Raw genomic sequence first — 57,671 nt, forward strand, 5'->3', positions numbered from 1 at the left:
TATTCGGGCTTGTCGGTGTGGTTGGTGATGGTCATGGCGACGGTGGGTTCGCCGGGGCGGGTGACGGGGAGGGTGCCGGCGTGGGCGGTGCCTGCGGCGCCGAGGGCGATGCCGGCTGCGGCGGCGAGTCCGAGGGTGGCGGTGGCGATGCGGGTGGTGGTCTTCATGGTGTGCTCCCGGTGGTGTGGGGTTGTTGTGGTGACACCAATGACTTTCCTCGGGATGTGGGTGTGGTGGTTTCCGCTGACCGGGTGATGGTGGGGGTGAATGGTGCATCCACCGATCGGGGGACACCCGCTCACAGTTCGCGGGCGGGTACCTCCACGATGGCGACGGTCCCGCCGTTGGGGTGATCGGACAGCGACATCGTGCCGCCGGCCCCCTCGATTCGCACTCGTCGCGAGGCAAGACCGATGTGGCCCTTGGCCTGTCGCTGCCGCATCAGCTCCTCGACGTCGACGTCGGCGGGCAGTCCGACACCGTCGTCGACCACGACGAGCCGCGCACGTCCGGCGTCGAACTCCGCGGTGACCTCGACGCTCTCGGCTGCCGCATGCTTGGCGACGTTGGTCAGCAGTTCACGGGCGGTGGCGAAGATCAGCGGATCGGCCGAGGTGCGGAGTTCAGGAGGCCACCCCGCGGTGTCGACGGAGACCGTGGGTGCGCCGGCACGGCTGCCGAACGATGATGCGAGATCGGTCAGCGCCACCGAGAGCCCGGCCTGTTCGAGGACCGCGGGATGCAACTCGCTCAACGTCGACCGCAGCAGCTGCGCCGCGTCACGCAAGGCGCCGTCCACGCGGTCCAGGGTCACCGGGTCTGCCGAGTCACGGAGCGTGGCCAGCTCCTGCCGGGCGGCGAGAACGTACTGCAGCGCACCGTCGTGCAGATTGTCGGCGAGATCGCGCCGCTCCCGTTCCTCGATCTCCATCGTCGCGTCGAGCAACCGGGCCCGTTCGGCGGCAAGCGATCCGATGGTCGTGACGCGGGAGCGCTGCAGCCTCGACAACAGGATCGCGCCGACCGCCAGCGCGGTGACGACGAGAATCCGCAATACGACGACCGACCACGGCTCACCGTTCGACGACCGGGCGAGGGCGCTGGACACCGCGTACACCAGCGCGGTGGCGACGACCACGACAGCGCAGACAGTCGGTTGCAGTGCGATCGCCGCGATCATCGGGACCAGGACGAACCCGCTGATCAAAACATCTGTGGTCCAACTGATCTCGTCGGACTGGCTGGCCACCACGGCGAGTGCGGTGAGCAGTAGGAGATCGACGGGCAGGGCGACCCATGCACAGCGCGCCATCGTCGCCGGGTGTCGGACGACGACAACTGCTCCGCCGATGCACCAGACGGCGTAGAGCACCGCGGTCACCACGCTGAACGCGGCGGCATGCGCAGGTGGATCGAGACTCACGGCGAGGAGTACGAACAGCGACAAGAACAGCCGGAGGACCACCTGGACCCGGATGCCGCGAATGGCGTGGTCGATCAGGATGTCGTGGATGCGTGGTTCGTCGGCGAACTCGGGGAAGCCCAGATGTCCTGCCGCGCCGCCGATGTCGGAGCGAGTGCGCATGGCCCGGCCTATTCGAGGAGTCCCCGACGCATCGCCTCCGCCACGGCGGCGGCGCGGTCGGAGACACCGAGTTTCTCGTAGAGCCGTTGGGTGTGCGTCTTGACGGTCGACGCCCCGATGTACAACTCGGCGGCCACCTGCGGGATCGATTGTCCGCGAGCGAAACCCGTGAGAACCTGGCGTTCTCGCTCGCTGAGCGCGGGGGTGTCGCGCTGGGTCTGTGCCCGGATCTCGCCGGCGAGACCGGCCGCGAGCTCGGGTGGCACCACGGTCTCCCCGCGCGCCACGCGCGTCACCGCGCCGACGATCTCGTCGCGGTCGGCGTCCTTCGACAGATAACCGGCGGCACCCTCCTGCAGGGCACGGAAGACGATGGGCCCGTCGGTGACCGCGGAGAGCAGCAGCACCCGGGTGGGCAGTTGGTCGCGGGTGACGGCGTGGGCCACCTCCACGCCGGTCATGAGCGGCATCTGATGGTCGACGACCGCCACGTCGGGCTTCTCGCTTTTGATCAACTCGAGACCCGCGGCGCCGTCGCCTGCCTCGCCGACGACGCGCACCCGGCCGCTTGCGGTGAGACCGCGCGACACTCCGTCGCGGAAGAACGGGTGATCGTCGACGACCACCACGGTGACGAGGCTGTTCATCGGGTCAGGATATGTCCCGGTGCGGCTCGAACCGACCGTATCGGCCCGCACACGTCCCCGAAACGAAGCGCGCGGCCTGGGCATTCGCCGCGGCCGCGTTACCGCCAGGTTGCCTTCCGTGACAATTCGTTTACACCCCTTGCCCGATCGTGTACGGGTCGTATACAACTGGTGTACGGCCTTGATGTGGTCCGCTTCACACGGTGATCAATGGTCTCGGGGTGGCTCGGTGGTTGCAGGAACAACCACCGAGCCGGACAGCTCCACCTGCACGTCCGGACGTTCGCCTACTGGCAGGTAGGCGCCGGTCGCGCAGTCGTCACGCAACGACGATTCGACTGAGGAGTCGACATATGGCAACTGCCACCACGAAATCTAGCAGTCGTAGATCCCACACCAGCCTTCCGGTGATCGCCGGTTCCAGCCTCGCCGGAACCGCCGTGGAGTGGTACGACTTCTTCCTCTACGGCACCGCCGCCGCGCTGGTGTTCAACGAGGTCTTCTTCCCCGCCGACGACCCGCTCGTCGGCACCATGCTGGCTTTCGCCACCTACGCTGTGGGCTTCATCGCCCGACCGCTGGGCGCCGCGGTGCTCGGCCACTATGGCGACGTCAAAGGCCGGCGCGCCACCCTCATCGCGAGCCTCATGCTCATGGGTGTCTCGACCTTCCTGATCGCGTTCCTGCCGTCCTACGCCGCCATCGGTGTCGGCGCGCCGCTGCTGCTGGTCTTCCTGCGCCTGGTCCAGGGGTTCGCGCTCGGCGGCGAATGGGGTGGTGCAGTGCTCCTGGTCAGCGAGCACGGTGACTCGACACGTCGGGCGTTCTGGTCGTCCTGGCCCAATCTCGGTCCGCCACTGGGAAATCTCATGGCCGCTGGTGCGCTCGCGATCCTGTCCGGGGTGATGTCGGAGGAAGCGTTCCTGTCCTGGGGCTGGCGGATCGCGTTCGCGCTCTCGGCCGTGATGGTGATCGTCGGGCTCGTGCTGCGCCTCTACGTCGCCGAGACCCCGCTCTTCGAGAAGTCGCAGCAGAAGGCGAAGTCGGAGACCCGCCGCATGCCCCTGGGGGCTGCCGTGCGTGGGTACTGGCGTCAGATTCTGCTGGCAGCGTTCACCCGTTTCGGTGAGAACGCCGGCTTCTACATCTTCTCGCTGTTCGTCATCACCTATCTGACCCAGATCCTCGACCTCGACCGATCGACCGGGCTCAACGCCGTGATGATCGGAATGGTGGTGGCCCTGGTGACGATTCCGTTGTTCGCCATCCTGGCCGACCGGATCGGCAGGCGCCCCATCTACATCTCGGCCTCCCTGGCGACGATCGTGTGGGCCTTCGTCTTCTTCGGGCTGCTCGACACCAAGAACACCCTGGCGATCATCGTCGCCGTCTCCGTCGGTCTGCTGATCTTCGCGGCCTACAGTGCGGTGATCGGGGCGTTCTTCTCCGAGCTGTTCCCGACCGAGGTCCGCTATTCGGGTGTCTCCCTGGCCTACAACCTGGCCTCGGTGCTCGCCGGTTCGCTGGCCCCGATCATCGCGATCGCGCTCTACAACTGGTTCGACACCGGCTACGCCATCGGCGCGTACCTCGCAGTCATGGGCGTCATCTCGCTGATCGCCGCCATCATCGCCCGCGAGACACAGTCGGTCGACCTGGCGACGGTCGGCACCACGAGGGACGACGCGGGGCTCGATCACGAACCCGACGAGGATCGCACCGCCGCAGCCGAAACGACCACGACCGGAACGAAGCAGCAGCCGTCCACCGCCGTTGCTCCGTGACGCTCTGAGAGGAGACCACATCATGTCGACATCGCGCTCCGGCACGACAACCGCGCCCGAACTCGCCTACGAATGGCTGAAGCAGACCATCATCACGCTCCCGCGTGACGAGGAGATGTTTCTGTCCGAGGCTCAGGTCGCGGCGTCGTCGGGAATCTCGCGCACCCCGGTCCGGGAGGCCCTGATGCGGCTCGAGGCGGAGGGTTTCATCCGCCGCGTCCCACACAAGGGTGCCTACATCCCGGCGCTGTCGGATCGCGATGTCGACGAGGTCATGCAGGCGCGACGTGTCGTCGAGGAGTGGTCGGTGCACGAGGTGGCACCGCGGCCGGGACTCGTCCCGGACAAACTGGCCCTCCTCCTGCAACAGCAGGAAGACGACCAGGACCCCGTCGACTTCATCGCGCACGACCTCGAATTCCACACGACGATCATCCGAGCGGCCGGCAACAGCCTCATGGGTGACTTCTACAACTCACTGCGCGATCGCCAGATGCGCATGGGTGTCCGCATCGTCATGAACGACGAGCACCGCAAGAAGCAGGTGCTGGTCGAGCACCGGGCGATCGCGGACGCCATCCGGGCAGGAGACGTCGACGCGGCGGTTCGCAGTGTGCGCGAGCACCTTCGGACCACGCACGACTCCCTGCGCCACTCCCATCTCTAGATCTGTACCGAGGAGACCTTCATGAAGATCGCACTGGTCCAGGTGGCCAGTCCCGACGACGAGACCGCCGCACATCGTCTCGACCGCGTGCGCACGCTCGTCGACGGCCTGCCCGACGACATCGACCTCATCGTCCTACCGGAGCTGTGGCGGGTCGGTTACAACCACTTCGACGACTATCCGGCCTCGGCCGAGGACCTGTACGGGCCCACGGTGTCGACCATGGCGGCCATCGCACGTCGACGGAGCTGTCTCGTCCACGCGGGCAGCATCGTCGAGGATCGTGGTTCGAACCGCCTGCGCAACACCGCCGTACTGCTCGGGCCGGACGGTACCGTCGTGCACCACTACAGCAAGGTGCACGTGTTCGGATATCAGTCGCAGGAGGCCCGGCTGCTGGAACCGGGCGAGCAGGTCCACGCCGTGGACACAGCCTTCGGCCCGGTCGCCGCGACCACCTGTTACGACCTCCGCTTTCCCGGGCTCTGGTCCGAGATCGGCCTCGCCGGAGCGCAATTGGTGATCGTACCGGCAGCCTGGCCGATGGCGCGGCGGGAGCACTGGCGGTTGCTGACCTCCGCACGCGCCGTCGACAACCAGGTGTTCGTCATCGCATGCAACGCCGCCGGTACCCACGCGGGGGTCGAACTGGCGGGCCACAGCCGCATCGTCGACCCGTGGGGATCGGTTGTCGCCGAGGCCGGTTCGGACGAAGGGGTCACCGTCGCCGAGATCGACCCCGCGCTCGTCTCCGCCGTGCGGTCGGAGTTCCCGGTTCTCGGCGATCGGCTGCCCGATTACTCCGTTCTGTCCCGTAGAAAGGTCCACTCATGACCGGCACCGACACCCGGGTGCTCAGGTTCACGATCGCCGGCACCGCCGAGCAGGTCGACTTCGACACCCTCCGCACACTCGTCGCGGGGTACACCGGTCGCGACGAAGCCGCAGTGCGACACCACATCGACGAGCTCGCGGCGATCGGGGTGGCCCCGCCGCCCGAGGTCCCCATGTTCTATCCCGTCGAGCCCGGTAGCGTCACCAGCGACGAGGTCACCGAGGTCCACGGTCGTGAGACCTCGGGCGAGGTGGAGCCGGTGCTGCTGCGCCGGAAAGGACGCTGGTACCTCGGGATCGGCTCCGACCACACCGACCGGAAACTCGAGACCGTGGACATCGGTGACTCGAAACGCGCTTGCCCCAAGCCCATCGGTTCGCAGATCGCCGAGATCACGTCCTGGGACGAGTTCGACTGGGACGCATGCCATGCCCGGAGCTGGGTCGACGGTCGCCTCTATCAAGACGGCTCGCTGGCGGGACTGCGGACGCCGCAGAACCTGCTCGGCATCCTCGGCGAACGCGAGGGCGACGACGGCGCCGACCTGCTCTGCTTCGCGGGCACGCTGCCCCTGCTCGACGGCACCTTCGTCTACGGCACCCGCTGGGACCTCGAACTCACCCTGCCGGACGGGACCGTCCTCACCCACTCCTACACCTCAGATCCGGAAGGACGATGATGATGCGTACCGGAACCGACTACCTGGCCTCCCTGAACGACGGGCGCGTGGTGCTCGTCGACGGGCAGCAGGTCGACGACGTCACCACCCACCCGGCGTTCGCGCCGGTCGCGGCGACCATCGCCGAGATGTTCGATCTGGCCGCCGATCCCGAGCACGGGATGCAGTACACGGCGCCGGAGACCGGTGCCCCTGCCAATCGCACCTTCGGAATCCCTCGCAGTCGTGAGGAACTCAGACTCCGTCGCGAAGCCATCGAGACGTGGGCCCGGCACACCCATGGGTGGGTCGGACGCAGCCCTGACCACGTCGGAACCTTCCTCGCATCCTTCGCCGCCCATCCCGAGGTGTTCACCGGCGAGGGCCGCGACCTGTCGGCGAACGTCACGGCATTCCATCGTCGGTTGCTGGAGGAGAATCTGTATGTCTCCTATGCGATCATCCCGCCGCAGGTCTCGCGGGCGACCACGGCGTCGGGCTGGGAGGGCGAGTTCCTCCAGGCCGGTGTCGTGCGCGAGACCGATGAGGGGATCATCGTGCGCGGGTCGCAGATGCTCGCCACCGGCGCCGCCATCGCCGACGAGGTGTTCGTCTCGTGTATCAAACCGCTCGGCCCGGACGACAGTGACTTCGCCGTCTCGTTCGTGGTCCCGGTGGCGGCCGAGGGCCTGAAGCTGTACTGCCGCCGTCCCTATGCGCCCGCCGCGACCAGCAGCTTCGACTACCCGCTGACCTCACGGTACGACGAGCCCGACGCCCTGGTGGTGTTCGACGACGTGCTGGTGCCCTGGGATCGGGTGTTCGTCGACCGCGACATCGTCGGCGTGCGCCGCCAGTTCTTCGAGACCGGAGCACACGTTCTCGGCAACTGGCAGGCGCAGATCCGCTTCGCCACCAAGCTGAAGTTCATCGCCGGCGTGGCGCGCCGGGTGACCCAGGTCAACGGCGTGGACAAGATCCCCAGCGTCCAGGAGAAGCTCGGCGAACTCGCCGCCGTCGTGTCCGGCGTCGAATCCGCAGTGCTGGCGGCGGAATACACCGCGGAACCGGATGCCTCCGGGCAATGGCTGCCGGGTCGGCAGGCCCTCTACGGGTCGATGGGTCTGCAGTCGGAGACCTATCCGCGCGTGCTCGCCATCCTCCGCGATCTGGTCGGCGGTGGCGTGCTGCAGCTGCCCTCGAGCGTGCACGACCTCACGAGCTCGCTGACCGCCAAGGACATCCAGCACTACGTGCAGTCGCCGGGAGTGCCGTCCGAAGAGCGGATCAAGCTGTTCAAGCTGGCCTGGGACATCGTCGGTTCCGAGTTCGCCGGCCGACACCAGCAGTACGAGATGTTCTACGCCGGAGCGCCTTTCGTCGTGAAAGGTGCTTACACCTACCGCAATTACGCCTACGACGACGCGCTCGAGGACGTTGCAGGCTTCCTGCAGTCCTACAAGCTCGAAGACGCCTGAGAGGAGCCATCATGGCCAAACCCGAATACGAGTTCTTCCCGGTCACCGATGTGCAATACACCGTGTGTCCCGGCGGCGATCCCAAGATCACCGAACGCATCCTGTCGCGCGACCCGGACGGCAACGTCGCCACCCGCATCCTCCGCTACGAGGCGGGCGCCGACTCCAGCCCGATGGGCGTGCAGAAGCACGACTTCTGGGAGGAGGTCTACATCCTCGAGGGTTCGTTCGTCGATCTGACCCTGGACCAGACGTTCTCGGCCGGTGAGTACGCCTGCCGCCCACCGGGAATGCCGCACGGCCCGTGGCGTACCGACGAGGGTGTGCTCACCTTCGAGGTCCGCTACCGCAGCGCATAGGAGACGATCATGACCCTGCCGGCCTTCTCTCGTCCCACTCCCTCCGACATGCGACGCAGCATGGGGAGGTTCACCACCGGTGTCGCGGTCGTCAGCGCCGAGGACTCCGACGGCGAACCGTGCGGCATGACCATCAGCTCGCTGACGTCGATCAGTCTCGACCCCGCGATCATCCTGGTGTCACTGACCCACGGATCCCGGACCACGGACGCGGTGGAGGCCGGCGGGCGGTTCGCGGTGTCGATCCTGTCGTCCCGGCAGGAGGCGGTCGCCCGGCGCTTCGCGACCCGTGGCGGCGCACGCTTCGAGGGACTGCCATGTGACCGCACCGCCTGCGGACTGCCGGTGGTCGCCGATGCACTCGCGCACCTGGAATGCACGGTGCACAGCGCGCACGACGTCGGTGACCACCGGGTCTTCTACGGCGACGTGTCCGAGCTGCGGTGGCGCGACGGCACCGGCCTGGTGTTCTACTCCGGCCGGTTCGGCGACTTCCGCGACTTCGGTCACGACGAGGTGCCCTGGCTGTTCTGAGCCGGAACAACCCTCCGACGCCACTCCGGATACCACCGCCGGTCGCGCGAGACAGCGTCATTTGGCAACCTCGACTCGGGGAACCGAGATCGAGGATCGGAGTGGGGGATGTATCGACCGGATGTGCACCTGGGGGCGTTGGGCGGACCGCTCCCGCGGTCACCGTTGCACGTGCTGCGGGTCTACCTGTTGGTGACCACGCTGCTGTACGCGATCGGGGTGGCACTGACGCTGTTCCCGGTGGACGATTCGGCGACCCTGTCCGACCCGACCGGGGGGTTCGTCGCGATCGCACTGGGCGTCGCGGCCCTGATGTGGTTGTCGGCGCGCCCGCAGCGTCCGTTCCCCGCCGTGCTCGCGGCGTGTGCGGCCACCCCGGCGGTGATGGCGTTCCACGAGCTGACCAGTGCCGAGTTCCTCTGCATGGTCGCCGCGATGTTCCTGGCCATGTACCTGCGCGCGACCCATCCGCGACGGCAGGCGTGGCTCCTGGTCGGGCTGCTGACCGCGGCGTGCGTCGTCGCGCTCGCCGCGGCGCCCGCCCCGAAGTACCTCAGCACCTACATCGTCGTCGCCGTCGCGATCCCGGCGGCCGCCGAGTCGTTCGGGCTGTTGACGCGGACACTTCTGACCGCGGTGTGCACCGACCCGGTGACCGGCGTGTTCAACCGTGCCGGATGGGAACTCGTCACCAGTGGGGTCCTCGACGGTCGCCGCAGGTCGACGACGGCGGTCACGGTGGTCGCACTCGACGTGGAACACGCCGAGGTGGACGGCGCGTCGCCCACCGGTGGGGCGGGCGGTCGCCCGGCCGGCGAGCAGCTCTTGGCGCAGCAGGCTCGGAGCTGCGTCGACCTGCTGCCCGACGACACCGTGATGGCACGACTGGGTGACGACGAGTTCGGCGTCTGCCTGATCCACGACGACGCCGGCTCTCCCGGCCAGGCGGCAGCGCTGATCGCCGAACTGCGTGCGCGGTTGCCGGGCACCTCGCTGGGTGCGGCGACCGCCCCGGCGGCAGCGGCCGACATCACGGCGTTGCACGCTCAAGCCCACACCCGGCTTCTCTCGGAGAAGCGCGCCCGGCCCGAGCCGCCGGGGCAGACAGACGAACCCCGTCCGCGGTGACGGGCGGATTGACGAGCCGGGCGCACGGGACTGCCCGGTGAGCCCCGGTTGCGGGACGATGGTCGTCATTGACCGCGAGTGCGCACCGAAGTCCCGCTAGGGTCGGGGCATGACGCGGTGGTTCGATGAGAGGATCATCGAGACCGGCCGTCTGCCGCTGTTCTTCCTACTCCTCGCGTTCGTCCTGACCTTCCTCTTCATCCGGTTCAGCGTCCGGATGATCCGTGCGGAGGTCAGCTGGTGGCCCGGCAATGTGACCCCCGGCGGGGTGCATGTGCATCACGTGTTCTTCGGGATGATGCTGATGTTGTTGTCGGGCTTCGGGTTCGTCGCGGTGGATCCATTGCGTACCCCGGTGATGGACTGTGTCCTCGCCACGTTGTTCGGCATCGGCGCCGCCCTGGTACTCGACGAGTTCGCCCTCATCCTCCATCTGCGGGACGTCTATTGGTCCGAGGAGGGCCGGGCGTCGATCGACGCGGTGTTCGTCGCGATCGCCATCGGCCTGCTGTTCCTGGTGGGGCTGCAACCGTTCAGTGCGTTCGAGATCGTCGGGGAGATCCGGAACGAGACCGGTCTCGTCGCCCGGATGGTGGCTGCGGGCATCGTCGTCCTCAATGTGATCCTCGCGGTGGTCACCCTCCTCAAAGGCAAGGTGTGGACGGGTCTCGTCGGGATGTTCATCCCGGTCCTGCTGTGGTTCGGTGCCGTTCGTCTGGCGCGGCCGCGATCACCCTGGGCGCGCTGGCGATACAAGACGCGGCCGCGCACCATCGCGCGGGCGATCCAACGGGAGAGGCGGTATCGCGAGCCGCTCATGCGGTGGAAGATCGTCGTCCAAGAGGCGGTCGCCGGGCGGTTCGGTGTGCCCGACACCCCCGAACCGGTCTCTGTGGTGCCGGTGTCCGCCCCGGTGGCGGTGGTCACCGAGCGGGTGCCGGGAGCGCTGGCGACGGCGATCCGCTGGCGGCGCACGCGCCGCGCCCTGCGCTCGGTGCCGATCTGGCGCCTTCCGGTCGCGCTGGTCACGCTGGCGATCGTCGCCGCACTGGTGACCGTGAGCGTGGACGAGGTGCTCGAGTTCGAGGTCGATCCGGGCACATTGGCGACGCTGCTCAGCGTCATCGCCGGCTCGATGGCAACCCTGACCGGTCTGGTGTTCACCGCGGTCACCTTGGCGATGCAGTTCGGTGCCTCGTCGATCTCGGTACGGGTGATCCCCATGCTGCAGCAGGAGCCGGTGATGCGTTGGTCCACCGGATTCTTCCTGGCGACATTCGTCTACAGCGTGATGATCGCGATCGATCTCTCGGTCGGTGGACCCGATCAACCGACGCCCGGGCTCTCGACGGCGATCGCCTTCCTGCTCACCACGATCAGCGCTTACCTGTTCATCGCGCTCGTCGGCAAGGTCGGCACCATCCTGAACACGTCGCGACTGCTGCAGTGGATCGCCGACGACGGCCGCTCGGCGGTGCTGCGACAGATGCCGCTCCCGCACGAACAACATGCCGTCACGGGCACGGCACCGTCACCCGAGGTCGAGAACGAGTCCATCGTCGATGCCGCCGAGTGCGTCGAAGACACCGTCCGGACCGTGATCCGCCTGGGGGAGATCTCGACCAGGGGGCGGATACTGCTGGCGGTCAACCGGGACCGGTTACGACGGCACGCCGCGGCGTGGAACATCCGGATCGACGTGCTGGTGGCGGTCGGCGATCATGTGCCACATGACCATCCGGTGATCGAGATCGTCGGCGATCCGGCCCACGTGGACACGCGCCGCGTGCTCGGTTGTCTGTTGTTCGGCGACACCCACCAGCCCTCGGTGAGTCCCGCCGCAGCCCTGCAGGCGATCTCGGACATCGCCCTCAAGGCGATGTCGATGGGGAACAACGATCCGAGTGTCGTGGTGCAGGCGCTCGACCACACCGAGGATCTGCTGCTGCTGCTGGCGCCGAGACTGGCCGGCGAGCACTTCGGCTCGGGCGCCCTGGTGCGCGGCACCGAACGGAGCTGGGCCGACCACGTCGCGATCGGGACCGACGAGATCCGCAGGCACAGTTCGGGACAGGTGCAGGTGCAGCGCCGCCTGCGCGCGCTCTTCACATCGATTCTCGCTGATTGTACTGTCGCGCAACGTGTGCCGATCATCGAACGGTTGACTGTCCTCGACGCCCAGGGTGCCCGTGACTGGTCGGACGATCTCGACCGGAAGCTCGCCGGTGCGGCCGATCGCCAGGGTTACGGGTCGGAGTTCGGTCGGTGAAGGTGGCCACGCGGTCCACCGGTCGCCGCGCGGTCGTCGGACAACTACGCGACGCCGTCGTATCCGCGCAGCGCGATCCGCGTTCGAGTCGCCTTGCGACCTGTGTGATCACCGCCGGACCGGGCGCGGGCAAGACCCACACCCTGCACGAGTTGGTCGATGCGGCAGAGGGAGTCGTGCGGCAGGCCCGGGCCGACGAACTGTCCTGGCGGCAACCGTTTGCTGTCGCGGCCGCACTACTCGGCGTAGAACTCCCCGTCCCGGTTCCGGATGGGTACGAGGATCAGCTGTACACCCGGGTGGACGACCTGTGCGCCACGGGTCCGCTCGTCCTCGTCGTCGACGATGCCCATCACGCCGACGCGGCGACGCTGGAGTTGCTGACGCGGTTGGTCGGCGCAACCCGCGTTCTGCCTCTGGTACTGCTCGTGGGCCGGCGGCCACTGCCCGAACGTGACCTGTTGCATCGGCTTGTCGCACGGGTCGACGTCGGCGAATGGTCCCTTCCGCCACTGGACGACGACGAGGTGCGTCGGCTGGCCGCCGAGTTCACCGGCGCCGTTCCCGACGATCGGTTGACCGGGCTACTCATGGCATCCGGTGGCAATCCCATGCACGTGATCTCGGTGGTGAGGGGTCTGCAACGGTCCGGCGGCCTGCGCGTCGAGAACGGTCGCGTATCCGTCGAGGACACCGCGCAACCAGGTGTGCCCCAGGGCCTCCGGGACGCGATCGCCGAGCACCTGGCGCTCCTGGACGGCCGTGCGCGAGAACTCGTCCAGAAGCTCGCGGTGTGGGGTGGGCCGGCAACCCTGGCTCAGCTGGCCGCGGTCGACGCGGTCCCGCCCGCATCGCTGGTGGGCGCCGCGCAGTCGACCATCGACGCGGGGATCGTGACGACCGATGACACCGGTGCGCTGCGGTTCACCCACGATCTGTACGCCGATGTCACCTACGAACAGGTGAACCCGATGCTGCGCTCGGTTCTGCATGATGCGATGGCGAGCCATCCGAGCACGCGGCACAACTCGCAGTCGGTGGCGCATCACCGGATCGCCTCGGGGACCGATGAGGGCGCGATGCTCGCGGCGGTGCGTCGTGCCGAGAGCGAACTCGCCAACACCCCGTCGGTGGCCGCCGAACTCCTCGAGACGCTGTCCGAACGTACCGGCCGGCCCGCCGCCGGTGTCCACGTCGCGCTGGCCGGCGCACTCGCGCGCACCGGTCAGCTGAACCGTGCCTCGCAGGTCGCGGAGGAGGGGCTGGCTGCTGCGACCGAGATCGCCGATGTCGCGGCGCTGCATCGGGTTCTGCTGTTCGCGCTCACCGCTCGCGGGGACACCGACCGGGTCCGGCACCTGATCGACGAGACCCTGCAACTGCCAGTGGGCGATGACGTGGTGACCGCCCTCACCGACCTCCGGCGCTATGTCGGCATCCTCGACGGTCGCAACCCCGCGCCGAGTTCACCGTTCCTGGACGCGACGGACGACCTCGGCAGTCACACGGTGGCGGGCCTCATCGCCGAAGCGCTCCGACGCTTCGTGCGCGGTGAGGTCGACGAAGGACTTCGGCTCGCCCTGATGGCTTCTCGCCGCGATGCGCAGGAGGCCGAGGCCGGGACGTTGTCCACGTCGTCCGCCGAGATCTGGCCGTCGTTGATCGGCCAGTACGCGCACGGCCCGGCCGCGGCGGCCGACCTGCTCACCGGCGCCACCCGCCTACGCGCCAGCCGCGGCACCGACTGGATGACCGCGTACCACGAATTCATCCGGGGCGGAATCGCACTGGGGCTCGGCGAGCTCGACGATGCCGCCGCGTCCTTCGACGCCGGCCTGGAACGCGCCGACTCCGGCGACATGGGCTGGAAGTCGATGGCGGTCGGTGGCCGGGCGATGATCGACGTCCTGCGCGGAGACCTCGCCTCCGCATCGACGCGCCTGAACTCGTGGGAGAAGGGCGGTCTGCCGGACCAGTTCGGCTTCCCCGTGCCCCTGCACGCCCGCTCGCTCCTGTTGGAGGCGAACCGGAAACTGCGCGCGGCAGCTACATCGGCGACGACGGCGTGGGACCACGGCCGCCGCTTTCATCTCTATGGCTGGCTGCCCACCGTCTCGCTGGGTTACGCACGGATCGGCGTCCGCGCCGGCGATCGCGAATTGCTCAGCAGTGTCGAGGAGGGTCTGGACGACCTCCCCGGATCGCCCGCCGCACCCGCTCGGGGACTCGTCGCCGTGGCCCAGGCGATGTGCCGCGTCGAACTCCACGGCGACGATCCGGCGACGATCTCGGCCGCCGCCACCGAACACGTCGAGGCCATGCAGGCGATCGGCGACCGCCATTCCGAGGCCTGTCTGTGGGAGGAGGCGGCGCGCGCGGCGGCTATCACGGGGAACCGCGCCCGGGCTCGCGAACTGGCTCGAGAGGCCTTGCGTCTGAACCAGAGCATGGGAGCGACGACGAGCTCCGCCCGCATCGCGACTCGACTCCGCCCGCTGGGTGTTCGGATCGACCCCGCGGTCCGTGACCGGCCGGTACACGGGTGGGAGAGCCTGACCAAGACCGAGACGACCGTCGCCGAACTCGTGGCCGCCGGCATGACCGGGTCGGAGATCGCCGACCGCCTCTACATCTCGACCCGCACGGTCCAGACCCACGTCTCACACGCCCTGGCGAAACTCGGCGTGCGGACCCGCGTCGAACTGGCCGCGTTCGTCGTCAGCCGCCGCGCGGGAGCGGGCCGCGATCCGGTGTGATGGGGCCTCACGTGGGCCGCGCGGTGATGGGCGGACGGTCACGCGCCACCCGAGCCCGATCGTCCGGGATGTTCGCCGGTCCTCTCTCGCTGTGATCGGTCGGGGCCTACGGCCGGTGTCGGTACCGTGATCGCGGTGTACATCCTGGATGTCGAGGGTCGAGTTGTAGAGCGGCTGCTGTATCGCGTTGAGGCGGGTGCTGCCGACGCGATGCGCCGGCGTGCGCCCGTCCGTCGGGACCAGTTCGACAACTTCATCTTCGAGGCCACCTCCTGGGTGGTGGGTGAAGCGAGCCCGGATTCGTTCTCTGGGGCGTGTTTCCGGTATCGCGCTGCTCATCGAGGCGACCCCACCTCGATGACCCGTCCGGTGCCACTGGTTCCGCCGGAGATCGTCGACCGTGTCGGCGACGTGGTGTCACGGTGGCGTCGTGCCGATTCAGCGAGCGCAGACCACTCGTCAGGGTCGTTGTCGGCTGCCGAGACCCAACTGCGCGATGAGCTGTACATCAAGCTCGGTGGCGACCGCGGCGACGGTCCGCGCGCTGCGGGACTGCGACTCTACAGTCGTCTGTGGGCAGCGAGAATCGGCGACGGGTTCGTCCACCCGGCTGTCGGAGGCCGCATCTGGGGGTCGACGCCGGCCGCCCCGCGATTCCCCGACTCCGTCGACCCGCTGATCGCCGCCTTGTACACCGTGGCGGGGATGGCGGATCGGTGGGAAGAGGAGCAGGCCGATCACCCGCGAATCGATCGGGAGATCATCGATCTGGCGCACTCGCTCGGTTGGTGACCCGAGTCCGATGTAACGCCACCAGCTGTCGCGACCTGGGCCGGGCCGCCGCGCGTAACGCTCCCCGGAAAGCAACCGATAACCCGAGTAGTCGCCGACCTGCCAAACCCCCGACCTGGCAGGTCGGCGGCGCCTTTTCTCCCGGCGGATACCGTCGGAGCCCTCTGAGCACGTCAGACCTGCCCTGATCCTCCCGAATGGCAGCGAAATCTCCGTCATGACGCGGATGATCGCGACATCGGCGCGGCGCACAGTTGATTCACGCCGGCCGACGGCACCGTGCCGCGACTGCGACCATCAGAGGAGATAACCGTGAACGCCAAGTCGATGATCCTGGGACTCGCCCCCTGGTTCGTGTTCGCCTGGGCCGCCGAGCGACTCGGCGCCGACCATGTGACGCTGGCCGCGCTCGCGGCATGCGCCCTGGCCCTGGCCGTCACCATCTACGAAACCGTCCGGACCAAGGGCGGCTGGAAGATCATCGACGTCGCCGGGGTGATCCTGTTCGGCATCATCGCCGTCATCGGGATGATCGGCGACCACCAGGTCGACGAGGCGCTGGTGTTCTTCGGGCGCGGGGGATCGGCCTTCGTCCTCGCGGCGGTCATGGCGATCTCCGCATTCACCGTCCCGTTCACCGAACAGTACGCACGGGAGACCGTCGACCCGGCCTTCTGGCACACACCGGTGTTCCGCGAGAAGAACCGCAAGATCAGCCTGCTGTGGGCAGGAGCGATCGCTCTCATGGGATGCGCGCATCTCATCGCCGGTGTCCTCGCATCCTCGGCGTCGGTGGCGGGCAACCATCCCGGCAACATCCTGCTGAACTGGGTCGTCCCCATCGCCCTCATCATCTTCGCCGTCAAGCGCACCAAGGCCATCGCCGGCGACGCTCCCGACGCGTCCGCGCAACCCGCACAGCAGAACGCCGGCTGACGACGCCCGCCTCTGACACAGCCCCGTCACCCGGTCACCCCGCCACCCAGTCATTTCGCCACCCAGTCATCTTGGAGGAACCAGTCATGACCACCACCACGCCTCCCACCCCGCCCGCACCGGTGGAACTCACCCATCACAGCCATCTGACCGGGGTCTTCGCCCCGCAGCGCGAAGAGGTCGACGTCGCCGATCTCACCGTTCGCGGCGAGATCCCCACCGACCTCAACGGCAGCTACCTACGCAACGGGCCCAATCCCCGCTTCGACCCCATCGGCTCCTTCGTCTACCCCCTCGACGGGGACGGCATGGTCCACCGGATCAGCATCGCCGACGGCCGGGTCAGTTACTCGAACCGATTCGTCCGCACTCCGATGGTCCTCGCCGAAGAAGCTGCCGGACACGCCATCTGGTCCGGAATCACCGATGGCTACACGCCGTCGGCCGACGAGGTGGGACCCGAACTCGCCGGCACCTTCCGAGAACTGCCCGACATCAACATCGTGCGCCACGGCGGACGGCTCATGGCGATGGCCGAATCCGATCAGCCCTACCTCCTCGATCCGGCGACCCTGGCGACGCTGGCGAAGACGGACTGCGACGGCGCGATGCGGGTGGGCAGTACCGCCCACCCGAAGATCGACCCGGCGACCGGCGAGATGGTGCTGTTCAATTACAGCCTCGAAGCGCCGTACCTCACCTGGTCCACGGTCGCGGCCGACGGACACACCATCTCCGGGCCCACGCCGGTCGACGGCGTCGACGAATCGGTGATGATCCACGACATGGCCCTGACGAGCCGATACGTCGTACTCTTCGTGTGCCCGTTGATCTTCGACCTCGAAGCCGCGATGACCGGTGGGTCATTGCTGACCTGGCGGCCCGAGACCGGCACCCGCATCGCGCTCATCCCGCGCGACGGCGGGCCCGTGCGTTGGGTGCAGACCGATCCGTTCTGGGTGTGGCACTTCGCCAACGCCTTCGACGGCCCGAACCCCGAGGACGGCGTCATCGTCGACTACGTCGAGTGGAGTTACCCCGGTGGTTTCGCCGACGAACCGCGCCCGGCCACGTCGGCACTGACCCGCGCCATCATCCGTCCCGACGGCAAGATCAATCGGAACACGCTGAGCGACAACGCCTTCAACATGGAGTTCCCGCGCGTCGACGACCGTCTGCTCACCCGCGACCATCGTCGGGTCGCCACGGTCGCCAAGGGGCCGCACGACACCGGCGACGCCGACAGCCTGTGGTTCTACGACCTCGGTGCCGGCACGGAGACGTTCTGGAGCCCCGGCACCGCGATCGGTGAGCCCATCTACATCCCGGGTGCCGACCGCGACCACTGGGGCGCCATCGGCACCGACCCGGCCGACATGCGTTCGTACTTCTACCTTCTGGCCGCCGACGATCCGACCGCAGGCCCGGTCGCCACCGTGGACCTGCCCATCCGCGTGCCCGCGGGGCTACACGGAGCCTGGCTCGCGGACCCCTCCTGACGGTGGCCCCGCAGGAGCGACGCTCTGCTCCCTGAGGTGCGAGCGGAGCGGCGCCACTCTGCTCCCTGAGGTGCGAGCGGAGCGAGCCTCGAAGGGTTCGGTGCGGAGCCCTTCGAGGCTCGTCGCTTTCGCTCCTCGCACCTCAGGGATCGGGACTTCGGCCGCTTTCGCTCCTCGCGCCTCAGGGATCGGGACTTCGGCCGCTTTCGCTCCTCGCACCTCAGGGATCGGGACTTCGGCCGTTTTCGCTCCTCGCGCCTCAGGGATCGGGACTTCGTCGCACCTCAGGGAGCCGGAGATGGTGCCGGAGCGGTGACCGTGATGAACCGGGCGGCCGTCGCGACCGCCTGGCGCGCCTCCGGCGACAAGCGGGGCATCAGCTGGAAGACGTGCCCTTGATCGGGCCAGGCCTGGATCACCGACACCCCTCCGGCGCCGACGATCTCGTCGTGGGTGGCGCGGGCGTCTGCCCCCATGACCTCGAGGGCGCCGTACTGGATGAGTGTTGTGGGCAGTGACATGTCCGGCGTCAGACGGATGCGCATGCGCGGATGGTCGGGATCGGCGTCACGGGTGTAGAGCCGCAAGATCTTCCGCGCCGACACCGCATTGATGATCGGGTCCCGCACCCCGCTGCGCTGATTGCGCACGGCCAGATCGAAAGTCGGGTCGTAGAGCGGGGAGAACAGCACCATCGACGTCGGCTGCGGCGTTCCCGTCGCATGGTTGTCGGCGATCAGGTCGAGAGCGAGGTGCCCGCCCGCGGAGTCACCCGCCACGACGATGTCCTCGGCGCGGTAGCCCTGCGACAGGAGCCATCGGTAACCGCGGATCGCGTCGTCGCCCGCACAGGGCCAGGCGTGTTCGGGCCCGAGGCGGTAGTCGAGGCTGAATGCGGGCAGGCCGGTCTGATTGCCGAGCCGGCCGACGAGGCCCCGGTGGGTTCCCGGTGAACACACGACATATCCGCTGCCGTGCAGGTAGTAGATGATGGGCGACCCCGGACGCGGGGGCTGCGCTCGCCGGCCGGTCACCCACTCGCCGCGTATCTGGCGTCCGTCGAATCGTTGCCGGACGACCGTGACGACGGTGTTCGCCGGCGCCGGGCTGAGCCGCTCGATGGTCTGATTCAAGCGCGGGCGGGTGCGTCGGATCATCTGCGCTGTCACCCGGGGGTGGCTCACTCCGGCTGCGGCCATCATGGGCCAGGTGACCCGGGCGAGGTAGGCGTTCACCGCCCGGGAACGCCTCGAACCGTGCGGGTCGACGCCGAGTCGGCCGAAGGGATGATCCTCGTCGCGGGCCCCGGTGGGCGCAGGAGCAGACCCTCCGGTCGGAACAGTGACGCTCATCACTCGACGGTAGAGCAACGGGGAGCCCGGCGCGGGTGATCGACGTCCTGGTCGTCCGAGTTGCCCGGGTCGTGCGCGAGGCCGCTTCCCGTTTTTCCACACGGGTCGTGTCTCACACCGATTTACGTGCTGTGTGAGGGTCGTCGAATCGCCCGGATCCCGCTCTGACGTGCACCGGCGGTGTCATTGTGGTAGCCGGATTTCGATAGTGGGCCCTCCGCGTGGAAAAATGTCTCACAATGCTCATACGGCCGTCTGCGGGCGGCCTGGCGTGCTGCGCGTTTCAGCTGCGATGAGCAGGGTGGTCCGGGTCCCGACGATGCGACCCGGAGGGACCGTCAGCAACGGCGCTGACCGGGACACACCGCCGCCTGTGATCGTCGGCTCTGCCCAGGTCAGCCCCGATGGGGGTGGATGACGACGACACCGTGGACATCGAGGTCCGCGGTCCGACACGGCCGGGTGTGGCCCCAGACATTGACGACGGGTAGTGCGTGCACCCCGCGCGCGCAAAGTGAGGCGAACTATGAAGCAGGCTCCGGGACCGGTGGGTCTCTACGACCCACGCAACGAGCACGATTCCTGTGGCGTGGCATTTGTCGTGGACATGCACGGCCGACGCAGTCGCGACATCGTCGACAAGGCGATCATGGCGCTGGTCAACCTCGAACACCGTGGCGCCGCGGGCGCCGAACCCAACACCGGCGACGGCGCGGGGATCATGATCCAGGTCCCGGACCGCTTCCTGCGGGAGACCGTGGACTTCGAGCTGCCCGCCGAGGGCAGCTACGCCACCGGCATCGCCTTCCTGCCCCAGGGGGCCGAGGATGCGCGACTGGCCTGCGAGGGCGTCGAGAAGGTCGTCGAGGCCGAGGGCCTGACCCTGCTGGGCTGGCGTGAGGTGCCCACCAACGAGAACTCGCTCGGCGCGCTCGCCCGCGACGCGATGCCGACCTTCCGTCAGGTGTTCGTCGGTGGCGCGGAGGGCATGGAGCTGGAGCGGCGGGCTTACGTCGTCCGCAAGCGCGTGCAGAACGAGCTCGGCAACAAGGGCGCCGGCGCCGACGGCCCGGGCCGCGAGACCGTGTACTTCCCGAGCCTCTCCGGACGCACCTTCGTCTACAAGGGCATGCTCACCACCCCGCAGCTGCGGGAGTTCTACGTCGACCTCCAGGACCCGCGCGTCGAGAGCTCGCTCGGCCTCGTGCACTCGCGCTTCTCCACCAACACCTTCCCGTCGTGGCCGCTCGCGCATCCCTTCCGTCGCGTCGCCCACAACGGTGAGATCAACACCGTCACCGGCAACGAGAACTGGATGCGGGCCCGTGAGGCGCTCATCGACACCGAGGCCTTCGGGTCCGACGCGGCGTCGAAGATCTTCCCGATCTGCACACCGGGTGCTTCGGACACCGCGCGGTTCGACGAGGTGCTCGAGCTGCTCCACCTCGGCGGGCGCACTCTGCCGCACGCGGTCCTGATGATGATCCCCGAGGCGTGGGAACGCCACGAGTCGATGAAGCCCGAGCACCGGGCCTTCTACCGCTATCACTCGGCCCTGATGGAGCCCTGGGACGGACCGGCATCGGTCTGCTTCACCGACGGCACCGTCGTGGGAGCGGTTCTCGATCGAAACGGTCTGCGCCCCAGCCGCGTCTGGGTGACCAAGGACGGCCTCGTCGTGATGGCCTCGGAGGTCGGCGTGCTCGACATCGACCACGCCGACGTCGTGCAGAAGATGCGCCTGCAGCCGGGTCGCATGTTCCTCGTGGACACCGCCGCCGGTCGCATCGTCGACGACGAGGAGATCAAGGACGAGCTGGCCGCCGAGCACCCGTACGCGGAGTGGCTCGAGCAGGGGCTGGTCGCTGTCGAGGACATCGAGGCGCCGCCGCACCAGCACATGGCCCATGATCGGGTCGCGTTGCGCCAGCAGGTGTTCGGTTACACCAACGAGGAGCTCAACCTCCTGGTCGCGCCGATGGCGAAGACCGGCGCCGAGGCGCTCGGATCGATGGGTACCGACACGCCCATCGCCGTGCTGTCCCAGCGTCCGCGCATGCTGTTCGACTACTTCCAGCAGATGTTCGCGCAGGTCACCAATCCGCCGCTGGACGCGATCCGCGAAGAGATCGTCACCAGCGTCGGTGGAACCATCGGCACCGAGGCCGATCTGCTGAACCCCGGCCCCGAGTCGTGCCGTCAGATCGAGCTGTCCTCACCGGTCCTCGACAACGACACGCTCGCGAAGCTGGTCGAGATCAACGGCAACGACGCCATGCCGGGATTCCGGAGCGTCCACGTCCACGGGCTGTACCCGGTGGCCGAGGGCGGCGCCGGCCTGCGCAAGGCGCTCGACGAGGTGCGGGCCAAGGTCAGCGCGGCGATCGATGACGGCGCCAACCTCGTCGTGCTGAGTGACCGTGAGTCCGACGAGACCTACGCACCCATCCCGTCGCTGCTGCTCACCGCTGCGGTCCACCACCACCTTGTTCGCGAGCGCAAGCGCACCCAGGCCGGTCTGATCGTCGAGTCCGGTGATTGCCGCGAGGTCCATCACGTGGCCGCTCTCGTCGGTTTCGGTGCGGCAGCGGTCAATCCGTACATGGCCTTCGAGTCGATCGAGGACATGATCGAGCGCGGCCTACTCGGTGACGTCGACTTCGCCACCGCGCAGAAGAACTACATCAAGGCCGCCGGCAAGGGTGTGCTCAAGGTGATGAGCAAGATGGGCATCTCGACCCTCGCCTCGTACACCGGTGCGCAGCTCTTCCAGGTCATCGGCCTGTCGCAGGACACCGTCGACGAGTTCTTCACCGGCCTCAACAGCCAGCTCGACGGCATCGGCCTCGACGAGATCGCCGCCGATGTCGCGGTGCGGCACGCCCTGGCGTTCTCCGAGCGTCCCTCCGAGCGCGCGCACCGCGAGCTCGAGGTCGGCGGCGAGTACCAGTGGCGTCGCGAGGGCGAGTACCACCTGTTCAACCCGGACACCGTCTTCAAGCTCCAGCACTCCACCCGCACCGGGCAGTACAAGGTGTTCAAGGAGTACACGAAGCTGGTCGACGACCAGGCGACCCAGATGGCTTCGCTGCGTGGACTCTTCGACTTCAACTTCGGTGATCGCGACCCGATCCCGATCGAGAAGGTCGAGCCCGCCAGCGAGATCGTCAAGCGGTTCTCCACCGGTGCGATGAGCTTCGGCTCCATCTCCGCGGAGGCCCACGAGACCCTCGCCGTCGCCATGAACCGCCTCGGCGGTCGCTCGAACTCCGGTGAGGGCGGCGAGGATCCGCGTCGTTTCACCCACGACGAGAACGGCGACTGGCGACGTAGCGCGATCAAGCAGGTCGCGTCCGGCCGGTTCGGCGTGACCTCGCACTACCTCAGCAACTGCACCGACATCCAGATCAAGATGGCGCAGGGCGCGAAGCCCGGCGAGGGCGGGCAGCTGCCTCCCCACAAGGTGTACCCGTGGGTCGCGGAGGTGCGTGGTTCGACGCCGGGCGTGGGACTCATCTCGCCGCCGCCGCACCACGACATCTACTCGATCGAGGATCTGGCTCAGCTGATCCACGACCTGAAGAACGCCAACCCGCAGGCCCGCATCCACGTGAAGCTGGTCTCCGAGGTCGGTGTCGGCACGGTCGCGGCGGGTGTGTCCAAGGCCCACGCCGACGTGGTGCTCATCTCCGGTCACGACGGTGGCACCGGTGCCACCCCGCTGACGTCGATGAAGCACGCCGGTGCGCCCTGGGAGATCGGTCTCGCCGAGACCCAGCAGACGTTGCTGCTCAACGGTCTTCGGGACCGGATCGTCGTGCAGGTCGACGGCCAGCTCAAGACCGGCCGGGACGTCGTCGTCGCCGCACTGCTCGGCGGCGAGGAGTTCGGTTTCGCGACGGCACCGCTGGTGGTCTCGGGCTGCATCATGATGCGCGTGTGCCACCTCGACACCTGCCCCGTGGGTGTGGCCACCCAGAACCCGCTGCTGCGTGAGCGTTTCGCGGGCAAGCCCGAGTTCGTCGAGAACTTCTTCATGTTCATCGCCGAAGAGGTCCGGGAACTGCTGGCCCGCCTCGGGTTCCGCACACTGCAGGAAGCCGTCGGTCATGTCGAGGCACTCGACACGACCAAGGCGCTGGCCCACTGGAAGTCGTCGAAGGCGGGCAAGCTCGACCTGTCGGCGATCCTGACGCAGCCGGAATCCCCGTTCATGAACCAGGATCTGTACTGCTCCGGCGTGCAGGACCATGCGCTGGAGAAGGCGCTGGATCAGCAGCTCATCGCGCAGAGCCGCGAGGCGATCGATCACGGCACCCGCGTGTCGTTCAGCTCGAAGATCGCCAACGTGAACCGGACCGTCGGCACGATGCTGGGCCACGAGGTCACCAAGGCCTATGGCGCCCAGGGTCTTCCGGACGGGACGATCATCATCGACTTCAACGGCTCGGCCGGTAACAGCTTCGGCGCCTTCGTCCCCAAGGGCATCACGCTGCGCCTCGAGGGCGACGCCAACGACTTCGTCGGCAAGGGTCTGTCCGGTGGTCGACTCGTGGTCCGTCCGGCGCGCAACGCTCCCGAGGACTTCGTCGCCGAGCACAACATCATCGCCGGCAACGTCATCGGGTTCGGTGCCACCGCCGGGAAGATCTTCTTGCGCGGCATCGTGGGCGAACGCTTCTGCGTGCGCAACTCGGGCGTCACCGCCGTCGTCGAGGGCGTGGGCGACCACGGCTGTGAGTACATGACGGGTGGGCGCGTCGTCGTCCTCGGTGAGACCGGTCGCAACTTCGCGGCGGGTATGTCCGGCGGCATGGCGTTCGTGTACGACCCGGACGGCAAGCTGCCCGACAACCTCAACACCGAGCTCGTCGACCTCGAGCCGCTCGAGGACGAGGACATCGAGTTCCTCGCGTCGGTCATCGAAGAGCACCGGGCCGAGACCGAATCCCCCGTCGCCGCAGCGATGCTCGACGACTGGGACAACGCCCAGACCAAGTTCGCCAAGGTCATGCCGCGCGACTACAAGCGCGTGCTGCTGGCCATCTCCACCGCGGAGAAGACCGGGCGAGACGTGAACGAAGCGATCATGGAGGCCGCACGTGGCTGACCCCAGAGGATTTCTCAAGCACCCCGAACGGGAGCTGCCCGACCGCCGACCGGTCGACCTGCGGCTGATGGACTGGAAAGAGGTCTACACCGACTTCGACAAGGGTCATCTGAAGACCCAGGCCAGCCGGTGTATGGACTGCGGTATCCCGTTCTGCCACAACGGCTGCCCGCTCGGGAACCTGATCCCCGAGTGGAACGACCTGGTCTACAAGGACCAGTGGCGTGACGGTATCGAGCGTCTCCACGCGACCAACAACTTCCCGGAGTTCACCGGTCGCCTGTGCCCGGCGCCCTGCGAGGCGTCGTGCGTGCTGGGCATCAACCAGCCGCCGGTCACCATCAAGCAGGTCGAGGTCGAGATCATCGACAACGCCTTCGACAACGGCTGGGTCACCCCGGTGATGCCGTCGGAGAAGACGGGCAAGTCGGTCGCCGTCGTCGGCTCCGGGCCGGCGGGACTGGCTGCGGCGCAGCAGCTCACGCGTGCCGGGCACGACGTGACGCTGTTCGAGCGTGCCGATCGCATCGGTGGCCTCCTCCGCTACGGGATTCCCGAGTTCAAGATGGAGAAGCGCCACATCGATCGCCGTCTGGCGCAGATGGAGGCCGAGGGCACCGTCTTCCGCACCGGTGTCAACGTGGGCGTCGACGTCACGGTCGAGCAGCTTCGCGCCGACTTCGACGCGGTCATCCTCGCCAACGGTTCGACCATCGGTCGTGACCTGCCGATCCCGGGGCGCGAACTCGACGGCATCCACCAGGCGATGGAGTTCCTGCCGCAGGCCAATCGGGTGCAGCTCGGCGACACCGTCGAGGGCCAGATCTCGGCCAAGGGCAAGAAGGTCATCATCATCGGCGGTGGCGACACCGGTGCCGACTGCCTCGGCACCTCGCTGCGTCAGGGCGCCGAGATCGTCCACCAGTTCGAGATCATGCCGAAGCCGCCGATCGAGCGCGCCGAGTCGACCCCGTGGCCGACGTATCCGCTCATGTACCGCGTCTCCTCGGCTCACGAAGAGGGCGGCGAGCGCGTCTTCTCGGTCAACACCGAACAGTTCTTGGGCGAAGACGGCAAGGTCACCGGCCTCCGTGCGCACGAGGTCGTCATGCGTGACGGACGCTTCGAGAAGGTCGAGGGCTCGGACTTCGAGCTCGAAGCCGATCTGGTCCTGCTCGCCATGGGCTTCGTCGGCCCCGAGCGTGAAGACCTGCTCGACAAGATGGGCGTCGACTACGATCCCCGCGGCAACGTCAAGCGTGACAACAACTTCGCCGCCGTCGGGCAGCCGGGTGTGTTCGTCGCAGGCGACGCCGGACGTGGACAGTCGCTGATCGTGTGGGCGATCGCCGAGGGCCGTTCGGCMGCCGCGGCTGCCGACAAGTTCCTCGTCGGGGAATCCGACCTGCCGTCGCCGATCGTGCCGACGCAGGTCGCCCAGCGCTGAGCCGAGTCGCACCGTAGGGAACTCCCGCTCATCCGCGAAGGGTGGGCGGGAGTTGTCGTCACCGGGGTGCCGATGAGTTTCGACGGCCCGCCGCGTCTGTACGGATGGATGAACCCATCCGCATGGAACAAACGATGCCCGCGGGCATCGACGGAGAGAACGGCAGGCCCGTGATGACCGAGGCACCCGGAGCACGACTCACCCATACATTCCGCGCCGCCCCTGAGCAGGTGTTCGATGCGTGGACGACACCGACGCTGTTCGCGACCTGGTGGGGTGGCAGCGCGATCGAGGTGCCGATCGACTCGGTCTCCCTCGACGCCCGCGCCGGCGGCACCTGGACGGCGACGATGATCCTCGGCGAGAACATGCCGGAGTTCCATTGGCGCGGCGAATACCTCGAGGTCGAGCGTCCGAGCAGGCTCGTCCTGACCATGACGGACGAACCGGGTGCCGAGCGCGAAGTGCTGACCGCGGAGTTCGCCGCGGTCGACGGAGGCACCGAACTCCGCTTCAGTCAGACCGGCGGCAACATCTCGCCCGAGGACTACGTACATGCCGCCGACGGGTGGCGTCGGGCATTCGAGGCGTTGGAGGCGCTGCTGCGCGGAGCAAGGTGATCAGGTCGCAGACGAGCCACGCCCGCCGGGTGGTCGCGGCAGTCGCGACTGGAGGTTCAGCGACCGGGGGCGCTCCCGAGCCGTTGCTCGAGCAGTGATCGACTGAAGCGATCTCACGTGCGACGGCGGGATCCAGACCTACTCGCGCAACCAGCGCCCGATCTCGGGTCGGACAGTGCTCTTGAAATTGAAGCGCTCCTGGCTCTACGATCGCTCCGCACCCTGTGCAGCGCGCGCAGGCATGTCTGGAAGGAACTCTCAGTCGTGACTCAACACTCCCCACGCACCATGGACCGCGTGAGCATCGCGGGCGTCGCCGTGGCCGGCCTCGGTGCCGCTCATTTCTGTGCGCCTCAACTCTTCGCGCCGATCACCCAGCCGTTGTTCCCTGAGGACACGCGCGGGTGGACTTACCGGAACGGTGCCACCGAGACGGCGATCGGCGCGGGGCTCATCGCGTCGCGCACCCGCCCGGTGGCCGTCGCGGGGCTGGCTGCCTACCTCGGCTTTCTCGCGTACCGGGTAGCACGCACGGTCCGCTGATCGATGACAACCGCCGGAGCCGCCGACGATGTCCGTGCGCGATACATCCGGAGTGCGCTACCGATCCTCGCGCCGGCGGTCGCCGTCTCGACGGCGGTGGCTTCCGCGTTCGTATTCTCCTCCGCGGCAGGGAAGCTCGGTCCTGCGGGTGACGCAGCGGCACCCGTTGCAGCCGCGATGTGTGTCGGAGTCGTTCTTGTCGACTACTGGCTGCCGAGCGGCGAGCATCCCAGGCGAGTTTGGGGCCTGTTCGTGGCGTGGGCGGCGGCATGGTTTGTCTGTGCTCTCGTATCCCTTCTTGCCGAGGGCGCACAGATCGTGGGCGTTGCCGTCAGTCGACTGACCGTGGGCGAAGTGGGGGAGCTGCTGCATTCGACAAACTTGGGCCAGTGGGGTCTCGTCGGAGTCGTCTGTCCGCTGGTGCTCACGGTCATCGGGTCGGATGCGATGCGAGGTGGGACCGGTTGGCATCCGGCGCTCGTCCTCGGGGTCGCCGCGCTGGGGATCATCGCGTCGCCCCTCACCGGCCACCTCTCCCTGACCACGGCAGGCGCACTGGTCATCTCCGCGCACGCGGTCGCCGCCGCCGTGTGGATGGGACCACTCCTGGCGGCCACCTCCTTGTTGTCGAGTTCGGCGGCCTGGTCTGGCGTTCTCCGGCGGTACTCCCGGGTGGCGTGGTGGTCAGCGTGGACTGTGGCCGCCAGTGGCGCGATGGCGGGTGTCGTGCGAATGACAACCGCGGAGGTGACACGCAGCTATCTCGTCCTGTTCGGACTCAAGATCGCAGTTCTCGTCGTGTTGTTCGCCTGCGGGGCGAGGGCGCGCCGCGTCTGGGTGGGTCGGCCGGACACCTCGAGCCGTACGTCCGTGCGGCGCGCAACCACCGAGTTCGCCGTCATGGCCGTCGCTGTCGGTATTGCCGCGACACTGTCGTCGACGCCGTGAAGACCTAGCCCACTAACTTCAACTTCTCATACCCAATGTCCGTGTTGTAAAACAGATGCGAGGTTCCCTCATGCCACAACGCCCATCCGACCAGTCGGTCACGGTGCTCGCAGTGCTCGTCGTGTGGAACGTGATCTCCACGACGCTGCATTACGCACAACTTCGTCATGGCCGACGACTATCCGCCGGTGCCGTTCTTCCCCAACTCGCTGGCCTACCAGATCGGGATCGTGATCTTCTACCCCTTGCTGACCGGGCTCGGGATCTGGGGTTTCCTTCGCTACCGGTCCGGTCGGTACCGTTACGTCCCGGGTGCTCTCGTCGGTTATTCGATGCTGGGATTCTCCAGCATCGGGCATTTTCTGGGCGGCGTCCCCGACATCCCACCGTTCTTCATGGCGACCATCTCCACCGACTTTGCGGGCGGGCTCGGCCTGATCGTGTTCGCCGCACTCATCGCCAACCGTCACGGCCTGCCGATCGCAACCGAACGAGACGCCGCGGCCATCGGATGACCGAGCCCGAACCACGCCTACTCGTCGTCGAGTGACTGCGCCCAGGTAATCGCCCAGTTCTCGAGCGGGAGACCCACTTCAAGAAGGTCGCGGCCAATTTCGGTGAGAACGTAACCGTCGTCGGTGAGCTCGATGAGCTTCGCTTTCCGCAGTTCCTTGGTCCTCGAACTCAACGTCGCGGCCGCGACACCCCCTGCCGCGGTTTGCAGACCCCGGAATGTCACCGGTCCATCGCGTAGCGCCCACAGCACCGCGAGGCAATCTCGTCGACCCAGAAGGTCGAACAACGCCATCAACGGCCGTCCTGTGCTCGAACCGCGAACCGGACGACCTGGGCGAGGGCTGTCAGCGGTCATAGTCGTCGATCGTAATCCGACGTCCATCCCACGCCTCGTCGCGAGTGGGTCTGGTCTCCAGAGCCACCGGCGAAAGGTGTCAAGGCATCCCAGCGCGGAGTGACATCATCGGAGACATGGCTGATGGGCAGCGACTACTTGCCGGCGTCCGTGCGGTGGTGTTCGACGTCGGTGAGACGCTGGTGGACGAGTCCCGCATGTGGAGCCTGTTGGCACGCGACGCCGGGGTCACGCCGTTCGCGCTCATGGGCATCATCGGCACGTTGATCGAACGCGGCGAATCCCATCGAAAGGCATGGGAGATACTCGGAGTCGATCGTCCGACGACGCCCGTGGCGGTCACCGCCGACGACTTGTACCCGGATGCCCTCGACTGCCTGGCGGCAGCGAAGGCGGCCGGTCTGTCGGTGGGCATCGCAGGCAATCAACCGGAATCGGTTGTTGCCCAGTTGCAGGCTCTGGGCTGCGACGTCGACGTGTCGGCCTCCTCGGCGGAGTGGGGCGTCGCCAAGCCCTCATACGAGTTCTTCACTCGGCTGGTGGGCGCGGTCGGCTTCACCGCGAGCGAGATCCTCTACGTGGGGGACCGGTTGGACAACGACATCCTGCCCGCCGCTCAGTGCGGTCTGCGCACCGCGTTGCTGCGGCGCGGGCCGTGGGGGCACAACCACGCCGATCGACCTCGCGCCGCGGCCGCCGACCTCCGCCTCGATTCGCTGGGCCGGTTGGCCGAGATGTTCGCGGAGTCGACGGGCAACGCAGGCTGAATGAACGCTGCGGCAAGATGACTACAAGTCATGGGTAAGTCGGTCAGCGCACAGTGATTGCAGCAGTTCAGCAACCACGACGCAGGAGATCCCCATGACAGACCGTTCATCATCACCCTCGGCCGTATCGTCTGCCCCGGACCTCACGGGTATGAAGATCGCCCACCGCGGCATGCTCGACGACACGCGCCGATTCGCGGAGATCGTCTCCCGCATCGCCGCCGGTGAACCGTGCGGTCCGCGTCGTCGGAAGGCGATCGTCGACTATCTGAGGCAATTGTGTGTGTCGATCCACCATCACCACACGATCGAGGACGAGGTGGTGTGGCCCATCCTGACGGCGTCGGCGGGGGCGGCGGTCGACGTCCACGATCTGGAAGACGACCACGCTCAGCTGGATGCAGTGCTCGCCACACTCGATGCCCACACGGCGGCGTTCGCGCGTGCCGCGGCCGACGGCACCGGTGCAGCGACGGATCTGGCCGCGACCCTCGATCAGGCGCACCAACTGCTGAGCGAGCACATCGCCGACGAGGAGGAGGTGGTGTTCCCGATCGTCGATCGCTACGTCAGCGTCGCGGACTGGGATCGCGTCGAGAAGGCCGCCCGCAGAGGGTCGAACATGCGCTTCGAGGCGCCCCGGGTGCTCCGACACGCTGACGAGCGCGAGCTCGCGAAGATGAAACACGAAGCGGGGCCGCTTGTTCGCGCGCTGCTCTCACTGCTTGCACGCAGCTTCGACAAGCGAGAAGCAGTCATCGCCGGCCCAAGTCGGTGAGCCCGGCCCGAACCGCGGCCTGCACCTGTTCGGCGGTCCGGCGATGGTCCGCCGCCGCGGCCCTGTCGCCGAGCAGGTCCGCGAGCTCGGCGAGCACGACGTCCATCGGACCGAAGGCCACCGATCCCGAGTTCAGGCCGGCGACCGTGCCCGACCACTCACGCAATTCGGCGTACAGCTCGGCGGCCGCCTCGGTCATCTCGAGACGGACGAGGGCACGCGCATGGAAGACTTCCATTGCCGTCCAGTAGAAGTCACGACTGATCGGTGGCGCGGTCGAGGCAACACGGCGTGCCTGCTCGGGTTGGCCTGCGTCGAGCAACGCGACGACGTAGACCCACGAGATCATCTGAGGTGCAACCTCACCGACCACTGCGAGAGGTTCGACGAGGTGCGCGAGCGAGCCTCGGAACCAGCCGACGACCATGTCTCCGACCAACCCGATCTCGGCTGAGTTGACCGCCCCCGCAGTGCGTAGGCGTTCGGTGAGATCGCGGTACTCGCGCTCGGCCCGGTCGATGTCGCCTCGGAGCACCTCCAGCACGGCGGAGAATGCGGACAACACGACCACGAGTTCGCCCGCCCGCCCGCTCGACGCCGAGCGCAGACCCTGCTGCACCTCTGCGACAGCTCCGGGAAGGTCGGTCTCCGCGGCCCGCGCCAGGAATGAGAAGAAGTGTGCCGCAGCCTGATACGCCAGTATCCCGGAATCGCTCGCGACTCGGGCGAACTGTTGGGTGTACTCCGGCAGTGCCCGGCTGAGGTCCGGCCCCAGGGCCGTGTACACACGCGCATTCCATGCCGCGCACAGTGCCTCGGGGCTGCCGACGTGGGTCGCGGCCACCACGGCCTGCTCGGCCAACTCGATGGCCTGCCGGTCGTCGATACCTTCCAGCTCGAAAACCGCCGACACCAGCAGGTGTACCCGATCCTCACCCGTGGCGCGGGCAAGGGCATCCGTCATCGCCACGATCAGCTCCGTGTCGGCAACGCGTTGGCGGCGGGTCGTCCAGATGACCGGTGCACGCCACGACGTCAGCGCAGCCATGATCAGTTCATCGTCACCCAGGTCCTGCGCGACGGTGAGGGCCTGACGGCGTCGCGACCGGGCCTCGTCGGTGTCGTCCCCGCGGAACGCCAGGGCTGTCACCAGATGCGTCAGCGCCACGACGAAGGCCGACCGTCCGCCGGCTGCGGCGTCCGGGCGTGCGTGTCCGGCCAGCTCATGCAGACGTACGGCCGAGCTCCACAAGTCCGCCGAGTCGGCCTTGAAGTCGGTGTGGAACCTCGCGAGAGCGGCGAGGGTCACCAGTTCGATGGCGTGATCGACCGTGTCCGAGGTGGCGCCGAGTGCGGCGTGATGGGCGAGTTCATCCGAATCGACCCCGCCCGTCTGTTCGAGGTAACGCACGATCTGCCAATGCAACCGACGCTTGCGCAGAGCCGGAACGCTGTCGTAGACGGCGTCCCGGACCAGGACATGGACGAAGCGGATCTGTTCGGCGTCGGCCGTCAGCAAGCCGGCGGTCGTGGCCGTGTCGACGGCATCGAGGACCGCGTCCTCGGCGCCGGCCTGGTCGGCGGATCTGCCCCACAGGGCGAGGACGCCGTCGATGGGCGCGGTGCGACCGAAGAGCGAGGCCAACCGGAGCACGGTGGCAACCTCGGCCGGGAGTCGTGAGATGCGCTGCAGAAGAACGTTCTTGACGCCGCTGGGTACCGTCTCGACAGCGTGCGACGACCCACGGGACGCGACGAGCTTGGCCAGCTCTCGCACGAACAGGGGATTGCCGTCGGTCCTCTCGCGCAGCAGATCGAGCAGGGAGGCATCGTCGGTGTCGAGCCCCACCGATATCGCCAGTTCGCGAATCCCGTTGTCGGACAGACCCTTCAGGTCCATGTGCTCGGCGGTCACCGCGGCGAGAGACGCGGTGGTCGCGAGGAGGTCCACGCCGGATTCCGACGCCCGGTAGGTCACCATGAGCAAGACCGGCGCCCTGGCCATCCAGGTGGCGAGTTGGCGCAGCACCTGCAACGTGGCTCCGTCGGCTCTGTGTGCGTCGTCGAGGACGAGTGCAGCCCCCGGCGAGTCCGGGCTTGCTCCGCATGACTCCGCCACCCGCCGGGCGATGTCGAAGGTACTGTCCGGTCCGGTACCGGATGCCCGCTCGTCGGACTCGAGTTGCTGCAACATCTCTCGCCATGCCCACGCAGCAGGGGCGCCGTCGACCTCGGGACAGTGGCCGATGGCCGTGGTCCACCCGCTCGAACGGAGACGGCCGGCAAACGACTGTGCGAGGGTGCTCTTGCCGCCACCCGCTTCCGCACTCACCCACACCACGCGGAGGCCGGACGCGATCACGCCCTCGGCGTGCCCGAGCAGGGACGTCAACTCCTCCTCGCGGCCGGCGGGCTCGCGATGATCAGATGGGGCGCGTTCGATGGGTGTCGATCTCCGCGGTGTCGGCACCGGGGATGAGACCGCGGCGTCGAGTGCAGGCGACTGCTGGAGGATGTCGCGTTCCAGCTGTTGGATCGCCGGAGCGGGGTCCACCCCGAGCTCGTCTGCGAGATACGACCGCAACCTGCGCAGGGTGGACAGGGCGTCCGCCTGTCGGCCGAGCCGGTACTGCGCCAGCGCCAGCAGCCGGAAAAACTCTTCCCTCGCAGGTTGGTCGTCGCACTCCGCGGAGAGCACCTGCACGGCCTGTGCCGCACGACCATGGTCGACTGCCAATGGCGCCCACTGCTCGATCGCCGACCGTCGAAGGTCCGACAGCCGGGCGACTTCGGGTTGCGCCCAGCTCTCCGCCGAATGGGCGCCGTAGGGTTCGCCGCGCCACGAACCCAGAGCGGCATCGAGTCTTTCGAGTCGGGCCGCGGTAACGGCGTCCTTGTCTCCGTCGCCGACGACGACGGCCTCGAACTCCCACGCGTCCACACTGTCTGCCGGCAGATGCAACGCGTAACCGGGTTGCTCACTCACGAGGATGGTCGCCGGCGCCCGGGGAGGCCGGGACGGTTCGATGACGCGGCGCAGGTTCGACACCTGGACCTGGAGGCCCGCAAGTGCCTTGGGCGGAGGTTCGCCGTTCCAGAGGTCGTCGATGAGCCGGTCGGTCGAGCCACCCGCCCGCGGCCCGCCACGAGCCGCGCCAGGACTGCTCGCTGCCGACGCGGGCCGAGGTCGACCGGCTCGGAACCCAGTGTGCACGTGACGGGGCCCAGTACCGAGATCCGCAGCGCCGGACGGGCGTCATCGCTGCGACGCGCCTCCCGAGCCGCCATGTGCCATCCGTCCTTTCGCCGACACCGTCAGCCTAACGGCGTCTCGCGGCGGCCGCGGCTCGCCTCATGGGTCAGACGGTCGCCTGCGTTCGCTGGGTGTTGTGAGTCCTGCAACGCGTTGTCCCCGAGCCCGTCCTACACTCGCCCTATCGCTTCCGCTCCGGTGAGCGGGTGAGGGTGAAGGGAACGGGGACCATGCGTCGGATCGTCGCAATCACGTGCGCGGTGCTGTGTGCGGTGCTGAGTGGGGTCGGCGTCGCGGCTCCCGGAGCAGGAGCCGCCCCGCGCGGGTGCCCTGAGATCTACGTTCTCGCGGTTCCGGGGACATGGGCCAACGGCGTCAGTCCGGGCCTGCTCGGGGACGTCACCTCAGGCCTCGGTCCCGAGACCCGCGTGCAGTTCGTCGGATACGACGCCACAGCGTTCCCCTGGGAGAAGGCGATCTACGGCAAGTCCAAGGCGCAGGCCGTTGCGAACACCACCGGTCTCGCCCTGCAGATGGTGCGTCGGTGCCCGGGGACCCGCATCGCGCTGGTCGGCTACAGCCAGGGCGCAGACGCGGCCGGGGACCTCGCATCCGAGATCGGCACCGGCCGCGCGGCGATCCGGCCCAGCCAGGTGGCCGGGGTCGTGCTGATCTCCGATCCGCGACGGTCGAGGGAGGACAACCTCGTCGGACCGCCGCTGCGCGGTGAGGGCAGCGGCGGGCCGCGTCTCGACGGGATGGGGTGGGTCCTGCCGCGGGCATTCACGATCTGCGAGCCCACCGATGTGTACTGCAATGTCCCGCGCGACTACTACCTCACGCGCATCGTCGGCTACCTCGCCGAGACCAGCGACCCCACCCCCAGTCAGATCGCGCAGTACCAGGCCGAGGCCGGGGCGATCCTGACCGAACTGCTGACCCTCGGCGGTCCCGGCGAGATCGTGCAGGAGCTCGGCGACGACCGCGCCCGCGATCAGATCGCATCGTTCAATCGGTTCCTGCAGTCGGGATCGCACGGCTCCTACGGCGACTTCGAGGTGAAGCCGGGCGTCACCGCGGTGACGTGGGCCAACCGGTTCCTCGCCGGCCTGGCCTGAGTCAACCGACAAGCTCTGACCTGCGGCGCGGGTGCCGGATTCGGACATCCGGCTAGAGTGGCGTCGACGTGGTCGCCGTCCGGCGGTGGCCTGACCGCCCTCGGACAGACGGACGCCATCCTTGCCAACGCATCCCGCCATACTCGCCGCGACCGACCCAGCCCAAGGCCACGGCGGCTTCATCGGCTGGATCCTCGACCTGATGGACACGCTGGGCGAGGTCGGCGTCGGCGTGGCGATCCTGCTCGAGACCTTCCTCCCGCCCATCCCGTCGGAAGCGGTCCTGCCCGGCGCCGGGTTCCTCGCCTACGAGGGCCGGATGAACGTCTGGCTAGCGTGGCTGGCTGCGACCGTGGGATCGGTGATCGGCGCCTGGATCTGGTACGCGATCGGTGCAGCGCTGGGCCGCGACCGCACGCGACGTCTGGTCGGTCGGCTGCCGCTTCTCGACTACGACGACTTCGACAAGGCGGAGGCCTACTTCGTGAAGTGGGGCGGAGTGGCCGTCCTGCTCGGCCGGTGCGTTCCCTTGGTGCGCTCGTTCGTCTCGATCCCCGCCGGCATCGAGAAGATGCCGTTCTGGCGATTCACCGCCTACACGACGCTGGGCTCGGGCGTGTGGAACGGACTGTGGGTCGGACTCGGATTCGGCTTCGGTCCCGCCATCGCGCCGGTCCTCGACCGGTGGAGCGGTCTGCTCTCCAACATCGTGCTCGTACTACTGGCGCTTCTGGTGGCGTGGTTCGTCGTGAAGCGGATTCGGCGACGGCGCATGCGCGCCTCGCATGTCACCGACTGACCCACCGGCGACGGGCGGTCGTTCACGCAAACGAATTGCAACCATCGATGCTGGTAGAGGCCGCGTCGCTCCCACGACGGTAACGATCACCGTGTCACTATCGATCTAGCCGACGTATGCGGCACTCGCCACCCCCGACCATCGGGGCGCGGTGTTCAAGCGTGTCGGCCTCGCCGGGGGACGTGGCGGAAGCCACTCGAAAGTGCGGCGACACGACTCGAATCAGCCGCTACAGTAGAACAAAGTTCCAGTCCGTTGTAACGAATATGAAGCACCAGGAAGTGATTGGTCATGAAGTTGGCTGACACAATTCACTCGCCCCGACGGGGCTCACTGTTGAACTCGCTCACCGGTGGACGACTCGGGGGCCGTCGCGAAGACACGACGATGTTCCCTGCCGAGGCCGAACGACTGATCACCCCCGCCGAACTCAGACGGTTCGGCGTCCGTTCGTAGCGGGCCCGTCGCTCACGTTCTTCGTTCCCGCTGTATCGGTGGGCGTCGTCGTCGACCGAGAAGAAGCTGCCCTGTAGAGAAGCGCTACTTCGGTGCCAGCTGCGCTAGTTGTAAGTAGCGCCGGTGACCCGAACTAGCGCTTATGCGTGCCGGCTCTCCTGGGGGCCGGTTGTTGTGGGGTCCTCGGTCCAGCGAGCAGGAGTCTCGCGGTTCATTCGTGCACTCGAACGGGGTGTCCGCGGCTGGGCCGCGAAATCTCGTCCATCTCAGCATGGCTCGAGGGCAATATGCCCTTCCTGCGTCGTGAGGTGGACGGGAATTACGCGCGAATCAAGTCGGACATCCGCGACGTCGGTTCCGCTTGCACCTGCGGATCCCCATGGCCGTCGTCGTCCGAGAAGAAGCTGCCCTGTAGAGAAGCGCTACTTCGGTGCCAGCTGCGCTAGCTGCAAGTAGCGCACATGACCTCAACCAGCGCTTCTGCGTGCTGGCCCTCCTAGGGGCAGATGTCTCGGGGGCCTGCCGCCGCGCGCGAAGTGTCGTTCCTCTCGGCTTTGGGTTGGACGGGAACTACGCGTGAATTAAGTCGGGCATCCGCGACGTCGGGTCCGCCGCACCTTGGGGGATCCCGCGGCCGTCGTCGTGCGAGGAGGAGCTGCCCTACAGAAGCGCTACTTTGGTGCCAGCTGCGCTAGCTGCAAGTAGCGCACATGACCTCAACCAGCGCTTCTGTCGACCGCGGGGCTCAATCGCGGCCCAGGGGTTCCCGCGCCTCAGGAGTCGGAAGGCTCCGCGTCCTCGGAGGCCACGCGCACGCTCATTCCGCCGACCGCCACCACGTCGCCGACCGTCAGCTGACGGCCGCGGCGGGCCTCCACCTCGTCGTTGACCGTGACCAGCCCGTCGGCGATCACCTCTTTGGCCTCCGCGCCCGATTCGATGAGGTTGGCCAGTTTGAGGAACTGGCCGAGGCGGATGGAGTCGTCCTTGATCGTCACGTCGTACACCGCCCTGATCATGCCCGCACACCGACCGGCAGGCCACCTCGACGCCGCGTCACCCCCGACCATCCGGCCCGCCGGTCCGACACAGATCTGTGCCGGACGGGGCCAATCCGCGTGGAGTGCCGGGACATACCGCGACGGCCGTCTACCGTTTACGCATGGCCACCGACACCCCCCTCGCGCCGGTCGACCCCACCGCCCGCGACGGACACCACGACGTCCCGCCGCGGACACCCACCGCAGCCGATCGGCGATCGCTCGCACTGTTGGACAACATCAGACGCCCCACCGGGTTCGGGAGCAACGCGCCTCATGTGGCCGGCACGGTCGTCGGTGTGCTGGCCGCAATCGCCTTGATCTCCAGCCTCTTTCCGGCGATCCGGCACCTGATCCACGACCCACGGCGCTACGTCGACGACTACATCATCACGTTGCCGGACACCAGCTTCGCCTGGGCGTTCGTTCTCGCGCTCATCGCTGTCGCGTTGTCGGCGCGTAAGCGGATCGCCTGGTGGATCAGCGTCGTCTACCTCGTGCTGTTCATGGTGGCCAACGTGATCTACCTGGTGCCCTCGCTCGAGGACGATCTCGGTGTCACGTCGTGGGATCGCGCCAACATCTACATCGGTCTCGTCATCGACGCGATCGCACTGATGTTCCTGCTCGCGACCTACCGGCAGTTCTACACACGGGTCCGCAAGGGCGCGATCCCGGCCGCGTTCGCCACCCTCATCGCCGGTCTCGCTGTCGCCACCCTGCTGGGATGGGCACTCGTGTGGGCGTTCCCGCACACCCTGACCCGCGGCGATCGCCTGCCCTATGCGTTCAACCGGGTCGTGGCCTTCGGAGCCATCGACCAGGATGCGTCCTTCGACGGCAGGCACACCCACGTCCTGGTCAACGGTCTGCTGGGGTTGTTCGGCGCGCTCGCGCTGATCGCGGCCGCGTTCGTGCTCTTCCGCTCGCAACGACTGCGCTGGCTGATCACCGCCGAGGACGAAGCCCTCATCCGCGCGCTGATCACCCGCTTCAACGACGACGATTCGCTCGCCTACTTCTCGACGCGCCGCGACAAGGCGGTGGTGTTCTCACCGGACGGCCGGGCGGCCATCACCTATCGGGTGGAGGTCGGCGTCGGCCTGGCGGGCGGCGACCCGATCGGCGACCCGGAGTCGTGGCCCGACGCCATCGCCGAATTCCTCACGCTGTGCGAGAAATACGGCTGGCACCCGGCCTCGATGGGCTCGAGTCCGCGCGGCGCGGCAGCATACGACGCCGCCGGCTTCGTCTCGCTCAACATCGGTGACGAGGCCATCCTGCACACCCGCGAGTTCAGTCTCAGCGGCCCGATGATGAAAGCGGTCCGGCAGGCGGTCACCCGCACGCGCAGAGCCGGTGTGACCGTTCGCATCAGGCGGCACTCGGAGATCGGCGACCCGGAGATGGCACAGATCGTCGCGCGCGCCGATGACTGGCGCGACACCGACGAGGAACGCGGCTTCGCCATGGCGCTCTCGCGCATCGGGGATCCCGCGGACGGCGACTGCCTGCTGGTCGAAGCGGTGATGGACGAGGGCACCGATCACGAAAAGGTCGTGGGCATGCTGTCGTTCGTCCCGTGGGGGCGTCGAGGCGTCTCGCTGGACCTCATGCGCCGCGACCGACACGGGCCCAACGGTGTCGTCGAGACGATGGTCGCCGAATTGTGCCGCGACTCCGAGCAACTGGGGATCACCGAGGTGTCCCTCAACTTCGCCGCGTTCCGCGCGTTCTTCGAGCAGGGACCGCAGATCGGCGCCGGACCCGTGATGCGCATGGGGTACTCGGTCCTGATGTTCGGATCGCGCTTCTTCCAGATGGAGTCGCTGTACAAGTCCAACGCGAAGTATCTGCCGGACTGGCAGGCGCGGTACCTGTGCTTCGAGGACAGCCGCATCTTGCCGCGTGTCGGGCTCGCCGCGATCGTCACCGAAGGCTTCATCACGCTGCCCCGTTTCGGCCGTGCCAAGCACTACACCCAGGGTCCGCCGTCGATTCCGCCGGGCGTCGACGCCCCTGCCCTGATCGCCGAACTCGAGACCGAGGCATCGACTCCCGAGGGCGCCGTCATCCACCGCCCGGAGCAGGTGCGGGTCCGGCTGGACAAGATGGACCGTCTGGTCGAGCGGGGGTTCGACCCGTACCCGCCTGCGGATGAGCCCACCCACACGATCGCGCAGGCGAAAGCCGAACCGGAGGGCACCGTGGTGACGGTGGCCGGTCGCGTCACCCGCCTCCGCGACTTCGGCAAGGTGGTGTTCGCCGACGTCCACGACTGGTCGGGTGAGGTGCAGCTCCTCGTCGAGGACTCCCGTGTCATCCCCGGGACCCCGGATTTCGGCACCGATGTCGATCTCGGAGACCTCGTACAGGCACGCGGCGTGGTCGGCTCCAGCCGGAAGGGTGAGCTGTCGATCCTCATCGACGCCTGGCGGATCAACGGCAAGTGCCTGCGCCCGTTACCCGACAAGTGGGCGGGACTGACCGATCCGGAGGCGCGCGTCCGGCAGCGATACGTCGACCTCGCGATCAACGAACAGAGCCGCAAGCTGCTCGCCACGCGGAGTCTGGTCGTGAAATCGCTGCGCGACTTCCTCGCCGCCCGGGGCTTTCTCGAGGTCGAGACGCCGATCCTGCAGCAGATCCACGGCGGCGCCAACGCGACGCCGTTCCAGACGCACATCAACGCCTACAACCTGGACCTGTATCTGCGCATCGCACCGGAGCTCTATCTCAAGCGGCTCTGCGTGGGCGGCGTGGAGAAGGTCTTCGAGATCGGTCGCAACTTCCGCAACGAGGGTGTCGACTTCAGTCACAACCCGGAGTTCACCAGCCTCGAAGCCTATGAGGCGCACAGCGATTACCTGAAGATGCTGGATCTCACCCGCGAGATGATCCAGCATGCGGCCACCGCTGCCTACGGTGAACCCGTGATCGTGCGGACCGACGCCGACGGCAACGAGGAGCGCGTGGACATCTCGGGTGAGTGGCCGGTGAAGACCGTCCACCAGGTGGTGTCCGAGGGGGCGGGGGAGGAGATCACCCCCGAGACCTCCGTCGAGACCCTGCGTGCCGTGTGCGACCGCCTCGAGATCAACCACCGTCCAGACTGGGACGCCGGCCAGATCGTGCTCGAACTCTACGAACACCTCGGCGAGGACAAGACCACGTTCCCGACCTTCTACACCGACTTCCCGACGTCGACGTCACCGCTGACGCGCGCCCATCGCAGCAAGCCCGGCGTCGCCGAACGGTGGGACCTCGTGGCGTGGGGCGTGGAACTCGGCACGGCCTACACCGAGTTGACCGATCCGGTGGAACAGCGCCAACGTCTGACCGAGCAGTCGATCCTCGCCGCGGACGGTGACCCCGAGGCGATGGAACTCGACGAGGACTTCCTCCAGGCGCTGGAGTACGCGATGCCCCCGACCGGCGGGCTCGGGGTGGGCGTCGACCGGGTGGTCATGCTGATCACCGGTCAGTCGATCCGGGAGTCCCTGGCATTCCCCCTCGCCAAGCCGCAGGACGCCTAGTCGGGGACCCGACCGTCAGTGGTTGTCGTTGAATGCGTCGATGATCGACTGCGGGATACGGCCTCGGGCCGACACCTCGTACCCGTTGTCGATGGCCCACTCGCGGATCTGGCGTGACCGTTCCGGAGAGGATGCCGACCCTGTCGACCCGCGGGTCGGCAGGGGGCCGCTGCCGCGAACCGGCGTGGCCTTGTCGATGTACTTGTTGATGTCCTTCTCGAATCGCGCGAGATTCGCGGTCCGGAGGTCGAGCGCGTAACGAGCGGCCCGACGTCCTGGCAGTTTCACCTCGAATTCGACGCGGTGACAGTCGTCGTCGCCGACCGGTTTCCCGTCGAAATCGTCGACCCACTCGACTCGAGTCGTCTTAGCCATCACCCACACCTTTCACGACCCCGACCTCCAGATTAGCGATTCTAAATACCACCCTAGTTCACCGAACGGCGATGGCGTCGGGTCCGAGGCGCGGGCCGACCCGCGGATCGTCGGCCGGTTATGAGTCCAGGGTGCCACCGATTGCGCTACAACACGCCGAGTTCTGTAACGACGAGGGCGCGCAGGACGACATAGACACCGACCCCCGACGTAGAACGAGAGGACCCCGATGGCGGTCGAGGAGCCCACCCGCATGTCCCGATGGACGCGCCGTCTCTGAATGGACAGGGCCCGCCACGCCCATCACGGCTACGACACATCGTCGTCGCCGGAACCCGTGTCACTTCTCCGACCCCGTAGCATCTGAACCCGTGGCGCCGGACGAGAGCAACACGGTCGCGGAGGCCGTCCCGGGGGGAGGGGGCGATGCGCAGCATCTGCGCGCGCTCCTCGCCTCGGTGTCCGTCGGGGATCGGGACGCATTCGCGCGTCTCTACGACCTGACCAGTTCGCGTATCTACGGTCTCGCCGTCCGCATCGTGCGCGACCGGGAGTATGCCCAGGAAGTGGTCCAGGAAGCCTATCTGCAGTACTGGCTGAAGGCCGGTGACTACGACCCCTCGCGCGGATCGGTGATCACCTGGATGATGACCATCGCCCACCGCCGAGCCGTCGACCGCGTCCGCAGCGAGACCACCCAGACCGAGCGGTTGTCCGAGTACGGGGTGCGAGCCGCGGAACCCGAAGCGCCGCGCAACATTCCGCTCGAGACGGTGGTTCGGGCGGCCGAGTCGGGAGTCCTCCGCACCTGCCTCGGACAACTCACGCAACTACAGCGGGAGAGCATCGAGATGTCGTACTTCGGAGGACTGACCTATCCGGAGGTGGCCGAGCGGACGGACACGGCGCTGCCCACCACCAAGTCCCGGATCAGGGACGGGCTCAAACGTCTGCGCAAGTGCATGGAGTCGCAGCGCGAGCGCTGAGAGTCTCGGTACCGGGCGACCGGGCAGCTCGAAATCGGGCACACTGGTTCGGGTGCAAGAGTCCTCACCCGCCGCAGACGGCTCCGCGCCGGGTGTGTTCGTCACCGCCGGTGACCATCGACTACATGTGCTCGACGAAGGGTCCGGTCCGCCGCTCCTGCTGATGGCGGCGCTGGGAAGCAACTGGTTCGACCTCGATCCCCTGGTGGCCAGGTTGGCGTCGTCGTGGCGCGTCCTGCGGTACGACCGGCCCGGGTACGGCCTCTCGAGTCCCGTCGGCCGACGCCATCACCCGTCGCTGCTCGGGGAGGTGGAACGGATGGCTGCGGTGCTCGACGCGCGTGGCGTCCGCGAACCCGTTGTCGTGGTGGGTCATTCGCTGGCGTCCCTCTACGTGGAGGCGTTCGCGCGGCAGTATCCGGAGCGGACTGCGGGCGTGGTCGTGCTCGACGGTTCGTTCGCGCTCGTGCCATGGCGTCTCGTCCCGTTGTCGTTCCGAATCGGCAACGCCCACCGACTGATCGGGGCGGCGCGAGCGGTCACGAGTCGCGTGGGCATCCGCCGCTGGCCGAGTCTGCAGGTCTGGACCCGGGTGGTGCCCGCACCACCGGAGGGACGCGGTGAACTGCAGCGGCGGTGGAGCGCACGGATCTTCGGGCAGCCGCCGCATCTGCTCGCGCTCCTCGTCGAGAACGCCGCGTTCGGGGCGATGAACCAGACGCTGCGGGGGCTGCGGCGTGACAGACCGATGCCCAGGGTCCCGATAATCGTGGTCGTCGCGTCGTCGAACCTGCCCGGGTGGCGGGAGTTCTGGGAGTGGAAGCAGCAGCGGTATGCGAGGGTGCTGGACGCCCAGGAAGTCGCCGTGCTGCCCCGCGCCCGGCATTTTCTCGTCTCGGAACGGCCCGACGACGTTGCCGAGATCATCGACGACGCGTGCCGACCGCGGATCGACCACGGTGACCCTACCCGCGAGTAACCAGCTACTTGCGGTTACACCTAAACTGGTCGCATGAGTGAGCTGACCTTCACCCCGACGGCCGACCTCGTCGACGAGATCGGCGCCGACGTGCGTAGCTGCGACACCCAGTTCAGGCAGTTCGGCGGCACCCGTGAGTTCGTCGGCCGGGTGACGACCGTCAAATGCTTCCAGGACAACGCCCTGCTCAAGTCGATTCTCGGTGAATCCAACCCCGGGGGCGTGCTGGTCGTCGACGGGGACGCCTCGGTACACACCGCCCTGGTCGGCGACATCATCGCCGAGCTCGGCCGGTCCAACGGCTGGGTCGGGATCATCGTCAACGGGGCCATCCGCGACGCCTCGACCATCGGCGGGATGGCCATCGGTGTGAAGGCGCTGGGCACCAACCCGCGCAAGTCCACCAAGACCGGTGCCGGTGAGCGCGACGTCCCGCTGACGATCGGCGGCGAGACCTTCACTCCCGGCGACGTCGTGTACTCCGACGACGACGGCATCGTGCTCGTCTCGCCGGATAGCTGACCTCGACAGTCCTGTCCGTTCCATCCCGACCGCCCGCGCTGAGGAGCACCGACATGCCGAAGCCCACCACCGACTACTTCGCTCGCCTGGGTGCGCTCGTCGCCATCGACGACGCCGCGAGTCGACCCACCCGTTCCGTCCTGGAAGCCTTCAGCGGCACCGAGATGGCGACGATCCCGGTGGCGACCGCCGCCGACCTCGAGGCTGCCGTGGCACGGGCCCGGCAGGCGCAGGAGGGGTGGGCGGCGCGCACACCGGCCGAACGGGCTGCCGTCATCGACCGCTTCTCCGACCTCGTCCACCGCAACTCCACGGCGCTGATGGACATCGCGCAGGCCGAGACGGGCAAGGCCCGTATCTACGCGCAGGAAGAGGTCATCGACGTCGCGATCACCGCGCGGCATTACGCGACGAACGGGCCGAAGCTGCTGGCCGACCGCAAGGTGAAGGGAATGCTGCCGGGCGCGACGAGTGTCCGAGTTCGCTACCTCCCCAAGGGCGTGGTCGGCATCATCAGCCCCTGGAACTACCCGCTCACGCTTGCCGCCTCGGACGCCGTGGCGGCACTCATCGCCGGCAACGGCGTCGTGATCAAGCCCGACAGCCAGACCCCGTACTGCGCACTGGCATTGGCCGAACTGCTCTACGAGGCGGGCCTGCCGCGCGAACTGTACGCCGTGGTCCCGGGCCCCGGAGGCGTTGTGGGACAGGCGATCATGGCCTCGACCGACTACGTGATGTTCACCGGGTCGTCGGAGACCGGAGCCACCCTCGCCGAACAGGCCGGGCGTCGGCTGATCGGGTTCTCCGCCGAACTCGGTGGCAAGAACCCGATGGTCGTCACCGCCAGCGCCGACATCGCGAACGCGGTTCGTGGTGCCGCCCGCGCGGCCTTCTCGAACTCCGGGCAGTTGTGCATCTCGATCGAGCGGATCTACGTCGACAAGAAGATCGCCGACGAATTCGCCGACCGCTTCGCGGCCTTCGTGTCGTCGATGACGCTGTCGGCGTCCTACGACTTCAGCGCCGACATGGGTTCGCTGGCGTCGGCCGCGCAGATCGACACCGCCGAGGCACACGTCGAGGATGCCGTCGCCAAGGGTGCGAAAGTGCTCGCGGGCGGCAAACGCCGCGCCGATCTCGGGCCGTTCTTCTTCGAGCCGACGGTCCTCGCCGACGTCACCGACGACATGGTGTGCTTCGGCAACGAGACCTTCGGTCCGGTCGTGTCCATCTACCCCGTGGACTCCACCGACGAGGCCATCAAGCTCGCGAACGACACCGACTACGGCCTCAACGCGAGCGTCTTCGCGGGAAGCAGTGCCGAAGCGCAGGCCGTCGCCGAGCAGTTGCGCGCCGGAACCGTGAACATCAACGAGGGTTACGCCGCGGCCTGGGCCTCGACCGCGGCGCCGATGGGCGGCATGGGCATCTCCGGGATGGGGCGCCGCCACGGCGACGAGGGTCTGCTCAAGTACACCGAGCCGCAGACGATCGCCGAGCAGCGCTTCATCGGCATCGACCGTATGCCCGTGGTCCCCACCAGCATCTACCGCGCGATCACCCCGACCGCAGTGCGCGCGCTGAAGTATCTGCCCGGACGCTGAGGACTCTGGCCCAACTCAATCGATGTCGCACGCGATCTCGATCCGTACCCGCGACCTCGATCGAGGTCGCGTAGCCGGAACGAGGTCGCATGCGACGTCACTTCCTCGGCGCCGTGTCGGCGGTTGTCGCGCTCCTGCGTGTGAGCGCGGCTACGGTAACCGTGTGACTCGGAGCCGACGCATGCGCAGAGACCCCGTCAATCGACACCGTGGGGCTTGACATCCGCGGTGCGACGGCCGCGCACACCGCGATCCTCGGCAGTGGGCGGTATGCCGTCGAGGCGCTGGCGAACCTGGACGCCGTTCCCGTGTCGGGGGCGACGGTGATCGTCGGGGCACCTCGGTTCGCCGGTGGCACAGGCGGTCCGGCGCGCGTCCTCGCGACGGCATGAGGGAGGAACGATCGATGACAACCCGGATCGACGGTTTCACACGCGGAATGCACACGTTCGACGTCGTCGACACCGGGCCGATCGACGGAGAACCCGTACTGCTCCTCCACGGGTTCCCACAGCGCGCCTCGTCGTGGGAGAGGGTCGTCCCGCTGTTGCACGACAAGGGTTTCCGCACGATCGCTCCGGACCAGCGCGGGTACTCACCCGGAGCCCGACCGACGAGACGGCGGGAGTACCGGCAGTCGGAACTGGTCGCGGACGCGCTCGCGCTCCTCGATGCGGCCGGGATCGAGCGGGCCCACGTCGTGGGACACGACTGGGGGTCGGCGGTCGCCTGGACGATGGCGGCGCATCATCCCGACCGGGTGCGGACGTTGACGGCCTTGTCTGTCCCACACCCGGGTGCCTTTGCCCAGGCCATGCCGCGAGGCCAGCTCCGCCGCTCCTGGTACATGCTGGCCTTCCAGATCCCGGTGGTTCCGGAGCGTCTCCTCGGATGGGCGATGCGCACCCAACCGGACTTCGGCGCCCGGATGGGGCTCCCCGAGCCGTTCGCCTCGCGGGTCGCCGACGAGATCGGGGAGTACGGCGCCCTGCCGGGAGCTCTCGGCTGGTACCGCGCGATGTTCCTCCGCGACAGCGGGGCGGCTCCGAGACGCGTGCGCGTCCCGACCACCTTCGTGTGGGGCGACGCCGACATCGCCCTGGGCAGGGTCGGGGCCGAACTCACCTCGGGGTGGGTCGAGGCGCCGTACGAGTTCATCGTCCTGCACGGCGCCGACCACTGGCTGCCCGAATCGCGGCCCCGGGACGTCGCGGAGGCGATCCTGGACCGGGTCACCCGGTCCGACGAGCACGCATCCGGATGACGGGATACGCCGCCGAGGTGTGACCCGGCTCTCCGGTGGGTAATGGCTTCGGCGTGGTTCCCATCTCACACGGTCGGCCCGGGACGTCAGCCGAGGCCGCGGTCAGCTCCCGGAGTGCCGTAGTGCGTCCGGTTCCGTTGCGCGACCGCGGATTCCGGCGAGTGAGCGCCTGCCCGGTGCCCGAGGACGTATGGTCGGCGTACAGCTCGGGTTCGACTATGCAGCAGCGCGTAGGAACGAGAGACTATCCACGACCACCCGGACGAGGTCTCGTGACAAGAATCGATTCCCCACTGGCGCGTGCCCATGGCTGAGCGCGGCGCAACTCCCAAGGTATCGCCGTTGCGGCGAGGTTTCCTCGGTGCGATCCGGCACCTGTTCAACCCCCTTCACCCCGACGACTACCTCGAACTCATCAACCCGCTCTGGACCACGCGCGAGCTGCGTGGCCGGGTGGAGGAGGTCCGTCCGGAGGGCGTCGACGCGTCGACCGTGTGGATCAGGCCGGGTTACGAATGGCCCGGCCACCTACCGGGGCAGTACGTCCGGCTCGGCGTGGTCATCGACGGCGTGTTCCATTGGCGTGCATATTCTTTGACGTCAGACCCCGAGCCACGAGACGGGTTGATCTCCGTGACCCCGAAGCTGGTCGAGGAGGGGACGGTGTCGCCGTACCTGGTCCGCGGGATCCGGCCGGGTGAGATCGTCCGGCTGGGCGAGATCGAGGGAGTCTTCACTCTTCCCGATCCGCTCCCGGCGAAGATGCTGTTCATCAGCGCGGGCAGCGGGATCACACCGATCATGAGCATGCTGCGCGACCTCGACCACCGCGATCGCCTCGACGACGTGGTCGCCATCCACTCCGCGCACAGCGACGACCAGGTCATGTTCCGGGCCGACCTCGAGTCGATGGACGACCGCCAGGACGGCTTCGACCTCATCCTGCGGATCACTGGCCGGGATGGTCGCGTCAAGGCCTCCGACCTCGACGAACTGTGTCCCGACTGGCGTGAGCGGGAGACGATGTGCTCCGGTCCGAGCGAGATGCTCGACGCGCTCGTCGAGCACTGGGAGTCCGAGGGCGTCGCCGACAAGATCCATCTCGAGCGGTTTCAACCGATCATCGGTGGGAATGCCGGGGAGGGGGAGGGCGGCACAGTCCGGTTCCTGCGCAGCAAATCCGAAGCGGCGTGCGAGCCGGGTACCCCGATCCTCGTCGCGGGTGAGGAGAACGGTCTGGAGCTCAAGTTCGGCTGCCGGATCGGTATCTGCCACACATGTACGGGAGTGCTCAAACAGGGCAACATCCGCGATCTACGCACCGGCGAGGTGAGCTCCCCGGAGGGGCAGAGCATCCGTATCTGCGTCAACACTGCCGAGGGCGACGTCGATGTCGACCTCTGACCGGAAGGACACCATATGACAGCCACCGATTCCGGCCGGCGTGTGACGAGCCCGCTGGCCCACCTGGACGCCGAGACCATCGAGCGCCTGGCCGAGGAGTTCGACGCGATCCACGACGAGGTCTACGGCGACCTCGGCGACCGCGACCGTCGGTACATCAAGACGGTCATCGCCACCCAGCGTCAGCTGGCCGCGCTGGGCAGGATCGTGCTGCTCAACTCGCGGTCGAGAGGCGCGTGGGTCGCGGGCACCGCATGCCTGGGCATGGCCAAGATCCTGGAGAACATGGAGATCGGCCACAACGTCATGCACGGCCAGTGGGACTGGATGAACGATCCGTACATCCATTCGTCGGTGTGGGACTGGGACACCGCGTCGACCGCCGAGGCGTGGAAGCACTCGCACAACTACATCCACCACACCTTCACCAACATCCGCGGCAAGGACAAGGATCTCGGGTACGAGATCATGCGGATCGACCCGAACCAGAAGTGGCATCCCGTCTACCTGCTGCAGCCGTTCTACAACCTGCTGCTGACCGCGTTCTTCGAGTGGGGCGTCGCACTCCACGACCTCGATCTGGAGGCGATCCGCCGCGGGGAGAAGCCGACGTCCGAGCTGATCGCCGATCTGAAGGGCATCGCGGTGAAGATGCGCCGGCAGGTCGTCAAGGACTACATCGGCTGGCCCGCGATCAGTGCGGGGGCGTTCCTGCTCACCCAGGCCGCGACCCGCGGCGGCATCCGCCAGCCGGCGACGTCCCGGATCGGCACCATGCTGCGTCGTGTCGGCGGCAAGCGGATCAGCTCCGTGGCCGACGCCGCCGACCGCGCGCTGCCGGGAGCCGAGAGTACCTTCCTCCGTACGCTGACCGCGGATTTCACCGCGAACATCATCCGGAACGTGTGGGCGCACGCCATCATCTTCTGCGGTCACTTCCCGGACCAGACATACACATTCAGCCAGGACGAGGTCGAGGACGAGACCCGCGGTGGTTGGTATGTCCGACAACTGGTGGGTGCGGCCAACATCGAGGGGAGTCCGCTGTTCCACGTCATCAGCGGCAACCTCGGTTATCAGGTGGAGCACCACCTGTATCCCGACATGCCGAGTACGCGGTACTCGGAAGTGGCCCCCAAGGTGAAGGACATCTGCGAGCGGTACGGATTGCCCTACAACACAGGACCTTTCGGTCAGCAGTGGGGCCAGGTGCACCGGACCATCGCGCGGCTTGCCCTCCCGGGCGGACAGGCACGACCCAAGCCCGGTCCCTATCGTCGTCCGCCGCACTCCAGCGTCGGCGAGCCCCGCGTCAGTGAAGCCGCTCGGTTCCGGGGTCGACTCCCCGCCGAGCATCCGAATGCCGGTCCTGAGCACGAGTCGGGAGGCGTCGAGGTGTCGCCACCGCCGCGCTAGCGGCCGGCGTCAGCGCAGGACGCGGCGGAGGACGACGAAGACGACGAACGCGACCGCCGCCGCGATTCCCGCGTAGGCCGGCGTCAGGTTGATGGTCGCCGGCTCGGTGGGTGCACCCGACCGCAGCTGCGCGAAAGTCGCACGCGCGGCATCGGATTCGGCGACCACGTCGACCGCCGGGCGGTCCGGGGTCGACGGGGCCTCGGGTGCGGGCGGCGCCGACTTGGGCGGGGTCTTCTTCGCAGGTGCCTTCTTCGACGCCGACTTCTTGGCGGGTGCGACGCCCGCGGCCGCCTTCTTCGCCGGTGCCTTCTTTGCCGGAGCCTTGCCCGCCGGGGTCTTCTTGGCCGCCTTCTTCGCCGGCGGCTTGTCGTCGCCGGTTCCCGCCGACGCCTCGGCCTGTGCGACCTCCGGGGCGGGGGCACCCTTCTCCGGGTCTGGCTTCGCGGGCGACGCGGACTTCTCGGCGACAGGCTTCTTCTCGAGGCCCGGCTTCTTCGCCGGTGCCTTTTTCGCGGGAGCTTTCTTGGCCTTCTTCTCGGGAGCCTTCTTCGCGGCCGGTGCCGGCGTCTCCGACGGTGTGCCGGATGCTGCTGTCGCGGGTTGCGAAGTCTCGGAACCGGACTCGCCCGGCATCGGGAACAGGGTCTGCTCGCCGGTGTCGGGGGTCGTACCCGGCGACGGCGCGTTGTCGGAAGGCGCGCCCTCGGACGGCGTGTCGTTCGGCTCCGGTTCGGTCATTCGGCGCTCCCTCGGTGTGTCCTGCGCGCGCCCGATGAGGAACCCGGGCGCGCCGCGCGACGCGTGGTGACCATCCTAGTGGGTCTGCTCTGGGCCGCCACGAGGGTCGGCGAGCATCCCACGCGTCGCGGGCGTGTGGTCAGGAACGGACGCCGAGACGGGCGAGGATGTCGGCGTCGATCGCCACGAGTTCGCTGTCGATCGACTGATGAGCGGTCCGGCGCTGGCCGGCCGACATGGTCTCCGCGGTCTCGACCGCGATGGTCAGGTTGTCGAGACGCTTGGTCATCGCGGCGACGAAGTCCTTGGCGTCGGGACTCGTGTCCTGCGCGACGACCTTCTCCAGGGCCGTGCGGGTGGTCGCGATGCGTGCCGACAGCGTCGCGCCGTGACCGCTGTACTGGCGCAGCACCTCTGGGGAGACGCCGGCGCGGCTGGCCTGCAACGCCGAGATCTGTGCCCGACCAGCGACGGCGGCGCGGTAGACGATGGGGGCCGCGATCGGCGCGACGAGGCGCGCGACGGTGAGGTAACGCTTCACGCTGGTCGGGCTCAGTGCCTTGGCATCGGCCACGGCCTTCGCCTCCGCGGTCAGCTTCTCGGCTTCGGCCTTGCTCATCTTCTGCTGAGACTTCGCGAGCTGCTTGGCGGTCTTGCGCTCGGCCTTCATCTCCTTCTGGAAGTATTTGTGCTCGGTCTTGCGGCGAGCCTTCTGTTCCTTCCGTCGGGTCTTGGCGTCGAACTTCGCCTCGAGCTTGGCTTTTGCCTTGAGAGCCTTCGCCTCAGCCTTGCGCTGAGCACGAGTCCTGCCGTCGGAGGAGAACAATCCCATCGAATGACCTTTCGCTGCTGCCGAGAAGACCGCTGCGACTCCCCGGTCCGCTCGCTCCGGTTCGGGCGCTCGTGCTGCTCCCGCCGCCGGCCGTGCGTGATAACAAGTACAAGCATGACATGTGGTTGTATCCGACCACGTGTCCGACCGCTCGAGCCGAGAAAGGGATGGCGTGGCCCCTGTGGTGTTGTCGCCGCGCGATCTGGCCGGTTGCGAGCATCGGGTGGCGCTCGATTTCTCCCACGACCGACGACCGGGCACCGAACCCGACCCGCCGGGGGTGCAGCGTCGTAAGGAGGCAGCCGCCGATCATCGGGCGGCTGTCCGCGAACTGCTCCGTGCGGTCCACAGCGACCAGCCCGGAGCATTCGTCATCGTCGATCCGGGGATGACCAGCGCCGACCGGGTGGCCGCCACCCTGCGCGCCTGCGACAGCGGGGCATCGTGGATCTGGAACGCGACGCTGCCGACCGACGAGACACACGGCCGACGCGGCCACGCCGAGCTGCTCGTGCGGCGCGGCGACGGGTACATCCCCGTCATCGTCGTCAATCACCGGGTGACTCAGCCCGCGAAAACGGCGCCGGACCCGGCCGGCCGGCCGCCCACGCTCGTCACGAGTCCGTTCTGGACGTGGGCGCCGTCGCCGGATCCCTATCGCACGGGGAGGCCCAACCGGCGAGACAATCTGCGCCTCGCGCAGCTGACCGCGATGCTCGTCGAGATGGGCAGGGCGTCGTCGGCCGACCGGTCCGAGTTGCGCGGTGGCGTGATCGGCGTCGATGCCGACTGCATCGTCGTCCACGACACCGGGGCGATGCTGGACGACTACCAGCAGGTCCTCGACCATCGACTGGCCATCGCGGCCGGGAGGGTCGAGACCGGCCCCCGGCGGATCTCCGAGTGTCGGTCGTGTCCGTGGTGGGTCAAGTGCGGGCCGGAGCTCGAGGCCCGGCACGACGTGAGCCTGGTCGCGACCGGAAACCAGGGCGCGGTGCTGATCGACGCCGGGATCACCACGATCGACCAGCTCGCCGCCCAGCGTGGCGCGCCGCCGGAGGGTTGGCCGGGCGCGGTGCGGTTCGGGGACGCCGTCATCGGCGCGATCGCGTGGCTCACCGGTACCGAACTGGTGCGCCGGCTCGACTCGCCCCGGGTTCACCGCGCCGACATCGAGATCGACGTCGACATGGAGAGCTACGGCGAGCACGGCGCATATCTGTGGGGCACGCTGCGCACCGATACGACCGATGAGTCCGTACCGGTCGTGTACCGCCCCTTCGTGACCTGGGACCCGTTGCCGACGCGCGACGAAGCGCGCTCGTTCGCCGAGTTCTGGGGATGGTTGATGGCCGAGCGGGCCGCGGCTCACGATGCCGGTCAGACCTTCGCGGCGTACTGCTACTCGCAGCAGGCGGAGAACCGGTGGCTGCTCGGTTCGGCCGACCGCTTCGCCGGCGAACCGGGGATACCGTCCCGCGCCGAGGTCGAGGCGTTCATCGGATCACCGGAATGGGTCGACATCTACGAGGCGGTCGGCGAGAACTTCATCTGCCCGCACGGCAAGGGGCTCAAGCGGGTCGCGCCCGTGGCCGGTTTCGCCTGGCGGGACGAGGACGCGAGCGGTGAGGCCTCGATGGAGTGGTACCGGGCGGCAGTCGCTCTCGGTGGGGGCCGCGCCGACGAGGGGCAGCGTACCCGGCTCCTCGAATACAACGAGGACGACGTACGTGCGACGAAAGTGTTGCGCGAGTGGATCTCTGACGGGGCGGCCGAGCAGGCTCCGCACGAGCGCGACCTGCTCGCGCGCCAACCCGCCGAGTGAGAGCGTCCGGCTCCGACCGACCGTCAGGGTCGCATCGAGCGCAGTGAGTCGAGGAACGCGCCGCTGCCGAACAGCGCCACCGCCCCGAGAAGGAGCAGTGCGCCCGGCGCGACGCCGACGAGGAAGGTGCGCATCGCCGTCAGGGTCGAATCGTCGGTCGGCCCGGGCGAGGCCTGGGGTGGCCCGTTCGTCGGGCCCTGCGCGCTCCCGGTCGTCGCGCGGTTGTCGTCGTCGGTGTTATCTGAGTTGTTATCTGAGTTGTTGTCGTCGGTGTTGTTGTCGTCTGGGCTGGGGATGACCGTGTCGCCATCGCGGGCGTCGGCGGGACGTGGATCGAGTCGGTCGACCGTGGGTGCCTGACCCGGGCCGCTCGGAGTGGTCCCGGGTTCCGGGCCCGATGGTGTCCCGCTCGGCGGGTCGGCGGTCGGGACCTCCCGCGGACCCGGTGGGATCCCGTCGGGGTCGGAACCGCTGGTTTCCGACGACGGGCCGGTCGTCGACGGCGGTGACGTCTTCGGGGTGCGGCTCCGGCGGGTCGTGGTGTCGGGGTCGGCGCCGCCGCTCGACGTGGTCTCGGTCGTCTCGGTCGTCTCGGTCGTTTCAGTCGTCTCGGTGGACGACTCGCAGTCGTCGCCGTGGCCCGGATGCCACGGATGGCTCGGGGAGTGCTCGCCGGTCGTTTCCGCGTCGGTCGTCGCTGTGTCGGTTGTCTCTGTGTCGGTTGTCTCGGCGCTTGCCGACCCGGAAATGTCGGGATCGTCCTCCGGGTCGGTCGAGTCCGTGCCCGTGGCGTCGACATCGGTCGGGTCGCCGTCCGTGGACTCGGTGTCGGTGTCGGTGTCGGCGCCGGTCGGGTCGTCGAACATCCCGGCCGAGTCCGAGTCGCCGGCTGCTGGATCGGACGGGGCCGTCGAGGCGACGCCGGGCGCGAGGCAGATGAGTGCGCACACGGTGACGACGGCGACGAGTGCGGCGAGGGTACGTCGCGCAGAGCGGTCCGACGGAGGAGTGGGGACGCGGTGGGTCATCGTTCGTCAGGCGTACAGTCGGTGGGGTAGATCGAGGCGCGAGAAGCGCGTGCAGGGCGGCGTCGTGTCGCGTGCCGGAGCCGAATGTTCACCAGCCCGATGCGTGTCGGCAACCCATGACCCCCAACAATGTGAAGAACGCCACACTAACGATCGTTACACCATCTTCACAGGTGATACGCACTGAGTGTGACGGTCCGGTACTTTCTGATCGTAGCGACCGTTGCCACGGCCGTGTACAGCGGGCTTTAATGTTTGCAAATTCAAATTTTGCGTTTCGGAGAAGAGTGTCATGACTTCAGGAGGGGCGGAGAAGCCTATGGGCGACACCGGACGCACCGACTCCGATCGTTCGAAAACGGGCGAGTCGGATGCTCTCGATCCCGGGCTGTTCGCCCGGCGACTCGAGGAACTGTTCCGGACCGTTCCGGGTCCGAACGGTCGGGCGTACAGCGCCAAGGCGATCGCGGCGCGATCGACCGAGCGGGGGTTCAGGCTGGGGGAGTCGTATCTCAGTCAACTGCGGTCGGGGAAAGCCAAGTCCCCGTCGTTCCGGACGGTGGAGGGCATCGCGGCCGCATTCGGCGTCGATGTGCACTACTTCCTCGAGGACCGGGCGGCGCAACGGACCCGCGACGAGATCGATCTGATGCGGTTGCAGGCCGACACGAACGTGCAGTTGGCGGCATTCCGGCTGGCCGGGCTGTCGAGCGATTCGGTCACAGTGGTCAACGAGCTGATCAAGGTGCTGCGTGAGCAGCAGGGTCTGCCGAAGGATCCGCCGGACGTCATCGCCGCGGGACTCAGCGACAGCAAGCCGTCGGCCGACTCGCGACTCCGCGTCGTCGGAGACCGTCCGGAGGACTGACCTCCGCCGATCGCTCGGGAAACGCTCGCGAATCTGGACCGAGGGGTGTCGGCCCAGGACGAAGCGCCACGACGACGAGCGCGGTGGAAGACGGTCGAGGTGTGCGTGACTCGACGTTCTTTGTGGACGTGGATCGCGTCATTGCGGGTGCGCATGATTCGATGAGCCCATGCGTCGGTCGGAACGTGCGCTACGCGCGCTGGTTCGCTCCACGTTGAGAGGGCTCGATCTCGATCTGCCTCTCGACGTGACGCAGCTGTGCGATCGCTACGGCGAACGCCGCGGCCGCCCCATCCGTCTCATCGCCCACCCGCTGCCCGCCGGGGTGCCCAACGGGATCTGGTTGGCGGCGTCCGACGCGGACTACTTCTTCTACCAGGCGAACACCTCGCGGCTGCACCGCGACCAGATCGTCATCCACGAGTTCGGCCATCTCGTCGCCGGGCACCAGATTCTCGGCGAGGTCGGCTCCGGGGGCGCGCTGACCTCAGACGAGTCGGACGCGGCTCTACGTCGCACCTGCTACGCCGACGACCCCGAGTGGGAAGCCGAGATGCTGGCGTCGATGATCCTGAGCTGGGCGGAGGACGCTCGCACCTCCGTCGGGAGCACCGCATCCCACGAGGAGTTGCGCGGTCTGCAGAGACTTCTCGGCGGGCACCGGGGTTGGTTGTGAGCCGGGGATGATGACGAGCGCTGTCGAGGGCGGGGGTCCGATGGTCGTACACGTGGCGTCGGGTGTCGATGTCGGGATCGGGGCGGTGAACGCGGTCGCCGCGGTCGTCTTCGCCTTCGCGTTCTGCTGGCGGCTCGATCAGATCAGGCGTGGCGGGTGGGGGCTGCAGCCCTTGGCGATGATGGTGGCGGTCGCGGCGTTGACGCTGGCGTTCGTCGTCGTCGACGACTCAGTGGCCGATGCGCTGAACGCCGTCGGGTTCGCGGGTGCGTCGCGGGTGGCGTTCTATGCACTGCTCGCGATCGGTGTCGCGGCGCTGGTCGTCGTGTTCTTCTTCCCGGGACAGGTGACCCGCGAGCGCCGGGCAGGGTGGGAGGCGCTGCCGCTGGTGATGTCGCTGATCGGTCTGCAGGTCACCATGCTGGTCATCCCCGTCGAGATCCGGACCGCGACGATCGACGAATGGACGGTCCAGAACTGGGGCTTCGCGCTCTTCATGCTGATCGCCAGCGGGTACCTCACCTATGGTTTCCTCGCCTGCGTCAACAGCGTGCGCAAGTTCTTCGCGACCGCGGACGGTTATCTCCGGGTGTCGCTGGGACTGCTGATGACGGGGCTGGGTTGCCTCGCGGTCGGGGCGGTCTGCCAGATCGTGTTCGTCATCGTGTCCGCCACGAACGTCGTCCGCTCACCGTGGCTTCTCACGACCAACCGGGTCGTCGCGGTCGTCGGGGTCATCGCGTTCCTGCTGGGGATCAGCTATCCGATGGTCTACGCCCGGGTGCAGACAATGGCCGCGAACCGGCGCCGGCGTCGTCTCGACGCCGAACTCGAGCCGCTGTGGCGGTTGCTGACCGGGGCCGTACCCGAAGTGGTCCTTCCGGAGCCCGGACACCACACCCCCACGACCCGGTTGCACCGCCGGGTCGTCGAGATCCGAGATGCGTTGACACAGATCAGCGGTCATCTGCCGCCCGTGTTCGAGTACGCCGATCCCGAGGTGCAGTCGCGGTTGTTGGTGTCGGCTGTCGACGAGCATGCACGCGCAGGGGCCGGCGGAGGCGCCGTGCGCGACCTCCTCCCCGCCGAAGGAGACGGTCTGGAGGGCGACGCGGCGCCGCTCGTCGACATCGCGCGTGCGCTGGGCGCCCGCCGGGGAGCAGAAGAGCCGGCCGACCGCTGAACGGTCAACCGGCTCCTGCTATTCGTCGACCCGTCGGGTCGAGTCGGGATCAGCGCGGCGCCATGCGGATGGCGCCGTCCATCCGGATCGTCTCACCGTTGAGGTAGTTGTGTTCGACGATGAACTCGGCGAGCTGTGCGTACTCGTCGGGCTCGCCGAGGCGCTGCGGGAACGGGATCGCCTCGGCGAGGGTCTGCTGGAACTCCGGGGTCACGCCGGCGAGCATCGGGGTGCTGATGGTGCCGGGGGCGATGGTGCAGACACGCACGCCGATGCGGGCGAGGTCGCGAGCCGCGGAGATGGTCATCGCGTGCACGCCGCCCTTCGATGCGGCGTAGGCGATCTGGCCGATCTGGCCCTCGAAGGCCGCCACCGAGGCGGTGTTGATGATGACGCCGCGCTGGCCGTCGCCGTCGATGGTGGACTCCTCCTGCATGCGGTTGGCGGCCAGCCGCATGACGTTGAAGGTGCCGATCAGGTTGATGTCGATGACCTTGCGGAACAGGTCGAGCTCGTGCGGCCCCTTCTTGCCGAGGATGCGCGCTGCCCAGCCCACGCCGGCGCAGTTGACCGCAACGCGGAGGGGCGCGCCCGACTCGGCGATCGTGTCGATGGCTGCCTGGACCTGGTCCTCGTCGGTGACGTCGGCGGCGACGAGGGTGACTCCGTCGGTCGGCGCGGCCTTGTCGATCGAGGCCTGCAGGTCGAGGCCGAAGACCGTGGCGCCGGCAGCGGCGAATCGCCGTGCGGTGGCTGCGCCGAGGCCCGAAGCCCCGCCGGTGACCAGAACGGAAGCGCCTGAAACGTCCATGTGTGAAGTAGTCCTTTCGAGGTACCCGACCCGTCTGTCGCCGGTGGGCGTCACCGGCTCCGGCGACGCGGCACCGGCCGGTGCTGCATTTCGACGATAGTCAGACCTCGTGCGGGGGCCTCGATCAGCCCCACGATTCACCGAACGAGCGCTCGGGTCGTCTCGGCCGCGAGACGATGTTCGCGGCGGATGAGCACGACGCCGACACCGATGATCACGATGACCGCGGTGATGGTGCCCGCGATCAGGGGCACCGACGCGCCGATCAGACCGTCGATCACGAGCCAGGCCGCGAAGACGAAGAACAGGATGGCGGCGCCGATCGCGATGACACGCTCGGGAAGATGACGACCGAGCAGGACGCCGAGCCCGATGGCCAGGGCGTCCGCGGCGACCATGCCGAGGGTCGAGCCGATCCAGACACCGAACCAGTCGTTGTCCGTGGCCAGGGTGATCGTGGCGAGCATGGTCTTGTCGCCGAGCTCGGCGAGGAAGAACGCCGACATGACCGCGAAGAACACCGACGCGCCGACGCGGGTGGCCCGGGTGGCCTCCTCGTCGTCGAGGCGGTCGCCGCGCAATGTCCAGA

47 protein-coding genes and 2 pseudogenes (1 of these 49 running past the window's edge) are annotated in these 57,671 nt (G+C 67.9%); 36 read left to right on the forward strand and 13 right to left on the reverse strand.

The genetic code is table 11. From position 1 onward, the window contains the following. From MAY35_RS23360 to MAY35_RS08395, 3 genes and pseudogenes are all read right to left on the reverse strand, one after another. Positions 1-209, reverse strand: a pseudogene (locus tag MAY35_RS23360) (hypothetical protein); the annotation flags it as partial. Between the two features lie 89 nt (positions 210-298). Continuing rightward, positions 299-1,585 (reverse strand): sensor histidine kinase, encoded by a 1,287-nt coding sequence (locus MAY35_RS08390; RefSeq protein WP_238420647.1) that lies wholly within the window; start codon positions 1,583-1,585, stop codon positions 299-301. A gap of 8 nt (positions 1,586-1,593) precedes the next feature. Continuing rightward, positions 1,594-2,232, reverse strand: coding sequence for a response regulator transcription factor (locus MAY35_RS08395; RefSeq protein WP_238420649.1), 639 nt, complete (start codon positions 2,230-2,232; stop codon positions 1,594-1,596). Positions 2,233-2,585: 353 nt separating this feature from the next. Between MAY35_RS08395 and MAY35_RS08400 the strand changes: the two genes are divergently transcribed. The 13 genes from MAY35_RS08400 (at position 2,586) to MAY35_RS08460 (ending at position 17,927) form a co-directional block, all read left to right on the forward strand. Then, positions 2,586-4,016 carry an MFS transporter gene (locus MAY35_RS08400; RefSeq protein WP_238420651.1) on the forward strand — a complete coding sequence of 477 codons (1,431 nt, stop codon included), beginning with the start codon at positions 2,586-2,588 and terminating at the stop codon, positions 4,014-4,016. A gap of 22 nt (positions 4,017-4,038) precedes the next feature. Next, complete coding sequence (locus MAY35_RS08405; RefSeq protein WP_101821854.1) at positions 4,039-4,683, forward strand: GntR family transcriptional regulator; 645 nt, start codon at positions 4,039-4,041, stop codon at positions 4,681-4,683. A 21-nt stretch (positions 4,684-4,704) separates the two neighbouring features. Next, positions 4,705-5,517, forward strand: coding sequence for a carbon-nitrogen family hydrolase (locus MAY35_RS08410; RefSeq protein WP_238420653.1), 813 nt, complete (start codon positions 4,705-4,707; stop codon positions 5,515-5,517). Beyond that, a complete protein-coding gene (locus MAY35_RS08415; RefSeq protein ID WP_238420655.1) occupies positions 5,514-6,197 on the forward strand; it encodes a DUF2848 family protein in 684 nt (227 codons plus the stop codon). Before MAY35_RS08410 ends, MAY35_RS08415 begins: the two co-directional genes overlap by 4 nt. Before the next feature lie 2 nt (positions 6,198-6,199). Beyond that, on the forward strand, positions 6,200-7,654 hold the full coding sequence (locus MAY35_RS08420) for a 4-hydroxyphenylacetate 3-hydroxylase family protein (RefSeq protein ID WP_238420657.1): 1,455 nt from the start codon (positions 6,200-6,202) through the stop codon (positions 7,652-7,654). A gap of 11 nt (positions 7,655-7,665) precedes the next feature. Continuing rightward, complete coding sequence (locus MAY35_RS08425) at positions 7,666-8,013, forward strand: cupin domain-containing protein (protein WP_238420659.1); 348 nt, start codon at positions 7,666-7,668, stop codon at positions 8,011-8,013. Between the two features lie 9 nt (positions 8,014-8,022). Then, on the forward strand, positions 8,023-8,547 hold the full coding sequence (locus MAY35_RS08430) for a flavin reductase family protein (protein ID WP_064569927.1): 525 nt from the start codon (positions 8,023-8,025) through the stop codon (positions 8,545-8,547). 108 nt (positions 8,548-8,655) lie between these two features. Then, complete coding sequence (locus MAY35_RS08435; protein ID WP_238420662.1) at positions 8,656-9,675, forward strand: GGDEF domain-containing protein; 1,020 nt, start codon at positions 8,656-8,658, stop codon at positions 9,673-9,675. A 109-nt stretch (positions 9,676-9,784) separates the two neighbouring features. Continuing rightward, on the forward strand, positions 9,785-11,944 hold the full coding sequence (locus tag MAY35_RS08440; RefSeq protein WP_238420663.1) for a DUF2254 family protein: 2,160 nt from the start codon (positions 9,785-9,787) through the stop codon (positions 11,942-11,944). Further along, positions 11,941-14,700: a LuxR C-terminal-related transcriptional regulator gene (locus tag MAY35_RS08445; RefSeq protein ID WP_238420665.1), complete on the forward strand. Its 2,760-nt coding sequence runs from the start codon at positions 11,941-11,943 to the stop codon at positions 14,698-14,700. Before MAY35_RS08440 ends, MAY35_RS08445 begins: the two co-directional genes overlap by 4 nt. A gap of 135 nt (positions 14,701-14,835) precedes the next feature. Next, entirely contained in the window at positions 14,836-15,492 is a 657-nt protein-coding gene (locus MAY35_RS08450) for a hypothetical protein (RefSeq protein WP_238420668.1), read from the forward strand. 312 nt (positions 15,493-15,804) lie between these two features. Continuing rightward, positions 15,805-16,428 (forward strand): hypothetical protein, encoded by a 624-nt coding sequence (locus MAY35_RS08455; RefSeq protein ID WP_238420670.1) that lies wholly within the window; start codon positions 15,805-15,807, stop codon positions 16,426-16,428. 86 nt (positions 16,429-16,514) lie between these two features. Beyond that, the gene (locus tag MAY35_RS08460) at positions 16,515-17,927 is read left to right on the forward strand and encodes a carotenoid oxygenase family protein (RefSeq protein ID WP_238420672.1); all 1,413 of its coding nucleotides are present in this window, start codon (positions 16,515-16,517) and stop codon (positions 17,925-17,927) included. A gap of 284 nt (positions 17,928-18,211) precedes the next feature. Here the strand turns inward: MAY35_RS08460 and MAY35_RS08465 are convergent, their stop codons facing one another. Further along, positions 18,212-19,279, reverse strand: a complete 1,068-nt coding sequence (locus MAY35_RS08465; protein WP_238420674.1) for an alpha/beta hydrolase — start codon at positions 19,277-19,279, stop codon at positions 18,212-18,214. Between the two features lie 526 nt (positions 19,280-19,805). On the opposite strand from MAY35_RS08465, the gene gltB reads away from it, so the two are divergent. The 6 genes from gltB (at position 19,806) to MAY35_RS08495 (ending at position 28,462) form a co-directional block, all read left to right on the forward strand. Then, positions 19,806-24,389, forward strand: coding sequence for a glutamate synthase large subunit (gene gltB, locus MAY35_RS08470; protein ID WP_238420676.1), 4,584 nt, complete (start codon positions 19,806-19,808; stop codon positions 24,387-24,389). Further along, a complete protein-coding gene (locus MAY35_RS08475) occupies positions 24,382-25,836 on the forward strand; it encodes a glutamate synthase subunit beta (protein ID WP_238420678.1) in 1,455 nt (484 codons plus the stop codon). Before gltB ends, MAY35_RS08475 begins: the two co-directional genes overlap by 8 nt. Positions 25,837-25,958: 122 nt before the next feature. Continuing rightward, on the forward strand, positions 25,959-26,456 hold the full coding sequence (locus MAY35_RS08480; protein WP_238420680.1) for an SRPBCC domain-containing protein: 498 nt from the start codon (positions 25,959-25,961) through the stop codon (positions 26,454-26,456). Between the two features lie 288 nt (positions 26,457-26,744). Next, positions 26,745-26,999, forward strand: coding sequence for a hypothetical protein (locus MAY35_RS08485; RefSeq protein ID WP_238421033.1), 255 nt, complete (start codon positions 26,745-26,747; stop codon positions 26,997-26,999). 3 nt (positions 27,000-27,002) lie between these two features. Next, entirely contained in the window at positions 27,003-27,947 is a 945-nt protein-coding gene (locus tag MAY35_RS08490) for a CopD family protein (protein WP_238420682.1), read from the forward strand. A gap of 167 nt (positions 27,948-28,114) precedes the next feature. After that, positions 28,115-28,462, forward strand: coding sequence for a hypothetical protein (locus MAY35_RS08495; protein ID WP_238420684.1), 348 nt, complete (start codon positions 28,115-28,117; stop codon positions 28,460-28,462). 17 nt (positions 28,463-28,479) lie between these two features. Here MAY35_RS08495 and MAY35_RS08500 read toward each other — a convergent pair whose 3' ends face one another. Then, the gene (locus tag MAY35_RS08500) at positions 28,480-28,755 is read right to left on the reverse strand and encodes a helix-turn-helix domain-containing protein (RefSeq protein ID WP_238420686.1); all 276 of its coding nucleotides are present in this window, start codon (positions 28,753-28,755) and stop codon (positions 28,480-28,482) included. 179 nt (positions 28,756-28,934) lie between these two features. Here MAY35_RS08500 and MAY35_RS08505 point away from each other — a divergent pair, with 179 nt between their 5' ends. Both MAY35_RS08505 and MAY35_RS08510 read left to right on the forward strand, forming a co-directional pair. Continuing rightward, entirely contained in the window at positions 28,935-29,585 is a 651-nt protein-coding gene (locus tag MAY35_RS08505; protein ID WP_238420688.1) for an HAD family hydrolase, read from the forward strand. 151 nt (positions 29,586-29,736) lie between these two features. Then, positions 29,737-30,363, forward strand: a complete 627-nt coding sequence (locus MAY35_RS08510; RefSeq protein ID WP_238420690.1) for a hemerythrin domain-containing protein — start codon at positions 29,737-29,739, stop codon at positions 30,361-30,363. Here MAY35_RS08510 and MAY35_RS08515 read toward each other — a convergent pair. Beyond that, positions 30,341-33,412 (reverse strand): BTAD domain-containing putative transcriptional regulator, encoded by a 3,072-nt coding sequence (locus MAY35_RS08515; RefSeq protein WP_238420692.1) that lies wholly within the window; start codon positions 33,410-33,412, stop codon positions 30,341-30,343. The two genes, MAY35_RS08510 and MAY35_RS08515, sit on opposite strands and share 23 nt — an antisense overlap. Before the next feature lie 434 nt (positions 33,413-33,846). On the opposite strand from MAY35_RS08515, the gene MAY35_RS08520 reads away from it, so the two are divergent. Then, positions 33,847-34,734 carry a cutinase family protein gene (locus MAY35_RS08520; RefSeq protein WP_238420694.1) on the forward strand — a complete coding sequence of 296 codons (888 nt, stop codon included), beginning with the start codon at positions 33,847-33,849 and terminating at the stop codon, positions 34,732-34,734. 121 nt (positions 34,735-34,855) lie between these two features. Next, the gene (locus MAY35_RS08525) at positions 34,856-35,533 is read left to right on the forward strand and encodes a DedA family protein (RefSeq protein WP_238420696.1); all 678 of its coding nucleotides are present in this window, start codon (positions 34,856-34,858) and stop codon (positions 35,531-35,533) included. Between the two features lie 1,229 nt (positions 35,534-36,762). Here MAY35_RS08525 and MAY35_RS08530 read toward each other — a convergent pair. Further along, the gene (locus tag MAY35_RS08530) at positions 36,763-37,008 is read right to left on the reverse strand and encodes an RNA-binding S4 domain-containing protein (RefSeq protein ID WP_238420698.1); all 246 of its coding nucleotides are present in this window, start codon (positions 37,006-37,008) and stop codon (positions 36,763-36,765) included. A gap of 143 nt (positions 37,009-37,151) precedes the next feature. On the opposite strand from MAY35_RS08530, the gene lysX reads away from it, so the two are divergent. Continuing rightward, a complete protein-coding gene (gene lysX, locus MAY35_RS08535; RefSeq protein ID WP_238420700.1) occupies positions 37,152-40,565 on the forward strand; it encodes a bifunctional lysylphosphatidylglycerol synthetase/lysine--tRNA ligase LysX in 3,414 nt (1,137 codons plus the stop codon). A gap of 15 nt (positions 40,566-40,580) precedes the next feature. Here the strand turns inward: lysX and MAY35_RS08540 are convergent, their stop codons facing one another. Continuing rightward, positions 40,581-40,940: an Lsr2 family protein gene (locus tag MAY35_RS08540; RefSeq protein WP_238420701.1), complete on the reverse strand. Its 360-nt coding sequence runs from the start codon at positions 40,938-40,940 to the stop codon at positions 40,581-40,583. A gap of 371 nt (positions 40,941-41,311) precedes the next feature. On the opposite strand from MAY35_RS08540, the gene MAY35_RS08545 reads away from it, so the two are divergent. The 8 genes and pseudogenes from MAY35_RS08545 (at position 41,312) to MAY35_RS08580 (ending at position 49,118) form a co-directional block, all read left to right on the forward strand. Beyond that, positions 41,312-41,926 carry a sigma-70 family RNA polymerase sigma factor gene (locus MAY35_RS08545; RefSeq protein WP_238420703.1) on the forward strand — a complete coding sequence of 205 codons (615 nt, stop codon included), beginning with the start codon at positions 41,312-41,314 and terminating at the stop codon, positions 41,924-41,926. Positions 41,927-41,978: 52 nt separating this feature from the next. Continuing rightward, positions 41,979-42,905, forward strand: a complete 927-nt coding sequence (locus MAY35_RS08550) for an alpha/beta fold hydrolase (RefSeq protein WP_238420705.1) — start codon at positions 41,979-41,981, stop codon at positions 42,903-42,905. A gap of 33 nt (positions 42,906-42,938) precedes the next feature. Then, positions 42,939-43,427 carry a ribonuclease E activity regulator RraA gene (gene rraA / locus MAY35_RS08555; protein WP_238420708.1) on the forward strand — a complete coding sequence of 163 codons (489 nt, stop codon included), beginning with the start codon at positions 42,939-42,941 and terminating at the stop codon, positions 43,425-43,427. A gap of 53 nt (positions 43,428-43,480) precedes the next feature. Continuing rightward, complete coding sequence (locus MAY35_RS08560) at positions 43,481-45,034, forward strand: succinic semialdehyde dehydrogenase (protein ID WP_238420710.1); 1,554 nt, start codon at positions 43,481-43,483, stop codon at positions 45,032-45,034. Positions 45,035-45,237: 203 nt separating this feature from the next. After that, positions 45,238-45,426: pseudogene (locus tag MAY35_RS08565) on the forward strand (cyclase family protein); the annotation flags it as partial. Between the two features lie 14 nt (positions 45,427-45,440). Beyond that, positions 45,441-46,298: an alpha/beta fold hydrolase gene (locus MAY35_RS08570; RefSeq protein ID WP_238420712.1), complete on the forward strand. Its 858-nt coding sequence runs from the start codon at positions 45,441-45,443 to the stop codon at positions 46,296-46,298. A gap of 306 nt (positions 46,299-46,604) precedes the next feature. Further along, a complete protein-coding gene (locus tag MAY35_RS08575) occupies positions 46,605-47,702 on the forward strand; it encodes a ferredoxin reductase (protein WP_238420714.1) in 1,098 nt (365 codons plus the stop codon). Positions 47,703-47,717: 15 nt separating this feature from the next. Beyond that, positions 47,718-49,118, forward strand: a complete 1,401-nt coding sequence (locus MAY35_RS08580; RefSeq protein WP_238420717.1) for an acyl-CoA desaturase — start codon at positions 47,718-47,720, stop codon at positions 49,116-49,118. A gap of 9 nt (positions 49,119-49,127) precedes the next feature. On the opposite strand, the gene MAY35_RS08585 is transcribed toward MAY35_RS08580, so the two are convergent. Together MAY35_RS08585 and MAY35_RS08590 are read right to left on the reverse strand one after the other, a co-directional pair. Continuing rightward, positions 49,128-49,859, reverse strand: coding sequence for a hypothetical protein (locus MAY35_RS08585; RefSeq protein ID WP_238420719.1), 732 nt, complete (start codon positions 49,857-49,859; stop codon positions 49,128-49,130). Positions 49,860-49,998: 139 nt separating this feature from the next. After that, complete coding sequence (locus tag MAY35_RS08590; RefSeq protein WP_238420721.1) at positions 49,999-50,691, reverse strand: DUF6474 family protein; 693 nt, start codon at positions 50,689-50,691, stop codon at positions 49,999-50,001. 172 nt (positions 50,692-50,863) lie between these two features. On the opposite strand from MAY35_RS08590, the gene MAY35_RS08595 reads away from it, so the two are divergent. Continuing rightward, positions 50,864-52,516 carry a TM0106 family RecB-like putative nuclease gene (locus tag MAY35_RS08595; protein WP_238420724.1) on the forward strand — a complete coding sequence of 551 codons (1,653 nt, stop codon included), beginning with the start codon at positions 50,864-50,866 and terminating at the stop codon, positions 52,514-52,516. 23 nt (positions 52,517-52,539) lie between these two features. On the opposite strand, the gene MAY35_RS08600 is transcribed toward MAY35_RS08595, so the two are convergent. Further along, positions 52,540-53,544 (reverse strand): hypothetical protein, encoded by a 1,005-nt coding sequence (locus MAY35_RS08600; RefSeq protein WP_238420727.1) that lies wholly within the window; start codon positions 53,542-53,544, stop codon positions 52,540-52,542. Between the two features lie 292 nt (positions 53,545-53,836). On the opposite strand from MAY35_RS08600, the gene MAY35_RS08605 reads away from it, so the two are divergent. The 3 genes from MAY35_RS08605 to MAY35_RS08615 all read left to right on the forward strand — a co-directional run bounded on the left by MAY35_RS08605 (position 53,837) and on the right by MAY35_RS08615 (position 56,271). Continuing rightward, positions 53,837-54,412, forward strand: coding sequence for an XRE family transcriptional regulator (locus MAY35_RS08605; RefSeq protein ID WP_238420729.1), 576 nt, complete (start codon positions 53,837-53,839; stop codon positions 54,410-54,412). A gap of 169 nt (positions 54,413-54,581) precedes the next feature. Next, the gene (locus MAY35_RS08610) at positions 54,582-55,088 is read left to right on the forward strand and encodes a hypothetical protein (protein WP_238420731.1); all 507 of its coding nucleotides are present in this window, start codon (positions 54,582-54,584) and stop codon (positions 55,086-55,088) included. A gap of 7 nt (positions 55,089-55,095) precedes the next feature. Beyond that, entirely contained in the window at positions 55,096-56,271 is a 1,176-nt protein-coding gene (locus tag MAY35_RS08615; protein WP_238420733.1) for an MAB_1171c family putative transporter, read from the forward strand. A gap of 49 nt (positions 56,272-56,320) precedes the next feature. On the opposite strand, the gene MAY35_RS08620 is transcribed toward MAY35_RS08615, so the two are convergent. Together MAY35_RS08620 and MAY35_RS08625 are read right to left on the reverse strand one after the other, a co-directional pair. Beyond that, positions 56,321-57,082, reverse strand: coding sequence for an SDR family NAD(P)-dependent oxidoreductase (locus tag MAY35_RS08620; protein ID WP_238420736.1), 762 nt, complete (start codon positions 57,080-57,082; stop codon positions 56,321-56,323). Between the two features lie 137 nt (positions 57,083-57,219). After that, positions 57,220-57,671 carry the 3' portion of a TMEM165/GDT1 family protein gene (locus MAY35_RS08625; protein WP_238420738.1) on the reverse strand. Its footprint extends 241 nt past the window's final position, so the window shows 452 of its 693 coding nt (coding positions 242-693); its start codon lies off the right edge, out of view — the gene reads right to left on this strand; it ends in the stop codon at positions 57,220-57,222.

This window comes from Gordonia sp. 'Campus', from assembly GCF_022206305.1.
Lineage (GTDB): Bacteria > Actinomycetota > Actinomycetes > Mycobacteriales > Mycobacteriaceae > Gordonia.

Bases quoted from the DNA above. Each gene is read 5' to 3' on its own strand.
- MAY35_RS08585 (WP_238420719.1), bottom strand. From the start codon at position 49,859: ATGACCGAACCGGAGCCGAACGACACGCCGTCCGAGGGCGCGCCTTCC.
- MAY35_RS08415 (WP_238420655.1), top strand. From the start codon at position 5,514: ATGACCGGCACCGACACCCGGGTGCTCAGGTTCACGATCGCCGGCACC.
- MAY35_RS08520 (WP_238420694.1), top strand. From the start codon at position 33,847: ATGCGTCGGATCGTCGCAATCACGTGCGCGGTGCTGTGTGCGGTGCTG.
- MAY35_RS08575 (WP_238420714.1), top strand. From the start codon at position 46,605: ATGGCTGAGCGCGGCGCAACTCCCAAGGTATCGCCGTTGCGGCGAGGT.
- rraA (WP_238420708.1), top strand. From the start codon at position 42,939: ATGAGTGAGCTGACCTTCACCCCGACGGCCGACCTCGTCGACGAGATC.
- MAY35_RS08500 (WP_238420686.1), bottom strand. From the start codon at position 28,755: ATGGCGTTGTTCGACCTTCTGGGTCGACGAGATTGCCTCGCGGTGCTG.
- MAY35_RS08400 (WP_238420651.1), top strand. From the start codon at position 2,586: ATGGCAACTGCCACCACGAAATCTAGCAGTCGTAGATCCCACACCAGC.
- MAY35_RS08435 (WP_238420662.1), top strand. From the start codon at position 8,656: ATGTATCGACCGGATGTGCACCTGGGGGCGTTGGGCGGACCGCTCCCG.
- MAY35_RS08605 (WP_238420729.1), top strand. From the start codon at position 53,837: ATGACTTCAGGAGGGGCGGAGAAGCCTATGGGCGACACCGGACGCACC.
- MAY35_RS08420 (WP_238420657.1), top strand. From the start codon at position 6,200: ATGCGTACCGGAACCGACTACCTGGCCTCCCTGAACGACGGGCGCGTG.
- MAY35_RS08510 (WP_238420690.1), top strand. From the start codon at position 29,737: ATGAAGATCGCCCACCGCGGCATGCTCGACGACACGCGCCGATTCGCG.
- MAY35_RS08620 (WP_238420736.1), bottom strand. From the start codon at position 57,082: ATGGACGTTTCAGGCGCTTCCGTTCTGGTCACCGGCGGGGCTTCGGGC.
- MAY35_RS08580 (WP_238420717.1), top strand. From the start codon at position 47,718: ATGACAGCCACCGATTCCGGCCGGCGTGTGACGAGCCCGCTGGCCCAC.
- MAY35_RS08615 (WP_238420733.1), top strand. From the start codon at position 55,096: ATGATGACGAGCGCTGTCGAGGGCGGGGGTCCGATGGTCGTACACGTG.
- MAY35_RS08600 (WP_238420727.1), bottom strand. From the start codon at position 53,544: ATGACCCACCGCGTCCCCACTCCTCCGTCGGACCGCTCTGCGCGACGT.
- MAY35_RS08410 (WP_238420653.1), top strand. From the start codon at position 4,705: ATGAAGATCGCACTGGTCCAGGTGGCCAGTCCCGACGACGAGACCGCC.
- gltB (WP_238420676.1), top strand. From the start codon at position 19,806: ATGAAGCAGGCTCCGGGACCGGTGGGTCTCTACGACCCACGCAACGAG.
- MAY35_RS08610 (WP_238420731.1), top strand. From the start codon at position 54,582: ATGCGTCGGTCGGAACGTGCGCTACGCGCGCTGGTTCGCTCCACGTTG.
- MAY35_RS08480 (WP_238420680.1), top strand. From the start codon at position 25,959: ATGGAACAAACGATGCCCGCGGGCATCGACGGAGAGAACGGCAGGCCC.
- MAY35_RS08505 (WP_238420688.1), top strand. From the start codon at position 28,935: ATGGCTGATGGGCAGCGACTACTTGCCGGCGTCCGTGCGGTGGTGTTC.
- MAY35_RS08485 (WP_238421033.1), top strand. From the start codon at position 26,745: ATGGACCGCGTGAGCATCGCGGGCGTCGCCGTGGCCGGCCTCGGTGCC.
- MAY35_RS08530 (WP_238420698.1), bottom strand. From the start codon at position 37,008: ATGATCAGGGCGGTGTACGACGTGACGATCAAGGACGACTCCATCCGC.
- MAY35_RS08425 (WP_238420659.1), top strand. From the start codon at position 7,666: ATGGCCAAACCCGAATACGAGTTCTTCCCGGTCACCGATGTGCAATAC.
- MAY35_RS08390 (WP_238420647.1), bottom strand. From the start codon at position 1,585: ATGCGCACTCGCTCCGACATCGGCGGCGCGGCAGGACATCTGGGCTTC.
- MAY35_RS08495 (WP_238420684.1), top strand. From the start codon at position 28,115: ATGGCCGACGACTATCCGCCGGTGCCGTTCTTCCCCAACTCGCTGGCC.
- MAY35_RS08395 (WP_238420649.1), bottom strand. From the start codon at position 2,232: ATGAACAGCCTCGTCACCGTGGTGGTCGTCGACGATCACCCGTTCTTC.
- MAY35_RS08405 (WP_101821854.1), top strand. From the start codon at position 4,039: ATGTCGACATCGCGCTCCGGCACGACAACCGCGCCCGAACTCGCCTAC.
- MAY35_RS08460 (WP_238420672.1), top strand. From the start codon at position 16,515: ATGACCACCACCACGCCTCCCACCCCGCCCGCACCGGTGGAACTCACC.
- lysX (WP_238420700.1), top strand. From the start codon at position 37,152: ATGGCCACCGACACCCCCCTCGCGCCGGTCGACCCCACCGCCCGCGAC.
- MAY35_RS08465 (WP_238420674.1), bottom strand. From the start codon at position 19,279: ATGAGCGTCACTGTTCCGACCGGAGGGTCTGCTCCTGCGCCCACCGGG.
- MAY35_RS08490 (WP_238420682.1), top strand. From the start codon at position 27,003: ATGACAACCGCCGGAGCCGCCGACGATGTCCGTGCGCGATACATCCGG.
- MAY35_RS08430 (WP_064569927.1), top strand. From the start codon at position 8,023: ATGACCCTGCCGGCCTTCTCTCGTCCCACTCCCTCCGACATGCGACGC.
- MAY35_RS08570 (WP_238420712.1), top strand. From the start codon at position 45,441: ATGACAACCCGGATCGACGGTTTCACACGCGGAATGCACACGTTCGAC.
- MAY35_RS08590 (WP_238420721.1), bottom strand. From the start codon at position 50,691: ATGGGATTGTTCTCCTCCGACGGCAGGACTCGTGCTCAGCGCAAGGCT.
- MAY35_RS08560 (WP_238420710.1), top strand. From the start codon at position 43,481: ATGCCGAAGCCCACCACCGACTACTTCGCTCGCCTGGGTGCGCTCGTC.
- MAY35_RS08540 (WP_238420701.1), bottom strand. From the start codon at position 40,940: ATGGCTAAGACGACTCGAGTCGAGTGGGTCGACGATTTCGACGGGAAA.
- MAY35_RS08440 (WP_238420663.1), top strand. From the start codon at position 9,785: ATGACGCGGTGGTTCGATGAGAGGATCATCGAGACCGGCCGTCTGCCG.